The sequence below is a fragment of the Amycolatopsis sp. lyj-90 genome (assembly GCF_046549035.1).
GTDB lineage: Bacteria > Actinomycetota > Actinomycetes > Mycobacteriales > Pseudonocardiaceae > Amycolatopsis.
The window spans coordinates 338104-392312 of the sequence record NZ_JAJPWP010000005.1; the positions used below are offsets into that span (position 1 = coordinate 338104).

Genomic DNA, 54209 nt, shown 5'->3' on the forward strand with positions numbered 1-54209 from the left:
CAAGATCAAGTGGCCGCGGGCCGAGCCGGAGTACGCCTACTCCGACCGCGAGCGCGACGCCGTCATCCAGGCCGGTGTCGAGCGGGGCAAGCGCCTTCCCAAGGACGACGCGATCCAGCGCTACAAGGGTCTCGGCGAGATGAACGCCGAAGAGCTGTGGGAGACCACGATGGACCCGGCGAACCGGCTGCTCGGCCAGGTCACCCTGGACGACGCCGCGCAGGCCGACGACCTCTTCTCCGTTCTGATGGGCGAGGACGTCGAAGCGCGCCGTTCCTTCATCACGCGTAACGCCAAGGACGTGCGCTTCCTGGACGTGTAGGCGTCCCCGTTCTTTTGTCCCACTAGGACTGCTCCCACGAGAAGGACCTCATGACGGAAACCTTGCCGCCTGCTCCGGACCACGACCGGATCGAACCGGTCGACATCCAGCAGGAGATGCAGCGCTCCTACATCGACTACGCGATGAGCGTCATCGTGTCGCGGGCGCTGCCGGACGTGCGAGACGGCCTCAAGCCGGTGCACCGCCGCGTGCTGTACTCGATGTTCGACTCCGGCTTCCGCCCCGACCGCGGATACAACAAGTGCTCCCGCGTCGTCGGCGACGTGATGGGCAACTACCACCCGCACGGTGACTCCGCGATCTACGACGCGCTGGTGCGGCTCGCCCAGCCGTGGTCGCTGCGGTACCCGCTGATCGACGGCCAGGGCAACTTCGGCTCGCCGGGCAACGACCCCGCGGCGGCCATGCGGTACACCGAGTCCCGGCTCGCGCATCTCGCGATGCACATGCTGCAGGACATCGAAGAAGACACCGTCGACTTCTCCGACAACTACGACGGCCGCACCCAGGAGCCCGACGTCCTGCCGTCGCGGTTCCCGAACCTGCTGGTCAACGGTGGTTCCGGGATCGCGGTCGGGATGGCGACGAACATCCCGCCGCACAACCTGCGCGAGGTGGCCGAAGGCGTCAAGTGGGCGCTGGAGAACTTCGAGGCGACCGACGACGAACTCCTCGCCGCGCTGCTGGTCCGGGTCAAGGGCCCGGACTTCCCGACCAAGGCGATGATCCTCGGTACCTCCGGCATCGAAGACGCGTACCGCACCGGCCGCGGCTCCGTGCGCATGCGCGCGGTCGTCGAAATCGAAGAAGACGCCAAGGGCCGCACGATCCTGGTCGTGTCCGAGCTGCCGTTCCAGGTCAACCCGGACAACCTGGTCGAGAACATCGCGAACCTGGTCCGCGACGGCAAGCTCACCGGCATCTCCGACATCGCCGACGAGTCCAACAGCCGCAGCGGTATGCGCATCGTCGTCACGATCAAACGCGACGCGGTCGCGAAGGTCGTGCTGAACAACCTGTTCAAGCACACCCAGCTGCAGCAGAACTTCGGTGTCAACATGCTGGCCCTGGTCGACGGCGTGCCCCGCACGCTGCGCCTGGACCAGATGATCCGGCACTACGTGAAGCACCAGATCGAGGTCATCGTCCGCCGGACCCGCTTCCGGCTGCGGAAGGCCGAAGAGCGCGCCCACATCCTGCGCGGTCTGGTCAAGGCGCTGGACATGCTCGACGAGGTCATCGCCCTGATCCGGCGCTCGCCCTCGGCCGAAGAGGCCAGGCCCGCCCTGATGAGCCTGCTCGACGTCGACGAGATCCAGGCGACCGCGATCCTCGACATGCAGCTCCGCCGTCTCGCGGCACTGGAGCGGCAGCGGATCGTCGACACCCTGGCGGAGATCGAACTCGAGATCGCCGACCTCAAGGACATCCTCGAGAAGCCCGAGCGGCAGCGCTCGATCATCGCCGAGGAACTGCAGGAGATCGTCGACAAGTACGGCGACGACCGGCGCACCAAGATCATCCCGTTCGACGGCGAGGTTTCGGTCGAAGACCTCATCGCCGTCGAGGACGTCGTCGTCACCATCACCCGCACGGGTTACGCCAAGCGAACGAAAACCGATCTGTACCGCTCGCAGAAGCGCGGCGGCAAGGGCGTCCAGGGCGCGACGCTGAAGCAGGACGACATCGTCCAACACTTCTTCGTCTGCTCGACCCACGACTGGATCCTGTTCTTCACGAACAAGGGCCGCGTCTACCGGGCCAAGGCCTACGACCTTCCCGAGGCCAACCGCAACGCGCGCGGCCAGCACGTCGCGAACCTGCTCGCGTTCCAGCCGGACGAGAAGATCGCCCAGGTCATCGAGATCCCGAACTACGAGGTCGCTCCGTACCTCGTGCTCGCGACCCGGCGCGGCCTGGTGAAGAAGACCAAGCTCACCGACTTCGACTCCAACCGCGCCGGCGGCCTCATCGCGGTCAACCTCCGCGAAGGCGACGAACTGGTCGGGGCCGTGCTCGCGGCCGCGGAAGACGACCTGCTCCTGGTGTCCGCGGAAGGCCAGTCGATCCGCTTCCACGCCACCGACGAGGCACTGCGCCCGATGGGCCGCGCGACCTCCGGCGTGCTGGGCATGCGGTTCAACGACGGTGACGAACTGCTCGGCATCAACGTCGTCCAGCCGGACAGGTTCCTCCTCGTCGCCACCGACGGTGGTTACGCCAAGCGCACCCCGACCGACGACTACCCGGTCCAAGGCCGCGGCGGCAAGGGTGTGCTCACCATTCAGTACGACCGGAAACGTGGCAGGCTGGTGGGCGCGGTCATCGTCGACGCCGAAGACGAGCTTTACGCCATCACTTCCAGCGGTGGGGTGATCCGGACTTCGGCCGGACAGGTGCGCAAGGCCGGCAGGCAGACGAAGGGAGTGCGGCTGATGAATCTCGACGAAGGAACCACTCTTCTCGCGGTCGCACGCAACGCGGACGAGCCCTCAGACGTCGCCACTGCAGGCAGTGCTGAAGGAGAAGAAGACACGCCGGCGTCGGAGCAGTGAGCGACGCCCCACGTACTGGGTAAGGACTGACACCTCGTGACACCATCCGAGAAGCCCGAAGCAGGCGGCTCGCAGGCGGGTTCGTCGAGCCCGCCTTGGCAGCGCGACAGCGCCGGGGAGGCCGAAGGCGCCAGTGAGCAGACGGTCTCGGTGTCTTCGGTCGCCACCGAAGACGTGGCCCACTCGGAACCGAAGCAGGACGCGGCGACCGTGACCGATTACCACGGGGTCAGCGGCACCGCCGCGAAGAGGCTCTTCGGCGACAGCGGAGAGGGCGACCAACCCGCCCCCTCCGCCATCCCGTCGGCCTCCCGCACCCGCGCCGCTCCGACCGCGCTCCGCCGCCCCGGCCGCGGACCGCGTCGCGCCAGCCTGCAGATCAAACGCTTCGACCCCTGGTCGGTGCTGAAACTGTCCCTCGTCCTCGGCGTCGCGCTGTTCTTCGTGTGGCTCGTCGCCGTCGGCGTCCTCTACACCGTCCTCGACGGTATGGGCGTCTGGGACAAACTCAACGGGACCTACTCGTCGCTCGTCGGCGGGGAAGGGGCCGACGCGCCGGCCGACCCGTTGATCAGTGCCGGTCGCGTCTTCGGGATCGCGGCCATCCTCGGCGCCATCAACATCGTGCTGATCTCGGCGCTGGCCACCGTCAGCGCGTTCATCTACAACGTCTCCGCCGACCTGGCCGGAGGCCTCGAAGTGACCCTTTCCGAACGAGAGTGAACCCGGTTGCAGGGCGCCGAAAGGCGTCCTGTAATCTTCTCCTCGTTCGGGCCCATAGCTCAGGCGGTTAGAGCGCTTCGCTGATAACGAAGAGGTCCCAGGTTCAAGTCCTGGTGGGCCCACGCAGGTCAAAGGCCGGTTCGCGAGTCTCGCGAACCGGCCTTTCTGCAATCTGCCTGACTAACTGCCTGACTATGCTGCTGAGTCGCTTCCGAAGATCTCATCCATGGCTTTCGCGCCTTCCTGAATGATCGGCCGTAGCTGATGGCGATAGACCAACTCAGTTACCGCCGTCCCGTTGTGGCCCATGAGTTGAGAGATCTGCTCAATCGGCATTCCACTGTCGGAGAGCAGTGACGCGAAGCTGTGACGAAGCTCTCGCGGTGTCCATTCGTTCGGATTGAGTCCGGCTTTCGCGCACACCTTCCGGAACCCGCGCCGGACGTTCGCCGCATCCAGCTCCGTGCCGACATCCGAGGCGAACACCAAGTCGTTCTCTTGCCATCGATCACCCGCGACACGTCGCGCGAAGTCCTGCTTCGCCCGTTGGGCCAGTAGGGCTTCGACGCACCGCTGAGGCAGCGCAAGCGAGCGACGCGACTTCTTGGTCTTCGTGTCGCCACCCACCCGCACGGAACGCCAAACCATGATGTGCGGCGAAACTGGTGGTGTCGCATCCGGCTTGCCGACAAGGTCAGCATGAGTCCACTTGAGCGGGCGTAGCTCTTCGGTCCGCGCGCCGATCAGCAGAGACAACGTGATGTAGGCGCGTAGCTGCGTCCGCTCGGCGGCCTTGAGAAGTGCGTAAGCCTGCTCGAATGTGAGCGACTTCGACGGCCTCCCCTCCTTCCCCTCGGGGATCTCGCAGAGCAGGACGACGTTCCGCTTCACCTTGTCCCGCTTCTGGGCTCGTGCCACTGACCGCCGAAGGATCGAGTGCAGATCCCGAAGAGTCCGCGTTGAGAGGATCTTCGCCTTCCTCTCTAACCACTTGTCAACGTCATCGGCGTTCAGTTCGACGAGCGGGCGCGCTCCGACATCGGGGATGATGTGGCCGTCCGCGAGGATGGTCAGCTTTTCGATTGTCGAGGCGGACCGTCGAGGCAAGCCGTAAGCCAGGAAGTCGCGGACTGCCTGTGCGACCTTGTACGCCCGATCTTCCGAGGGCAAGCCGTCGTCAAGGTCGCGAATGAGCTGCTTGAGCTTCTGCTGTGCCTCGGTCTTGGTCTTGCCGTATGCGGACTTGACAATCCGTTTTCCGGCTGGGGTGTATCCGGTCGTGACCTCAGCAATCCAGCGCTGTCGGCTCTCCGACCACCGAATACCCCCGTCTCCGCGACTACGCCGTTTCGCCATAGCTGACCCCCGCTTCGTTCATGAGCAACTGGACGTATTCCTGAATGGCGACCGCCGGAACGAGCCGGGCACGCCCCTGCTTGACGGAGCGCAGACGCCCCGCTCGCAACTGCTCGTAGATGACCGATCGGCTCATCGACAGCAGGCGCATCGCTTCCGTGATCCGGTAGAGGTGCCGCTCAGGCACTGCGACCGGCATGGGTACTGCGTCCATCTATGCCTCCCCCTGGGTGCTCGGCTTGGGCGTGCTTTCGGCCGCGACCTCCGCGACCGGGGCAACCGTGCAGGTCAGACCAGGCGAGGAGGTCGCGTTGGTGCCGCGACCGTCCGCGACCTCCGGCACCGCCCCGGTTGCGGAGGTCGCGGAGAACAGCGACGGCGAGTCGGGGAGCGAAGTCCCGTTGACCTGCGACGTTGCGGAGGTCGCGGAGGTCGCGCCCGATTCGAGCGGCGGCAGGTAGCGGCTCCACGCGTCGGCAAGCCCTGTGTCGCCATCGATGCGGTAGCCCTTGAGTGTTTTGCCGTTGACCTTGAGGTCCTTCGGCCTGACCAGGTACCGCTCCAGCTCCTTAGCGAGCCTCCGGCTATCCAGTGGCTTGCCCTGGAGATCCGTCCACGGGCCGTCTTCGATGTCGTGCAGCTCGCGAATCAGCTCTGCCGTGACCATTCGGTCGACCCTCTGAGAGCTGAAAACCTGCCGGATGTCGGCGAGCAGGCGCACGCCGAGCGAAACCGTCTGCGGTCCGTTCTCCAGGACGAAATGCCGACATGCCTTCCGGGCGGTTTCCGGCCAGTGCCCACCGGCCGCGTCCGCGATGGCAAGCAGTGGCCGCCAGATTTCCGCCGCTCGATCCCGGACACCATCCGGCCGTTCCGGGCGTGCCCGGCTGACCTCGTCGCCGACTCGGCTCATCCAAGCTTCCAGCTCACCGCGAACGGGAGCTGACTCCCGCTCGACGTCCTCTTCGATGAACTCTTCGACGACCTCGTCAAAGCGGCGCTTCCTCATGTGCACCGTGATCGAACGCGTGGTGATGGTGTCGGGCATCCCTCCGGCGATCCCAGCCAGCGCGACCGGTGCGTAGACCGGGAAGCGCGTGACGTTCATGCTCTTCGCGTCGCCGACGCATCGCGTCACGGTCGCCGAGCGCTTGTATCCAGCGTTGAGCAGCGCTCGGAGATCCTCATTGTTGCCGCCCGTCTTCGGGTTGAAGACGGCATCGATCTCGTCGAAGAGCAACGTCATTGGGCCTTCGACAAGCATCCGGAAGATGGCAGCCGGAGTGATGCTGATCGTCATCTCCGGCTTGGCGACGAGGTACTGACCCACCTCCAGCACGCGCGTCTTGCCGCTGCCCGGTTCCGCGGAATCGAGGATGAGCCTTGGCGTGACGTAGAGCTTGTCCGCGATGTGGGTGTGCGCGTACCACAACGCCAACATGGGCGCGGTGTGCTCGTTCGGGAACGCGGAGAAGCGCAACACGAACGACACGACCGAATCGAGGACCTCACTACCGTCTTTGACGAAGGCTCCGACGGGCGGCGGGCCAAGCCACGTGAGCGGCTCGATAGGCGCGGACTCGGGGAGTGCCTGATTCGGTTGAGCGCCTCCGTCTTCGGCGGGCTCGTTGGCTGTCTTGCGGGCTCGCCAGACGCGCTGACAGTTCTCCGTGCAGAAGTCGTCCGACGGAGAATCGCCACGCGGACGACCGCACTGGAGGCAACCGGGCGCCGGTTCGTCGGCGATCAATGCGTCGATCGCGGACACGGCGTCAACAATCTCGGCCATCAGGCAGCCACCTCCAGGCGAGGAAGTGAGCCGTCGGCCTCTTGGTACCGCCTCCACAGGTCGTCGAGGTGCTCGGTGTCGTCGAGCTGATCGCGGAGGTAGCCGGTCGACGTCTCCTGAGCTACGGCCTGCTCTAGGCGGACAGCGTGTGCCAGAACGGCGCGACGGTACGCGCCCTTGAGCACCAAAGCTTTCAGCCAGGACCCGTAGTACGACGGGGGCAAAATCGGGCCGTCGCTGTAGGTGTCGGCGATCCAGAGGCCGAGAGCTTGCAGGCGGTTCGCGGCGCCCGACCGGGGCGCCGGGGCCGTCTGCGGGTAGATGTCGTTCCTTTCCCTAGCGCGGTCCATCAGCGCGAGCGGCGTAGCCGTCTGGTCGGTGGCCACCAACTCGATCGCGAGCTGAAGCACGTGGGCAGCGACCGGCGAGCCGAAATCGTCGGCCCGCATGCCCGTGAGTAGCCGTCGAGCCGGAGTGATGGGGAGCTGCATGACGCAGCCGAGAAACTGACGCTCAGGATCGATCAGAGCGGTTTTCATAGGAGGCACCTTCCGAACGAGTGGCAGAGGAGGTCAGTGGTCGTCGTTGCGTCGGTTGCGTTCCTGGGCATCGCGCAACGAGCGACGAGCGCGGAGGCAGGAGTTGTAAGCGCGACGTCCGGCGCGGAGAGTCCGGCCGCTGCCGTCGCAGCGACGGCAGAGCCTGATTGCACGAAAAACCGGCGACCGAAAGAAGCCCATGCCCCGGCATGACCGGCACGCCTTGTACGGGAAGACGGCACACGACCAGGCGTAACCGAGAGCGACGAAGGTGAAGAAGAGGAAGGGCAGCAGAGTCAGGCTGTTCGGGGTGTTCACAGTGGTCTCCAGGCTGTTTTTGGCCGCATTCGGCCTACGCCTCTAGGTCCTAGGGCGCTGATCAGGGATGTCTTGGAGGTCTAGGGAGGGCTCTAGGTCTAGAGGCAGCAGGCTCTAGACCTAGAGCCCTCCGCTAGCTAGCCGTTCTTGCGGCTCCGCTCACGTTCGGTGAGAGCGTCGGCGATCCATTCGCGCTTGACGCCCATGCGGTTCGCGCCCTTCCCCGTGTTCGGGTCGTTGCTCCAAACCTGCTTGGTGGCGATCCCCAGCGGCTTGAGTGCGGTGGAAAGCTGAGTCGCCTTCGCCGAGCCGGACGGCAATTCCGCCCATGGGCCGTAGACGGCAGGCCGGAGTTCGGCGAGCCGATCGACGATGGCTTCGGACCACGCCTTGTCCGCGTCGCCGATCGCTGCGAGCACATCGGCAAGCAACGTGTCGTTGCCCTCGTCCTCAGCAGGCGCCATGTCCAACCCAGCGGCGTAACCAGTGAGCCGTCCGGCCGCCAATCGTGCCGTGCGAGCTCGTGCTGAAATCTTCTCGGCGTCCGGGCCGTCGATGTAGACACCCCGCGTGATCCGCGGTTCGTCTCCCTCACCGGCCAGATATCCAATTCCCTTGTCCCGGAAGGAAAGCGTGGTCGCCCGGATGCCGTTCCGATAGGACGATGTGCCGAGCACCATGTCATTCGCCTGCTGCCCGGTGACCTTGAGGCAGAACCTCATGACTGCGTTGTCGCTGATCGCGGTCGGGATGCTCTTCGCGTCCGGCCGCTGGGTGGCCAGGATGATGACGATGCCCAGAGCGGGGCCACGCTTCACCAGGTCAGTGCAAATCTCCTCGATCTCCGCGCCGTGATCCGGGTGCTCGAACCACTTCTGGCACTCGTCGACGCCGATCACGATCGGGTGCAAGCCAAGGGACTTCTTACTGGCCAGGTCCGGCGTGACCTTGTTCTCCGGACACAGATCCTTCGGCAGTTCTCGGATGACCTTCGCGCGCCGTCGAAGCTCACTGCTCAGCGCCCGGAGATCGGTGACCGCATAGGCAAGGTCTTCCGGTTCGTCGCCAGCGCGGTACCGGTGTGAGACCGGCGCGAGCGGCGAAAGGTCGCCTGTGCCCTTGAGGTCGTACGAATGCAGCTCGGCGCGAGGATCCAACGCAGCGATCAGAAGCAGCTCTCGCAGGGTGAACGTCTTGCCCATGCGCGGAATGGCGCCGATGACCATGGAGATGAACATCAGGGTGACGTCGACCCAGCGGCCGCGCTGGTCTGTGCCGAACGGCTGAGGCTTGAACAAGTCCACGGTGCCCGGCTTCCGTAGCGGCCAGGCAGCCTGACGGGACTTGGACAAGTCCTGATCGCCGACCCAAAGCACCATGCGGCCGGGATGAACCTCCGCGTTGCCCTCCGGCCAGACACAGCCGAGCGGACGGCCGAGACCAGACGCGAGCTTCGCGCGACGCTCGATCACTTCGGCGACCGTGACGCCGGGCGGCAAGTCGACGTCGGCACGCCAACCCGGACCGTCGCGGGTGATCGGCGCCGTGAAGCCGATCGCGTTGGGGTTCTTGGCAAGCGCCTGGTTGATGCCCGCGATGCCCAGTACAGAAAGTGCCTGGATCACGTTGTCGCTGGTGAGCTTCTGCACCTGGCCGGACATCACCGCGCGAGAGGAAACCACGGGGTTGTCCTTTGTGGTGCCGAGCTTGCCGAGCAGTCCGACCGCGACCATGCCGCATGCCCAGATCACCCACCCCGGCAACACGTTCGGCAGGACGAGGACCAGGACGAGGCCGAGCGTCGACACGAGACCGAGTTGAATGAGTCGAAGGACGACTCGGCGGTCTCGCTGCTGTGACAGCTTCAGGTAGAGATCGGCCTTGTCAGCGGTCGCGGTTTCGGAGCGTGCCGGACGGCCTTCCGCGTCAGTCACATAGCGGCCGGTTGCCGCGAGCAACAGCAGCAGGCCGCGCGGAGATCGCACCGCCAGCTTGAGCGCGTACAGAGGGGAACGCGCGAGGTGGTAGCCCGCTTTGTGCGAGTAGTGCTTGCCGACCCACGTCGCCGCGTCCTTGGCGTCGGTCACCGACTTGAGATAGCTGGGAATGACCGGCTGTCGATTCTGCGAACGCAAGCGGTCCAGCCAGGACGAGCCATCGGCGGCGGGGGTGTCGACGTGCGCCCTCGGTGTCGGTTCGGCCGATTCGTCGATCGGCTCGGCGTTGTCGACTGTCGGGACGGGATCGGTGCTGTCGGGCGTCGCACCGGCCGGGAACGCGATCACGCGGCCGCCCGGAGACTCGTCGCCGCGGACTTCGTCAGGAGTCGTGGTCATCAGTTCCTCACCTCCAAGTCAGTGGTGTCGCGGACCAGGTGTGCGAGAGCGGCACCGCTACCGAGTACGACCACGGGCAGGCAGGACACGAGCGTGGTGACCGGCCAGGGCGCATGAGTGACAGATGCGGCGGACATCAGGTGATAGGCGACCTGGCCGACCATGCCGAGCGCGAGCGAGCCCAGCGCGGACCACTTCGCGAACCTGCGTGCCCGGCCCGTGTGCGGCGAACTCGACAGCCAGACTCGCAGGGCGAAGGCCGAGTACGCCTCAACCCCGATCGGCAGAGTGATCGCCGAGTTGATCGTCAGGTCATCCCAGATACCCGGTAAGAGCTGGATCGGTCCGAACCCGGTGAGCCGACCGAGTCCGACCCACCCGCTCCACACCGCCACGAATGCCGGCATTGCCAGCAAGAGAACGGGCCAGAGCTTCACGGGCCGGGCCTTCGTCTTGGTGCCTGGGTCTGCGGCCTCCGCGACCTGGGCTTTCGGCTCGCTCAAGCTCGGTTCGCCCAGCGTCACCGAGTTCGGATCCGGCATGGTGTCGTCCTGCTCGGACTCGGTTTCAATGGTGGGTTCCGGCACCGCGTGCAGCGGCCGGACGGGTTCCACCTCGTCGTCCTTGGTGATGGCTTCGAGGATGGCGCGTGCCTTCGGCGCACCTACCTTGAACTCGGCCATGATCCGGTTTCGGGACGGGATCTCGCCGAGCTCGGCGACTCGGTCACGAACTCGGGGGAGAAGCTCGGTGACCGAAGGTGGGTAGACGCTTCCGGTGTTCGTGGGCAGGTTGAGCCCTACCATTGGTATCTCCTGACTGGCTTTGAGGTGGTTGGGAGATCCCGGTCCGGCGGGTGGTTCTTGGCGGTTCCGTGCGCCGGATCGGGGCGAAATCAAGCGGCCGAGCTGTCCGGCCTCGCTCGGAGTGTCGAGCTGACCGTCTGACGGCTGATGCGCCGGACGTGCCGATGAGTGGCTACCCGGTCCGAGACCAAGGGCTGTCCGACCTGCGTGACTTCCTGGTCGTGAGCCGTCACGAAGTACTCGGCGATCATCGCGTCGATGTCCGATTCGTATAGGCCGTCGGGTGCGTAGCTGAGAGCAGAGACGAGCTCTTCCATGGTGTTGAACTCCAAGTCGGTTTGGGTGCTCCCTGTCGGGAGTGGGTTCTTGTCGAACGCGTCTCAACGTAAATCCTGTCTATCAACTCTGTCAACAGACTTGCAGAAACTGACTTAACTGAGTTGCTTGGCCTACCCTTGAGGCATGACATCCCTGGACCCTGATGACCCGCGTGCGCCCTACCTGCAAGTGGCTGGTGGGCTGAGGGCTGCCATCGCGTCGGGGGAGTACAGCCCCGGTGCTCAGTTGCCGACCTATGCGGACCTCGCCGAAGCCTGGGGGGTTGCCCCGAATACGGCTAAGAGCGCTGTTTCGCTCTTACGAGATGAGGGCCTTGTGGTTACCCGGCATGGCAAGGGGTCCTTCGTGCGAACCCAGCCAACCGGAGGCGAGACGGCGAACCGAGGGATTGACTCGTCGGATGAGCGCGTTTGGCAGGCCATCGCGGATATCCGTCGTCGTCTTGCCGAGGTCGAGCGGCGGCTAGGACCGAGCTAGCTCGACAGTGCGCGGAGGAAGCTCACAACGCCGTCGATCACGGCGCCGATTCCGCGGAACAGGCCGGTGACCCAGCCTGCCGAGTCAGCCGGGTACTGGACGATCATCGCGCCGATCGCCAGCAGGATGATCAGGCCGACGGCCTTCCAAGCGATGCCGCCGCCGCTCTTCATGACCGGGAAGTTGCTCTTCGCCATCGTCGTTCCCTTTCGCTCTAGCGACTCTGCCTTTGTGGCCGTGCGTCGCTGATGTAGCTAGGAAACCGGCCGAGGGCGGGGGTGCAGCAGTGTGTTTGCAGGGGTGCAAATGTGCACACGGGGGGTGCACGGGGGGTGCTTTAATGACCATGGAGGTACTCGTGGTCGAGAAGGGGAAGCAGCCGAACACGCTCCTAGCTGGGGTGATGCGGCAAGCGGGAGCGACTAACAAGGGGTTCGCACGTCGGGTGCGCGAGCGCAGCCAAACCGACGGCGGGGAGCCGATCAGCTCTGACCATGTCTCCGTCAAGCGTTGGCTCGACGGCACCACCCCGCACCCCCGCACGTGCCAGTTGATCGCTGCTGTCCTCGGCGAGCTGCTTGGTCGACCGGTGAGACTGACTGAGATCGGCTACGCGGAAAGCTCGCCGACCGATGGCGACGACGTCGGTCTTGAGTACCCCGAAGAGGTCGCTCACAGCGTGGTCGCGCTCGGCGCGATCACGGAGCTTGAGCTGAGGACGCCGAAGCGTGTCGGGCCGCTCTCCGTCGTGCCGGAGGCATGGAGCGGACTCGTCGTGCGATGGCTCACGGACTCTGACGACGATCGCTCTCGGCCCCCGACCGAGCCACGATCGATCACTGTCGTGGACGTCGAGGCCGTTCGCGAAGCAACCACGATGTTCAGCAGCTTCGACTATAAGTACGGCGGCGGCCGACCGAAATCCCTCGTCGCCTCGTTCCTGGACCAAGAGGTCTTGCCGAACATCCCGCACGTGTCGCCATATGACCCAGTCGGGCGCGAGTACTTCCGCGAAGTCGCAGCGCTGACCCGGCTCGCCGGATGGACGGCTTACGACACGGGAGCTCACGGGCTCGCGCAGCGGTACCTAACTCAGGCTTTTCGACTGGCGAAAGCGGCGGGGGACAAGCCGCTCTGTGGTCGAATCCTCGCGGGAATGTCGCACCAAGCAAACTTTCTCGGGCATTTTCAGCGCGCTGTCGACCTGGCTCGTGCTGCCTATAAGGGCGCGAACGGCCATGCCACGCCAACGACGATGGCGCTCTTCCATGCCATGGAGGCAAGGGCGCTGGCATCTATGGGCAGGAAGGAGGACACGACCGCGGCTTTGCTCACGGCAGAGCGATGGCATGGTCAAGGTAGCCGCGAGAACGATCCCGAGTGGATCCACTACTTCGACGCGGCCGAGCTACACGCCGAATTCGCGCACTGCTTCCGCGATATCGGTAATGCCGAGCTCGCCAACCACCACGCGGCCGCATCGATCGCAGCATCGAAATCGACGTACGTCCGTAGCTTGTCCTTCTGCCGGACCGTGCTCGCTACGTCTCACCTGCAAGGAGGCAACCTGGACGAGGCGCTACGGGTGGCGCGTGCAGTCGTCGAGACTGCCGCGAGCCTTAAGTCGTTCCGGGTGATTTCGTACCTAGATGACTTCCAACTGAGGCTAGGCGCCCATGCGGAAGATCCGTTGGTGCGGGAGTTCCTGGAGTTCTCTAGTCAGCACCTGCCGTCAGAAAACACGCCAGTTTCGAGGCGCCTGATCGTCGCGTAGGTCAGAGAGTCTCTTGTAGACCTCCGCTTCGACTTCTGGCGATTCGTCCAGCTTCTGAGCAAGCCAGGTTGTCATGTTCAGCTCGCGGGCAGCCCGGACAACCGGGAACCCTGGCCAGTCGATCGGGTCGAATCCGTAGGCGTCTGCATAGCTCTGGTACTCGGCATCCGAAGCCCATCCAAGAGCTTCGTGCCGAACGGAAAGCACAGCGGCGTCCCACTCCCGCGGTCCGTACGCGAAGTCCTCGAAATCGATCAGATAGGGGATGCCGTCCGTCGAGCGCATGACGTTTCCAGGATGAGCGTCCCCATGGATCGGTCCGGGCGGCAACTCAAACTTGAGCCCCTCGAACTCTTCCGATACTTCCTCGTACCGCCGTCGTAAGAACGTCAGCTCTGACTCCGCGAGCTGCCCGTCAAGGGCGTTGATCCGTGCCTCAAACTTCGGCATGGGTAGGAACTGAGGCAGTTCAAAACTGGGGGCAGGCAGTGCATGCAGGTCGTGCAGAAGCTTGCCGAACTCAGAGGCGCTGACCTTCTCCTCGTGCTCCGGGATGAACTCCCAGAAGGTGACTGGCAGCCCATCCTCAACGAAGGGCTGATCGACTATGCCGGTTGCCAGTTTCGCAGCGGGAAACCCATGTTCGTCGAGCCACGTGGCCACCTTGACTTCCTTCGTGGCAGCCTCGATGGACCGTCCAACGCGGCCAACCAGCGAGTTGCCAGCGAGGCTGTAGATGGCGTTCTCGCCAAAACGAAGCGACACCGCTTCCGTTGATTCCACGCAAGAGTTGCTGCACGCCTCATTGAGCACGTTCCGTGCCCGTTCTGGCGTGAACGGCGTCGTAGATGTCATCAGACTCCTGTCCGGGTGCCTCAAGTCCAGGCTAAGGGGTGTGCACATGGGGACGCTGTCCGAGCGTGGCCGCCGAGTGGAACCCGGTCGGTGCATCTGTCGGGGGTCAATGCACCGACCGGGAGTCATGCGACCTTCATCTCGTAGCGCCGAGCGCGTTCCGTTCGAGTTCGTGTGTTCGGTCGACGAGCCATTCCCTGGACTGGTGGCGGTCAAGAGCGGCCCTATCGAGATAGCTCAGGAAGTCCTGGTAGAAGGCGATCTCGGTGTCGTCCTCCAGGAAGAGACTGGCGGTGAGGGCGTCAACGTGAAGCACGGGTTGGTCCTGGTCGTGCCGGAAGATACTGAAGTCGTGACGGCTGTCGACGGTTTCAGCGGTGGCAGGCACGAGGTAGATGCGGCATCGGGGTAGCGCCGAAGAGATTTGGAGATGGAGCAGCTGCTCATGCATGACCTTCGGGTCGTCGAGCTCTATACGGAGGGCCTCTTCGCGGATGTAGAGGCTGAGAGCAGGGCGTGAGTGGCGAGTGAATATGGCCTTCTGACGCTTGAGCCGGGTTTCGACAGCCGCTTCGAGCTCAGGACCGATGGCGTGGCCGCACTGCTGTAGGACAGCCCGTATGTAAGCCTCGGTTTGGAGCGGAACAGGAACGAAGTCCGGGCTGTACGTCTTGATCGACGTGCTGAACGCTTCCAGCAGGGTGAGGGTGCGGAGCTGGTCGGGCATGCCTGCACCGTGGAATTGCAGCCGGTGACCGTGGGCTTCAGTGGCCAACTTGACGAGTTCGTCGAGCTCCGCGGGCATGGCACCTGCTCGGGCAAGGTAGATCGCAATTTCCTCCGGGCGGACCAAGCGCTGACCGCTCTCCAAACGGGAGACCTTGGGCATGCCCCAGCCCAGCATCCGCGCCATGTCCGCGCCGGAGAACCCGGCACGTTTGCGGACTCGCCGAAGTTCGTGGCCGAGTTCCCTGGTGCGCGCGGTCGATGTTTCTTGCCTCATGGGTTGCTTTCACCTCGCTCGATGTCCCTGCCTGGTTGCTCGGAGGTCAAGCAGCCGAGTTCGTCAGCGCGGGCAGTCAAGTCATTGCCAAGTTCGACAAGCCGTTCGCCAAGCTCGCGGAGACCCTGCCCGTACGCTGCATCGTTCGGCTGGAGGTGCATGAGTTCGAGCGTGATAATGCCGGCACTCTTGTTCACGTTGGCGAGCTTGGTCAGCATTTCGATGTCACGCCTGTGCACGCTGCGCCCCCCGCTGCTGATTGGAGGTCTGCCGCGTTGCTAACGCTTGGTGGAGCAGTGCGGACAGACAGATGGCCTTGTTGTCCTTGAGCAGCACGGTCTTGCCGTCATCGACGCGAAGGACGACTTCGAAGCCAGTGGCGGTGGCGATCGTTCCGACGAACACAATCGCGGACTCGCCGTCGACATCGACCCCGTAGGTATCGAGCGACAACCGCCAGTCACCGTTCGGTATATCTCCGCTGCTCAACGTCACGACATCGACGCTATGAGCGATGGGACAACCGAAGGAACAAGAAAAGGACAACAGCGCGTAATAGGTCGTACCGTAGGAGTAGACCGATCCCTCTGTACCGGGAGCGAACTCGCTATGAGCATCGACGACTTGCCGCGCGACGGCATCGGGCGCCGTGTCCGGGCTGCACGAAAGCTTGTGGGCATGACGCAGGACCAACTTGCGCAGCGTGCTCATGTGAGCCTGAGCCTGGTCAAACAGGTAGAGCAGGGCAAGACGCCTGCAAGCGCTGGATTCACGGCTGCGGCCGCGCAAGCGCTCGGCATTGCGCATACCGATCTCACCGAGCAGCCCTACCCGATCCAGGATCGTGACTCGCACCGCGTGCACTCAGTCATTCCTGCGCTACGTCGCGAGATCGCGTCGTACCTGCTGCCACCTGAAGACGTCATTCCCCGGTCGATGCCTGAACTTGAGCAGTCGGTGCAGCACGTTTCCAAGCTGCGGCACAGCGTGGTCCTGGACGAGCTCGGCGTTGAAGTGCCTGGTCTGCTCGCCGAGCTTCGCGCGAAGACCTACATCAGCAATGGCCGGGAGCAGGAACGCACGTTCGGTCTGCTCGCAGAGGCATACGCAGCGGCCGGACAGGTTGCATACAAGCTCGGCTACGTCGACTTGTCCTCCCTGACGACTGAGCGTTTCGAGTGGGCAGCAGAGAAGTCAGGCGATCCACTCGCCATGGCAGCTGGAGCGTTCTACCGCGCTGGTGAGCTGATCAACTCGGCCGAGTGGCGCGGAGCGCTCACCTACCTTGAGCATGCTCGCGCCCAGCTCGACGGCCAACTACGTGGCGGCGAGGAGGCAGCGCACGCGCTGTACGGCGCGCTCCATCTCAAGTCCGGTCTTGCGGCTGCCCGTGCTGGAGACACCGACACCAGTGAGGGCCACCTTGGTGAAGCGCGTCAGCTCGCTACCCACGTCACACCAGGGTCTGACTACTGCCGCTTGGCGTTCGATCGTGACAACGTCGCGATCTGGTCGGTCGGCCTGGCCGTCGAACGGCGAGACGGTACGGAGGCAGTCAAGCGCGCGTCGGAGATGCAGATTAGTCCGACAACTCCAGGTGAGCGGGTCGGTCACCACTGGATCGACCTTGCCCGCGGTTTCCAGCTCCACGGAGACCGTGCCCGTTCGCTCCAGGCGCTCCAGCTCGCGCGCCAAGTCTCGCCTCAACAGACCCGCTACCACCCGCACGTCCGGGAAACGGTGATCACGCTCGCCGAGCAGGACCGTCGGAGGTCGGAAACGCTTGCGGGGTTCGCTCGCTGGGCGAACATCAAGATCTGAGTGAGTGGAATCTGTCGTTTCACCTGGTCAGAGACTAGGGGTGGCCTGACGAAAGGCCTGACAATCAACCCACATCACTGCATACTGCGGCGGACGTCCACGGACACTTGAACCCCACGTCATCGAGTGTTCGCAATGATCAGAATTCCGTGATCTTGGCCTGATAACGAAGAGGTCCCAGGTTCAAGTCCTGGTGGGCCCACCCATCCGAAAGCCGGTTCGCGATCATCGCGGATCGGCTTTTCTGCTGCCTGAGTGACTAAGTGGGTGACTAAGCCACTGAGCCGTCCGAAGCGAAGGCAGGGCTGCCTTGATCGTCTCCGCCAGAACCCGCGCGTGCCGGGACTGACGTCGAGTGCGCGGGCGAGATTCGCCCGAACAGGGAGCGGCTGGTCAAAAGAGACCCGTGTGCGAGGTCACCGCCGCAAAGGAAGAGTATCGGGCGTGTCGGCGTTCTACTCAGTGGTCGGTGTGCGGTGTTCCGGGCTCACCCAGCGCAGGAGGGAACGCGGCGCGCCGGCCTCGCCAGAGCCCTGCCGGACTTCTCTTCCCGGCAGGGCTTTCGTCATGACGTGGTTCCACGTGGAACGTGGGCGCCAGGCGTCCGGGGAGCGGCGTGCAGTAGCATCGGTGGGTAAGCGGAGCAACTCGGCGGAAAGAGGGGGCTTCTGATGAAGAAGCTGTTGGCACTCGCGGTCATCGCGGGCGGCGTGCTGTTCGTGATCAAGCGCAACAAGGCAGCCAAGGCCGAGGCCGACCTCTGGCGTGAGGCCACCGCGCCGACCGAGCGTCCGCTCGGCGCCGTTTCCACGAACGGAAGCGCCCCGGCCAAGGCCGCGGACGCGTCCCGCAACAACTGAGGTTTCCGCAGGCGGCTATCCTGATCGCCTGCGACCCGGGGCTGTAGCTCAATTGGTAGAGCACTGCCTTTGCAAGGCAGGGGTCAGGGGTTCGATTCCCCTCAGCTCCACTCCACTGTGGACACCACGAAGGCCAGGTTCGAGGAACTTCCTCGCGCCTGGCCTTTCGTCGTACGGAGCGATCCGTCCCTCTCGCAAGTGAGCCGCGTCACGAAGACGATGTCCGTGAACCCGGCGCCCAGCCAAGTCAACGCTGCTTACATGAGGGATGGAATTCCGGACAGCGAGGTGAAATCATGATCGGTTTCGAAACCGACCTCGACGATCTCAGGGCGTCGAGCAAGGAACTGGCGAAGGCGGCCGATTTGGCCAGCGCCACTCACGATGGCGTGAGAGGACAGGACGTGCCGGCTCCGGACCCGGTGACCGGCGGCCTTCTCCCCGGGATCTTCGCGCCGAACACCGCCTTCGGGAAGACCTTGGGCATGCGCGGGGTTTCGGCTGCCTACGAGGAACACCGCCAGGCCGTCGAGAAGATGCTCGCGCGACTGCACCGCAGCACACAGGACGCCAGCCAAGCGCTGCAGCGGGTCGCCGAACTGTACGAATCCGTCGAAGAGGACAACAAGCAGCGGATGAACCGCGCGGCTTACGGGGAACAGGGGTAGCGGCGGGGATGGACGGATACTTCAACGCACTCGACGCGGAGACCGCCTCCGAGAGTGACGGCAACGCCAAACTCCTCGAAGGAATCTCCGACGACCTCACCACGGGGGCCGAAAAGGCCCTCGCGGCGGTGGACTTCCTTTTCCAGCAACCCTGGCTGGGCATGGACGCGGATCTCAGCGGCGGGCGAAAGGAACAGGTCCGCGACTTCTTTCTCGAGTTCTCCGACGCGGAGCTCGTCGGAGCCGAGAACAGCCTGCAGACCATGATCGAGGCCTACGAGGGTCTTTGGAATGCTTTCCAGGACACGAAAGCGCCGCTCGACCGGTCTCTGGTCCTGCTTCTCAAATGGCGCGGCGAAGGGGCCGAGAGCGCCAAGAGTTACATCCAGGGCTTGGTGAACACCTACGCCAGGGTCGGCACCAAACTCACCGTGCTGGAAGCCGACATCGTGGCCGCGCGGGACGCCATCGCGACCGCCCGCGCCGACCTGAGCAATCTCGCCGCTTCCTTCCTGACCGCCGCGGAAAAGTACCTCGACGACAAGGAACGGCAAGACGAGTCCGCTTTGTCGAAGGCGCTTGCGGCGACTTTCGCCGCCGCTGTCACCGCTTTGCTCGTGGCGGCCGTGCCGCCGGCCGGCGGGCTCACCGCGGCGGCGTTCTTCACCACCGCGAACGGAGTCCAGGTCGCGGGCGCCGCGGCCGGTGCCGGACTCGCCACCGCGGCCACCGTGCAGGCCGACATCGTCGGGGACAGCCCCGAAACCATCTACAACAGCTTCCACGACGGCGTGGTCGGCATCCGGGAAGGCATGTTCCGCGCGACGGAGTCGCTGATCTCGAAGATCAACGTCGAGATCAACAACCTGCCGGTCATTCCCGAGCCGCCGGACGTCAGCCCTGGCGAGACCTTCGATCCCGGCAACTTCGAAACGGAGAACACCGACAAGGGAACGGAAAAGCGGGTCCGGGACAGGAACGTCGACATCTCGAACGACGGCAGGGTCCAGCAGCCGCCGATGGAGCTGTCCCCGCTCCCGGACGAGTGACGGAGGATCGTGGCTGACAAACCGGCGCCCAAAAAGCCGGCCAACGACCGGGAAGCGATGCTCGAGGCGCTGGCCACCCTGTCGGTGGACGCGTCCTCACCGGACGGTGCCGTTTCCGTTTCGGTCAACACCGATGGCGTGATGACCCGGCTCAGGGTGAGTGAAGCCGCGTCGCGGCTCTCGCCCGCCGAGATCGCGGACGCCGTGATGCGGACCTATCAGGAAGCGCAGCAAGGATCCGCGAAACGCAGCGCGGAGCTGATGGCGCCGATCGGCAACGCCGGCTACATCACCGACAGGCTTCGCTGGCGGCTCGGGTTCACTCCTGCGTTCCAGCAGACCGCGGAACCGGTTCCACCGGCGCCGCCCCGGCCGCCGGCGGGCACGGAGAACGTGGTGCTCAAGGATCGTTCGGCCGAACCGGCAGGGCCCGCGGAACAGTCCGAACCGGCGGAAACCGACGACCAGTACTACGAGCAAGGCTTGCGGTACAACCCTTCCTGGTAGAGCGGGCTTGCGCTCAACCGCGCTTCAGTTTGCACCCTGGTTTCGGCGGCTCCAGTCCGGCGCCGCCGGACTGGAGGGGCTGTGGTGCGGAGAGAACACGGCGGCTCGGTGCTCGAAGCCGGGCAGGCGCTGCGCCGGGATTCCCTTGGGGGTCAAGGATCTCATCGCCGTCGCGGAAGGGCGCCGGGTGACGCGATGACCGCGGAACTGATCGATCTGTTGCTGGCTCAGGCGAAACTCCCGGCGACCGAGTCAGACAAGCGGGCGCTGGCACGACTGCGCTGGTTGTCCACGGTGGAATCGCTGTATGCGGTGCCGATGGATCGCTGGGTCGCACCGTTCTCGAACGGAGAGCCGTTGTGACGCGTCGTCCGGGTGAAGGCGCCGTGCTCGCGCTGGCCTGCGCGGGTTCGTTCGTGGTCATCCTGGACGCGACGATCGTTTCCGTCGCCCTGCCCGCGATCCGGTTCGGCCTCGGGTTCTCGTCCGGCGCGCTGACCTGGGTGGTGAACGCGTACACGCTCGCGTTCGCCGGTTTCCTGTTGCTGGGCGGCCGGTTGTGCGACGAATTCGGGGTGCGGCGGATGTTCGTGCTCGGGATGAGCCTGTTCACCGTCGCGCGGCTCGCCGCCGGGCTGGCCGGTTCGCCGGAAACACTGCTGGTCGCCAGAACGGTGCAGGGGTTCGGCGGCGCGCTGCTGATGCCGGTGACGTTGTCCTTGCTGACCACCATGTTCACCGAACCCGCTCGTCGCGCGCGGGCGCTGGGCACGTGGAGCGCGGTGGGCGCGGCCGGTGCCGCGGCGGGGCCGGTGATCGGCGGGTTGCTCACTCAGTGGGCTGGCTGGCGCTGGGTGTTCTTCGTCAGCGTCCCGATCGGCGTGGTGGCCGTGCTCGCCGCCGGAGCGGTGTTGCCGCTACGGGACCGAAGCCGTCCTCGCGGCAGGCTGGACGTCGTCGGCGCGGTGCTGTCGACGGCGGGACTCGTCGGTGTGGTCTACGCGGTGATGCGTTCTTCGGCCGACGGTTGGGTGCTTCCGCTGGTCGGCGGGCTCGTCTTGCTTGGCGTCTTCCTGGTGCACCAGCATCGGTGGGCGAACGAACCGCTGGTCGCGCTCGGGATCTTCCGGCTGCGTTCGGTCAGTAGCGGAAATGTGGTGATCTTCCTGCTGGGGCTGGGTTTCCTCGCCAGCCCGATCCTGCTTTCGCTGTACCTGCAGGACGTCCACGGTTACTCGCCGCTGCAGGCCGGACTGGCCTACCTGCCGGTGGGGGTCGCGATGTTCGCCGGCGCGAGGACGGCGGGCGGGTTGTCGGTTCGGCTGGGACCCCGGCGCGCGACGGTGTTGTACTGCGCGATCGGCGCGGCGGGCTTCGCCGGAGTCGCCGCGCTGACCGGTGCGCACGCTTCGTACGTCGTTTCCGTGCTGCTGCCGGGGATGGTCTTCGGGTTCGGGACGGCCGCGGCCTTCACACCGATCACCGTGGCCGCCACCAGCGGGGTGCCGGAACGGCAGAACGGCCTGGCCGCCGGTCTGCTGAACACCGTCCGGCAGACCAGCGGCGCGATCGGTCTCGCCGCGTTGACCGCGCTCGCGGCGGCGGTGACCGCGGCCTGGCAGACCGGCTCGCCGAGGGACGAGGCGCTGGTGCACGGCTACACCGCCGCGTTCCTCGCTTCCGCCGCCTGCCTCGCGGCCGCGGCCGTGGTCGCGGCGGTGACGATGCCGGGACTCAGCTCGCGGCCGCGTGGGCGGGCAGCGGGACCCGGTCGCGGAACCAGGGGCAGTCCTCCAGGCTCCCCTCTCGACGACAGGTGAGGAGTTCGACCAGGTAGGCGTGCGCGGTGTCGAGCCGCGCACGCTCCCGTTCGATCTCGGCGAGCTGGCCCGCCACCACCTCCCGCCAGCGGTGCTGCTCGGCGAGCAGCTCGGTGATCCTGCTCAGGCCCAGCCTGCCGATCTGGCGCCAATGCTTGATGAGGGCGATGCGGTACAGCTGGTCGTCGTCGTAGAACCGCTGGCCAGAGCGGCGGAAGGCGGTGATCAGGCCACGGCGCTCCCAGTAGTGCAGGGTCGAGATCGCCAGCCCGAAATGGTCGGCGGCCTCGCGAACCGGCGTCAAGGACTCCATGTGATCATTTCACCGGTTCAGCCAAGGTTAGGCAACCCTAACTTTCGACGCGAGCCAGTCGAAGGTCCATCGGTAGAAGCTCCGCGCGGCGAGGCTGGTGTTGATCGAGTGGCCGCTGCCGCGCACGATCTTGTCGGCGCCGCAGTCGCCGTTTCCGCAGACCAGCGTGTCGTGCTCGCCGAGGACGTACGCCGTCGGGACCTTCGGTGCCGATCGCTTCGCGGCGTCGGGTCCCACGGAGCGGAGTTCGGCTGACGCCAACGTGTCCTTCAGTGCTTCTTCGACGGGAATGATCGCCGGGTCGTACGTGCCGGGGTAGTGGAACGTCTGCGCGCGAGAGCCGGGGCGCGTCGTGAAGTAGCCGGGCGCCCACGGTTTCCCGGCGAACTTCGGGTCCAGCTCGGCGGGATAGAACGGCGACGCGGCTTTGGCCCGAGCACCGGGCCTGTCGCGCGGGATGCCGCTGACGATCACGGCGTCGACCCCGCCCCGTTCGGCGGCCCGTTCCGCGACGAGCCCGCCCATCGAATGTCCATTGAGGACGATCGTGCGGAACCGCGGCCGCAGCTGCCGGACGACCTGGTGGACGGCCTCCCCGCCGGTGGCGAAGTCGAGCGTCTCCGGATCCGGGCGGCTGCTGCGGCCGTAGCCGAGCCTGTCGAGGTTCAGCGTCGCGTAGCCCGCCCGCGTCGCACTGTCCACATAGGAGTATTGCCGGGACTGGAACGGCCAGTCCCAGTATGCGCGGTCGTAGGTGCCGCCGTGCAGCAGAACCTGCAGCGGGGTGCGGGCGGTGAACCCGCCGCGGACGCAGAGCTCGCCCGCGATCGTCTGCCGTTCGCCGTTCACCTGTACCGAAAACCGCTGTTCGGCGCAGCGGGCCGGTCGTTCCGTGGCGACGGCCGTCGTGGAGCCCAGCAGGGAAAGGGTCGCGGCCAGCAAGGCCGCCTTCGCGGTGAATTTCATGAGTGCAGCGTCGGCCGCGGGCGGGGGTCGCGTCGTCGTCACGGTGTGGAGATCGACGGCTACGTCAGGCGCGCACCATCCCGCTCTGATAGGCGAAAACGACCAGTTGCGCGCGATCGCGGGCGTGCACCTTGGCCATCGCGCGGCTGACATGCGTCCGGACCGTCGCCGCGCTGATCACGAACTCCCGCGCGATCTCTTCGTTCGACATCCCCTGCGCGACCCGCTGGACGACCTCGTGCTCCCGTTCGGTGAACGCGGAACCGTCCGCCCGGGGCATCGGATGCGACGGCCGCGCGGTGAATTCCGCGATCAGCCGCCGCGTCACGCTCGGCGAGAGGAGCGCGTCGCCCGCGGCGACCACGCGGACGGCTTCGATGAGGTCCCCGGGTTTGGTGTGTTTGAGCAGGAACCCGCTGGCGCCCGCGCGCAAGGCGTCGAAGACGTATTCGTCCAGGTCGAAGGTGGTCAGCATGAGGACGCGGACGCCGGACAGCCGTTCGTCGGCCACGATCCGGCGGGTCGCCTCGATACCGTCGAGACCGGGCATCCGGACGTCCATCAGCACCACGTCGGGCACGGTTTCCGCGACCACGGTCACCGCCGCGTCGCCGTCGTCCGCCTCACCCACCACGGTGATCCCGGCTTCGACCCGCAGCAACGCCGCGAACCCGGACCGGACGAGCACCTGGTCGTCGGCGAGCACCACCCTGATCACGGCCATCGCGCGCTCACCCGGAACCTCCCGTCCTCACGGCGCGCGGTCAGCGTGCCGCCGGTCGCCTGGGCCCGTTCACCCATGCCCATGATCCCGGCACCGGGACTGTCCAGGCCCGGCGTGCGGACCTCGTTGACCACGTCGAGCCTCAAGCCGTCTTCGCTCGCCTTCACCGTCACGCCGGCACTGGACGCCCCGTGTTTCGCGGCGTTCGTGAGCGACTCCTGGACGATCCGGTACACCGCGCCGCCGACCGGCTGCCCGATCCCGGGAGCGTCGAGTTCCAGCGTGACGGCCAGGCCCGCCTGGTTCGTCGAAGCGACCAGCGCGGGAAGATCCGCCAGACCCGGTGACGGCCGGAGCGGGGCGGAGTCACGCAGCAGCCGCACCATGGCGTTCAGCTCGTCCAGGATCGTGCCGCTGACCACGCGGACGACTTCGAGCGCTTCCTTCGCCACTTCGGGATGCTCGTCGAGCACGTGTCGCGCCATGCCCGACTGGACGTTGATGACGGCCATCGCGTGGCCGACGCTGTCGTGCAGATCCTGCGCGATCCTGAGCCGCTCGCCGAGGACTCGATCGCGTTCGGCCTGCTCCGCGGCCGCTGCCCGCTCACGACGTCCTCGAAGCGCGTCGGCCGCGAAGACCGCTACGCCTGCCCAGCCGACGAAGACCAGATCGATGACTCCTGCACCGCCGGTGGCCAGGTTCGCGCTGACGACCATCGCCGCCATGCCGCCCGCGACGGCGTACGCGAGCCTTCGCGGACGCAGGGTCCCGAGTGCGAACAACGGCACGAGACCGGCGAACAGCACCGGACCGTCGGGATAGCCGAACCCCAGGTAGAGCAGGAGCGCAAACGCTTCCGTCCCCGCTGTCGCCACCGGCAGGCGCCGGACACCGGCGAGTGTGGCACAGGCGAGCGCGACGACGGCGAACCCGAACGCGTCGATCGGGCGTTCCCCGTGATCGGGCTCGAGGTTCGCCGTGCCGACGATGAGCGAAGCGCTCACCGCGAGCCATCCGGCCACCGCTCCGATCCTGATCAGCCACTTCACCGGCCCAGTCTGCCGAAACCGGCCCACGGGCACGTCCGCGTTCCGTGGAGTTCGCCTACGTCAGATGTGCAGCAGCCGCTCGTCGAGTCCCGCGAGGTAGTCGCGGCCGAACTCGCCGTTCTCCAGATCGCGCCACAGCACGGGCGGAAGATCCTGCGCGACCTCGGACGAACGGGACGCGGCGGCCAGCGCGATGGTCGCCGCGGTGTCGACGTCGCCGGTGAACGCGACGCAGGTGTGGAGCATCCGGGCGAGCCCGCCACCGCCGGCGAGCACGGTCAGCGCGGCGCGGACGCTCATCCAGCCCTGCGGCCCGATCTTGCCCGGCCACGGCAGCGCCCAGCCGCCGTGCCCGACGTCCTCGGGAAGGATGCCGTCGATCCATCGCGCGACCTCGGCCACCGGACCGAGCCGGTGGTGGCAGTAGTGGACGGCGAGCGCCGCCGCCTGCGCCGCCGCGATCCCGGCCGGGGTGTCGTGCGTGATCCTGGCCTGCAGTTTCGCGTGGTAGAGGACGTCGTCGACGGTCGGCAGGACCCCGATCGGCCCGGCGCGCATCGCCGCCCCGCTCTTGTCGCTCTGCGGCTGGAGCCGTCGCAGCAGCTCTTCGCCGTCCTGGACTTCGCTCAGCAGCTGGTGGAACCGCGGCGCGTAACCCTCGTGCGGATCGCGGTGGTACGCGCGGACGAACTGCTCGGCGAGCAGCAGGGGCGTCCAGCGGCGGCCCGAAACGAGCAGTTCGGCGATCGCGATCGTCATCTGCGTGTCGTCGGTGTAGCGACCGGCCGGGACGCCGAGATAGCCGGGATGGCGTACATAGCCGGCCAGCGTGTTGTGCTCGGCGACGAAGCTCGGGTACGCGTGCTCGAACGAGCCTCCGTACGCGTCGCCGATGGCCAGTTCGACCAGCATCCGTCTCCCTCAGGCCGTGAGTCGTGCCGTTTCCGAGGGAAGTTTGCCGTAGGTGTCGCGGTAAAGACCGGAAAACCGGCCGAGATGCGTGAAGCCCCATCGCAGCGCGACGTCGGTGACGGTGCCTTCGGCGCGCCCCTGCGCGATCGCGAGCAGGTCCTGGTGCACGTTGTCGAGCCGGACGCGGCGCAGGTACTCCATCGGCGTCATCCCGGCTTCGGTGCGGAACGCCTGCTGCAGCGCACGGACGCTGATCCGCGCGGCCATCGCCAGCTCGCCGATCGAGACGGGTTCGGCGGCGTGCTCCTCGCAGTAGGTCATCGCGCGGCGGACCGCCGTCGACCTCGGCCGGGGCCGTTCTTCGGCGAGTTCGCCGGACCGCGAATGCGGCTGGGTGTCGAGCAACCCGTGCAGCAGCAGCTTCTCGAAATGGGAGGCGGCCAGCGGCGACCGGTCGAACAGCCCGGACGCGGCGGTCTCGCCGAAAGTGTGGAGCAAGGTGAGCCATTGGCTCATGCCCGAGGTCTCGACGATCGCCGGATCGAAGTGCAGGGCCGACGTCGGCGCTTCGCCCAGCCGTTCGCGCATCGTGTCCGCCACCAGCTGTTTGCCCATCCGGAGCAGCAGGATGTCGGGATGGTCGTACCTGGTCTGGAACGGCGTGTCCGGACCGGTCACGACATGTCGCGACGGGATGATCTCGCCGTCGATCTTGACCTGGCTCCGGCCGCCGAGGGTCACGACCACGGTGTACGCGTCCGAGGTCTCTTCACCCTGCAGGATGACGTCGGAGTCCAGCGTCAGCTCGTAGACCGAGAGGCCGCAGGGGTCGATCCCGGGGACGCGCAGACCGCTGAGCTGGGAAATGTCGAAGGAACCGGTGGGCGCGGGGGTGTGCAGCTTGACCGTGTCCGGCGCGAGGAACGCCTGGAAAGTGTGCTCGAGCTCGTCGAAGTCGTCGCCGGTGACCACCGTCGACGCGATCGGGGACCCTTCCGAGAACCGCTTGCGCACCTGTCGATCGTGCCAGGCTGCGCGAAGACGTGTGATGCCCATACCGTGGGAGCCATGGCGACCGACAAGCTGCGCGCGTGGTGGGCACATCGGCAAGGTCTCGACGGATCGCTGCACGGGGCTTCGGCGCCCGGCGTGCTGGAGCGGACCGGCTGGATGCGTTCGGTCGGCGGTTCGGCGCCCTACCTCGGGTTGTTCGCCAGGGCCCGCCTCGATCGCGAGACGGTCGACGCGGACGTCGCCCGGCTCGCCATCCACGAACTGCCCTCCGCCCGCGGCTGCACCTACATCCTTCCGTCGGCGGATTTCGAGCTCGGCCTGACCGTCGGCGCCGGGGCACCGGCGGGTGAACTCGCGGCCGCCGAGAAGTACCTCGGCGTCACGCAGGCCGAGATCGAGCAGTTGTGCGTCACCGTCGCCGACCTGCTCGACGCGTCGGCCGAACCGCTCGACCCGGCCGCGATCAAGGACGCCGCCGGGCCCGCGGTGCGCAATCTCGGCGAGGCGGGCCGCAAACGCGGCACCACCACGACGTTGCCGCTCGCGCTCGGCCTGCTCCAGGTCCGCGGCGAAATCCGCCGGGTCCCGGTCAACGGACGGCTGGACCAGCAGCGCTACGGCTATGTCCGCTGGACGCCGTCCCCGCGCGGCGGACTGTCCGATATGGACACCGCGCAGGCCGAGCTGGCCAGGCGGTACTTCTCGTGGGCGGCGCCCGCGTCGCTCAAGCACTTCCGCTGGTTCTCCGGGTTCACCGCGGCGAACGCCAAGAAGGCCGTGGAACAGCTGGACCTCGTGCCGCTCGACGGTACCGATCTGCTGATGCCCAAGGACCTCGCGGACGAGTTCGCCGCGTTCACCGTGCCGCCGGAACCGTCGTACGCGCTGCTCGCCGGGGTCGACGGCATCCACCTCTTGCACCGGGAGATGTCGAGGTTGCTCGACGACGCCGACGCCGGACGGCCGGTGCCCGGTGGCCGCGCGGGGGAGACGCTGGGCGGGCAGGCGGATCCGCCGAGCCATCTGATCGTCGATCGAGGGCGCTTCGCCGGCTTGTGGGAGTTCGACACCGAGACGAACAAGATCGTCTACAAGGTGTTCGGGGACGAGGACGCCGCGCTGCGTGACACGGTCGCGGCGACCCAGGAATTCGTCCGCGACCGGCTGGGCGACGCCCGGAGCTTCAGCTTGGATTCGCCGAAGAGCCGGGCGTCGCGAGTGGCCGATCTCAGGGCTTGAGCGTCAGGCCCCGGCCTCGTTGATCAGGATGTCGACCGCCTTGTCGTTGCGAGCGGTCTGCTCCGGGATCACCGAAGCGGGCGGGTAGAAGCCGTCGATCCCGCCGTCCTTCGGGTACATCTCGAAGGTGTAGCTGAGGATCTTGTGCTTGCCCCACGCCCAGTCGTTGACGTCGCCGTCGGTGACGTAGAGATCGCTGGACTGCTCGGGCGTGTAACCGTTGGTGGCGGCCATCTTCTTGCCGACGTCGGCGAAGCGCTTCGCTTCTTCCTCGTTGAGGCCGGTGTCGGTCTCGGCCTTCGTGTAGCCGTACGGCCAGAGCACGAGTTCCGAGAAGGTGTGGAAGTCGATGTGCGTCTTGATCTGCTGCGCGCCACCGACCACCCGGGAGTTCACGAACTCCGCGACGGCCTTGGTCTCGGACTCGGAGAACGCCGACGGGCCGTGGTAGTCCTCTGCGGACGGGCTGTTGCTCGACCCGCCGCAGCAGTTCCACTTGTAGTCCCAGTTGCGGTTCGGGTCGGTGCCGACGGCGCTGCTGCCCGGCACCGGCTTCCGTGTCTTGCGCCAGCCCTGGTACTCGCCACCGGTGATGTCGTACTCGGAGCCGTCCGGGTTGACGTTCGGGATCACGTAGATCTCGTGCTCGTCGACCATCTTCTTGATGGCGGGGTCGGTCGCGTACCCGCTGGTGAAGCGCTGCACGATCCGCAGGCACATCTCCGTGGTGAGGTGCTCGCGCGCGTGCTGGTTGCAGGTGAACAGGACCTCGGGCTCGTTCTCGTCCGTGCCCGCGTTGTCGCTGATCTTCAGCAGGTTCAGCTCACGGCCTTCGTAGGACTTGCCGACACTGGACAGCGTCGCGATGTCGCCGTGGTCCTTCGCGGCTTTCTGCAGCTCAGCGGTCGTTTCGGCGTAGGTGTGGTACGCCTCGTCGCCCGGCGGGAAGTCACCGGCGACCGCCGCGGTGCCCGCCCGGCCGCTCCGCTGTTTCAACATGCTGTCGAAGTCGCCGAGCGGCTTCAGGCTGAACCCTTCCGCGCGCAGGCTCGCGGCCTGCCCGGGGGTGGCGACCACGGTCAGCGCGTCACCGCGCGAGCCCGCGACGTCGACACCGGTGCGGTTGACGGCGGTGCGTTTGTCGGGGGTGGAGGCACCCTCCACCGAATACAGCCCTCTCGCCGGGTCGCCGGTCTGGGCGCTCGCGACGGGCGTCGTGACGGCCAGCAGGGCGAGCCCTGTGGCGGCCAAGGCGCCCCCGATGCGACGGCGTGTGGACATTTCGCCTCCGAACGATCTGGGGACTTGGGTGCCGTTCACCGTCGCTGAAGTGAATCATCCACGACAACCCGACGATCGTCGTTCCCAATTGCCGTTTACGGCCAGAGGCGTTCTTTGACCCAGAGTTCGTTCTCGCGCCGATAGCGGAGACGCCGGTGCCGCCGGTCGTGGCTGGCCTGCCAGAACTCCACTTCGGACGGCGTCACCAGATAGCGCGTCCAGGTTTCCGGTGCCACGCCCGGATTCTCCTCGACCCAGCGGCGGGCTTCCTCGGCCGCGTCGTCGAGGTCGGCCGGATCTTCGAGCACCTGGGACTGCCTGCCGATGAACGCCTCCATCCGGGACGCCGGCGGCCGGGCGGTGAAGTCGGCCGCGGAGACCTCGGGATCGGCGGGCGAGACCGGGCCGCGCAGCCGGACCTGACGACCGCGTCCCGGCCAGAAGAAGGTCAGCGCGGCGTGCGGATTCTTCGCCAGCTGAACGCCTTTCGGGCTTTCGGAACTCGTCGCGACCGCCCAGGTGTCCCCGTCGACGGCCTTGAGGATCACGACCCGCGCGTCCGGCACCCCGTCGGCGTCCACTGTGGACAGAGTGACGGCGTGCGGCGCCAGTACGTGCTCTCCGGCTTCGTACAGCCATTCCAGGAACAGCTCACGGGGCGTGCCCGGGGTACTCCCGGGATCGAACTCCGGCAATTCCTCGGGAAACGAAGGCCAGCCGCGCAACTTTTCGGTCACCGGTCAGTACCCCGGCGGGCGCTGGCCGTGCTGCGGATAACCGGGCGCGGGCGGCGGATAGTGCGGCGGATGCTGGCCGGGCGGCGGACCCTGCGCGGGCGGCGGTCCGACCGGATACTGCGGCTGCGGCTGCCAGCCGGGAGGCGGCTGCTGACCGGGCGGCGGCATCGGCGGTCCCGGCGGCATCGGCGGCTGCTGGCCCTGCGACTGCGCCCACTGCACCTGCTGGAAGACCTCGGCGGGCTGCGGGAAACAGAACGTCAGCTTCGCGTTGACCGAACCCTGCACCGCCGCGCCCCACAGCTTCCCGCCGACGAACGCGTACATCTGCGCGGCCGAAACGTCCACGGCCACCATGCGCGTCTCACCGCCGAACTGGTTGCCGGACTTCGCCGACGCGGCCTGCGCGGCGTCCGGATACACCCGGTCACCGATCAGGCCCGCGATGACCACCGAAGCCGCCGTCCAGCCGACGGTCCCCATCACGTTCGCGCGCGCGTGCTGCGTCGCCAGGCCGGTGAAGTCGTACAACGCGGGAGCGGTCACCTCCGGGATGGCCGCGGCGACCACGCAGTAGTTCATCGTCGACATCATCACGGATTCGGTGAACAGGCCGACGACGGCCGCGCTGGGGCCGATCTGGACCGTGTTCAGCCGGCCGCCGCTGCGCTGGATGCGTTCCGCCACCGCACCCAGGTATTGCTCTTTGCTGAGCACTGATGCCTCCTGAAGACCGCTACGCACCGCCATCGTCGCATGAACAGGGCGGATGGTTGCGGCGACGCGAGGATCCGATCTGCTTCACTGGACCATCATGCGACGTCTTCTGATCTTGCCGCTCGTCGTGCCGCTCTTGGCGGCCTGCGGGCCGACGGAGCAGCCGCGGTCCGCGGCGAGCTCGCCCGCGCCGTCGAGTACTCCGGCACCCCAGATCCCGCCCGCGCCGGAACCCACCGGCAAAGGCCCCTGCCCGTACCTCAGCGCCGATCGGGTTTCGGACGCCAACGGGCAGAAGGTCTCCAAGGTCAAGACCTCGGCCGACCAGCCGCATCCGACCTGTTTCTTCTACGCGCTGAGCGGGAAACTGCAGCTCACCGTGCGCGTGTACGTCGGAGAACCCGCCGTCGCCAAGGCGCTGGTCGACCAGGCCGCCCCCATCGACACGTCCAACCCGGCCGACGAACCGGCGGGCTGGAAAGGCGGCTACCAGCCGTCCGGCGACGGCGCCGTTTACGCCGTCGCGAAGGGCGGGAACGCGGTAGTCGTGACCACCAACCAGAAGCAGAGCGTCAAGGCACGTACGGTGGCGAAGGAGGCTATCGGTGAGCTGCAGCTCTAGGTAGTGGTATCCACACGTCAGAGTGAAGTTGATCTTGTACTACCCTGTGCCGCACGCGCGAGGGTTCGCGGGACCCAGCGCAACGCCAGATCCGGCGGAGGCCGCCTTGCGGTGTGGCTCGGCGGCACAAAAGATCATTTCTCCCCATAAGACAAAAGGACAGGTTTCGTGGCTGACACCCTCAAGGAAATCTTGCTCGACTCCACCCGTCGCCCGGCGGTCGTGAGCGACTTCGAAGGTCTCGTCGACGCCGAGGTTTCGGACAAGGGCGGCGTTTCGGGTGCCGTCGTGAAGACCGGCTTCGCGGCCGTCAAGAAGATCAAGCCGGGCATCATCCCCTCCGCCGTCGACGCGCTGCTCGACGACTTCACCGGTGCCCTCGAGCCGTTCTACGGCGACTACAAGGCCAAGGGTGGCAACGACTTCGGTGCCTACCTGGTCGGCCGCGGCGACGAGGCCGCCGACGCGCTCCTGTCGGTCACCGACGCGCGCGCCGACAAGAGCAGCCGCGACAGCATCAAGAAGGTCTACGGCAAGCTGCGCCCGAACGGCAAGAAGAACGTCGAGGAGGCCCTTCCCCGCCTCGGCCAGCTGATCGACAAGCACGCGGCTGCTGTTTAATCGCGCGCTGACGTAAACGCGCCGAAGGGGCGTCGATCCGCTTCCCACTCACGTGGGGCGGAGAGGCGCCCCTTCATCGCGTTTACGTGGGCCTTCGGCCCAAGGGAGGGCGCGCGACTGGTGAAGTCTCGCCGTCGCGCTGGCGCGCTATCGGCGAGACAGTCCGCCGGTGCTGTTGTGGGGCGCGTTGATCTTCGGCACCAAGACGTGAAAGGGCCGTCCAGTGGCCTTGTGGGTCACTGGACGGCCCTAGCGACAAGCAGAAGACGGAGGTTAGGCGTCAGTTCTTCTTGTCGGCGGAGCTGGTCGAGGCCTGGTGCCCGTTCTTCGGGGTACCGGGCTTCGGGGCCGCGGGCTTCGCCGGAGCCGGACCGGAAGCGGCAGGCTTCGCGGGAGCGGGCTTCGGCGCGGCCGCCGCCGGAGCGGCGGGCTTCGCGGGGGGAGCGGGCGGAGCCTTCGGCGGCGCGGGCGCGACCGGCGGCTCCTGCTTGGAACGCAACGCGTAGGCGGCTCCGGCGCCGACCACCGCGATGCCGATGACCCACGGCCAGCGACGACGCTTGCGCGTCCCCTTGGCAGCGGACTTCGCCTCGACGAGCGCGGCCTTGAAGTCCTTCTTCGCGGCCTTGAAATCCTTCTTGCCCCGGCGCTTGGACTCGCCGGCGGACTTCGCGGCCAGGATCGCGGCCTTGCGCGCCTTGCGACCCGGCTTCCGCATCTCGGAAAGCCTGGCCAGCGCCTCCTTACGAGCCGCCTTGGAGCTCCGCTTGAGCTCCTTGCGGGTCAGTTCCGTCTTCTTCGCGAGCTTCTTGCGCGCGCGACGGCTGGTCTTAGCGATCTCACCGGCGCTCTCGGAGAGCTTCTGCTCGGCTACCTCGACGGCGTGGGCGGTGGCTTCCTTACCCGCCTCAACCGCACGTTTGCGCAGGCCGAGCGCGCCGGCCTTCGCCGACTCGCTCACCGAATCTGCGGCCCGGGTCATGGCCTTCACCTCATCAATCGTTTTGATTCTGCTTCGTTGCTTGTAACCTATCGTGCCCCTTTTCCCCAGATCTTGCCGCAGATGGCACGATGAAGCTCGTGACTGAAAGCAAGGGATCCCTCATTGGTGGCGCGTTGAAGGCCACTCTGCACACCAACCAGGGTGACATCAACCTGAACCTGTTCCCCGACCACGCGCCCAAGACGGTCGCGAACTTCGTCGGGCTCGCCGAGGGCAGCAAGGAGTACACGCAGCCCAACGCTCAGGGCGAGAACTCGGGCCCGTTCTACAACGGGTCGATCTTCCACCGCGTCATCGACGGTTTCATGCTCCAGGGCGGCGACCCGACCGGCACCGGCCGCGGTGGCCCCGGCTACAAGTTCGGCGACGAGTTCCACCCGGAGCTCCAGTTCTCCAAGCCGTACCTGCTGGCGATGGCCAACGCCGGACCCGGCACCAACGGCTCGCAGTTCTTCATCACCGTCGCGCCGACGACGCACCTGAACTTCAAGCACACGATCTTCGGCGAGGTGGCGGACCAGGCTTCCCGCGACGTCGTCGACGCCATCGGGCGCACGGCGACCGGTCCGGCCGACCGTCCGCTGCAGGACGTCGTCATCGAGAAGGTCAGCATCAGCCGCGAGGGCTGACAACGCTGATCACACGGCCTGATACGGGGGATTTCGGTAGGTTGGTGGCATCGTGAGCCAACCACCGAATCCCCAGTACCAGCAGGCCGCCATGCCCGGCTGCTGGTGGCACCCGAACCGGCCGACCGGGCTGAGCTGTTCACGCTGCGAGCGTCCGGCCTGCCCGGATTGCCTGCGCGAAGCCTCCGTGGGCTTCCACTGCACCGACTGCGTGCAGGCGGGCCGCCAGCAGGACCGCGTCCAGCAGAAGCAGTACCGCGACGCCGGTTACGGCGCGCGCACTCTCGCCGGCGCCCAGCAGCCTCGGACGGCTGTCGTGACGCCGGTCCTCCTGGCGCTCAACGTCATCATCTTCTTCATCACCGTCGCCCAGGCGGGCAGCATCTCCGAGAACTTCTACTCGGAGGTCTTCCAGTACGGCCAGCTGTCGAATTCGGCGGCGCTGGTCGACGGCGAGTGGTGGCGGATCTTCACCTCGGGCTTCCTGCAGTTCGGCCTCCTGCACATCGCGAGCAACGCCTTCTCGCTGTGGTTCGTGGGCCGCCCGCTCGAGACCGCGCTCGGCCGCATCCCGTTCACCACGCTCTACTTCGTCTCGATGCTCGGCGGTTCGGTCGCGAACCTGGTGTTCACGGACCTCAACGCACCCCCGGTGATCGGTGCCTCGGGCGCCATCTTCGGGCTCATCGGCGCGTACGCGGTCATCGTCATCAGGCTGCGGCTCAATCCGACGTGGCTGCTCGTCATGCTCGGGCTCAACGTCTTCATCACGTTCCAGGTCCCGGGGATCTCCGTCCTCGCGCACGCGGGCGGTTTCATCGCCGGTCTGGTGACGACCTTCGCGCTGCTTTACGCGCCGGAGAAGAACCGCCTCATGTGGCAGATCGGCGGGATCGCGATCGTGGTCGTCGCGCTGATCGGGCTTCTGGTCTGGCGGGACGTACAGACGGCTTCCAGCGTCTGCGGGGGCGTCCCCGAGGCCGGCAGACTCGTCTACCGGTGCTACCCGGCGTAGTCCCGGTTCCCCCGAGTGGGTTATGCGATTACCCGGTGGAGAAGCAACATGACTGGGTACCTTCACGTTGATCAGCAACATCATCACCGTGGGGGTTGAGATGAAGATTCGCAAGGCAGTCCTGATCACCGCCGTCGCCGCGCTGGCTTCGGCACTGGTGCCCTCGGTCGCGCAAGCAGGCGAGGCCGCGGAAACCTGCCAGACCTACACCAAACGCTATTTCCTCGGCTCGGGCAGCGCGATCACGCTGCGTGTCGCCTACGTCGATGCGGCGTTGAAAATCTGCTTCGGCGATCCCGGCGTCACTTCGTCGGTGGCGACACAGACCGTCGGCACGACGGGGCCGGGCGCGGCGAGCGGCTGGGAGGTCACCGCCGGTCAGGCGGTGGTGGAAGACCAGCGGCCGCGGCACGTCAAAGCGAAGTTCAGCGGGTCTTTGCGGACCTGCGTCGTGAAGATCAACCCGATCTGCTCGCCGGCGTCGCCGTACGAGATCTTCGGGGAGTACGCGCCGCCCGCTGTCGGACCGGCCGTTCCGGGCTGGTCACACGGCCCGAACGGCGACGTCCACTACTACGACAACGCCTGACCCTTGAGGGCGGTGAGGACGTCCAGGACGTCCCTGGGGTCCTCGCCGAGGTCGATCCGGCCGAACACCAGCAGGTGTTCGCCGGATTCGACCTCGAGGGTCAGACTGTCCCGGCCGAGACGGCGCGTCGTGCGCAGCCGGAGCCGGGCCTCGGTCCACGAGTAGCGGTGCGCGCCGCCGACGGTCCTGGCCAGGATTCCGTCGGGACCCGCGGCCAGCCGGGGCCGGAGCAGGGTCCCGTGCAGCGCCAGCGCGCCCACGGAGAGCATCGCGACCCCTGTCAGGACGGTGCCGCCGACGTCGCCGCCGATGGCCAGCCACGCCACGCCTGCCAGCAACAACAGGGTGATCGCCCAGGCCACTACCACAACGTTCTGCTGCGGCGCCCACGAGGTGGGGTAGTTATCCACAGGGGTTATCCACACTGGGGATGAGTCACACCGGTGTAATTCGGCGTCAAGCCGCCAACCGGGGTAATGCTCACCGCCACCGCATCGTCATGAGCAGCCCGGCGATCATCAGCACAAAGCCGATCGCGAAGTTCGTGTTGCCCAGATCCGCCATGAAGGGGATCTTGTCGCCCGCGATGTAGTTGACGACCAGCCACATCAGGCCGACCAGCATGAGACCGAACATCACGATCTTGTAGAACAGGTTCGACGGGCCAGCGGCCTTGACCTTCACCGGCGTGCGGCGGTCGGTCGGCGGGGTGTACGCCGTCTTCTTGCGGACCTTGGACTTAGGCATCGTGTTCCTCGCGTACTGTTCGGCTTCCCTGGTGGCGATGACCCGCTTTCGGGTGCGCAACCAGCGCCACGTGCACACGTTAACGTAAACGAGCGCCGCTGGGCACCGTCCGGGACCGGTCGATTTCCCGCACTGTGACAATGGTGTCACACACGGTTCGACACTGTGCTGGTTCGACACTGCGGCTTGGTTCGAGACTGAGGAGCTTTGCGTGGCTGAGCGGGAAGAGCCGGGCGGGGACCGTCGGCGGTACTCCGAACGACCACCCGGTGAAGGCCGTCCGGTGCCGCACCGGAGGCCGCAAGAGGGCAGGTCACCGGACGGGCCACCGCCGCGACGCCGGATGGACGGGCCTCCGCCGCGCCGTCGTCCCGTGCCGCCGCCGGGGTCGACCGAGGAGACCGTGATCTTCGAACCGGTCGGCGGTGGTGTCGCGACCGAGGAACGCCCGCCACGGGAACTGGGCAAGGGCGGGGTCGCCGTCCGGACCGTCGGAGAGCTTCTCATCACCGCCGGGCTGGTGGTGCTGCTGTTCATGGTCTACGAGGTCTACGTGACGGACCTCTTCTCCGCGGGCAAGCAGTCGGAGGCGAGTTCGGAGCTGGACGGCGACTGGTCGAAGGACCGGCAGCTGCATCCGGATCTGGTCGACGGGAAGGCGTTCGCCAGGATCCACATCCCGGTCTTCGGCGCCGACTTCAACTTCACCATCCAGGAAGGCACCACCGAGGCCGCGCTCGAGGTCGGGCCGGGCCACTACAAGGGCACCGCGCTGCCGGGCGAGCCGGGCAACTTCGCCATCGCCGGCCACCGGGTCGGCAAGGGCGCGCCGTTCAACGATCTGGACAACCTCACCTCGTGCGATCAGATCATCATCGAGACGCAGACCGACTTCTACATCTACAAGGTGCTGCCCTACAAGGACGAGGTCGAGGGCTGGGCCGCGGGCAAGGGCGCCGACCCGAAGTGCAAGAACGTCGGGACGCTGCGTAACCCGAACGCCGTCGACGGCGGCGCCTACGGCGAGACCAACGGCCGCCGCATCGTGTTCCCGACCAAGGGCGACACGGTGAACCCGGTGCCGTACAAGGATCCGGAGATCCTGCCGAAGGCCGATCAGGTCTCGCTGCTCACGCTGACGACGTGTCACCCGAAGTTCTCGGCGCGCGAGCGGCTCATCATCCACTCGGTGCTGGCCCAGCAGGTGCCGAAGAACCAGGTGGGCACCTACGCCGAACTGCTGCCCAAGATCTCGGAGGCGCGCTGATGTACGGCTGGATCTGGCGCAAGCTGCCAGGCCCCTTCGCGGCGAAGCTGACCATGGCGGTCGTGCTGGCGCTCGGGATTGTGGCGCTGCTGATGTTCGTTGTTTTCCCGTGGCTGGAGCCACGGCTCTGGTTCAACGAAGTGAGCGTCCAGTGATGTCTGTCGAGCGCTGACGGAAATATTTCGCAGGGCGCACGACCGTAGGTGGCTCTCGGAGGCGTGAAGGCGCCCTGCAAAAGATTTCCGTGGGCCTTCGGCCCAAGAGAGGGCGCTCGACGGTGAAGTCTCCGTCGGGCGCGGGGCGCCCTTTGGGAGACCGTTGGGCTGGGTTTGAGTTGTGTTCAGCAGGCTGGGGCGGAGGTCGATGGCGGTGCGGTTCGGCGTCTTCCTCGTCTCCGGCCGGTTCCCCGGGCAGCAGGACGCCGACGTCCTGCGCAGGTCGGTCGACGCCGCCGTCGCCGCCGAGCAGGCCGGGTTCGACGACGTCTGGTTCGCCGAGCACCACTTCATGCCCTACGGCGTCTGCCCGTCCGCGATCACCCTCGCCGCGCACGTGCTCGGCCGCACCGAGCGGATCGCGGTCGGCACCGCGGTGAGCGTGCTGTCGGTCGCGCATCCGGTGGCGCTCGCGGAGCAGTGGTCGCTGCTCGACGCGGTTTCCGGCGGACGGCTGCGGATCGGCGTCGGACGTGGCGGCCCGTGGCAGGACCTCGAGGTGTTCGGCACCGGGGCGTCCCGCTACGAAAAGGGGTTCGAGGAGAGCCTCGATCTGCTGCTCGCCGCGATGACTTCGGAGACCGTCTCGGCCGACAGCGACCACTTCGCGTTCCGTGAAGTGCCGATGGTGCCGCGGCCACAGCGCGCTCCGCGCCTGGTCGTGGCCTGTGGCGACGCCGGATCGAGCTCGGTCCGGCTCGCCGCCGACCGCGGCCTGCCGATGCTGCTCGGCCTGCACACCGACGACGAAGGCAAGATCGAAACCCTTGCCGCGTACGGGGATCCCGCCGCCGGACATGTCTCGACGGTGATGTGCCAGGTGGGGGACGACGCGCTGGACGTCGTGCGGTCGGCGTTGCCGGGCTCGTTGAAGGAGGGGTTCGCCGGCCACGTGTACCTCGACGGACGGCGGGGGCTGGAGAAAGACCCTGTTTCCTACACCGACCGGTTGTGCGAGATGCATCCGATCGGCGGTGTGGAGTACTGCGTCGACCGGCTGGGAACGAGCATCCGGCGTACCGGGGTCTCCCACGTGATCATGATGGTGGAAGCGTCCGGTACGCCGGAGGGAACACTCGAGAACATCGCGCGGATCGGGGAAGAGGTACTACCCGCGCTGCGGAACGGTTAGCAGTCGCGGAGTTCCGGGCTCTGGTTCAGCAGCTGGCCGCGCACCGAAACGAACGCGCGGTACCGGTCACTGTCCACTTGGGACCTTTTGAACACGGCGACCCGGTGGCAGTTCTGGAACGCCAGCTTCACGCCGAAGTGCCGTTCCAGTCCGCCGCGGATGGCGTCCGAGGCCAGCGCCCGCAGCAGCTGACCGCGTTCGGCTTCGCTCGGCGGCGGCGTCTCGTTGTCGGCGAACCCGTCTGCCGCGCCCTCGGCCTCCGCGATGACACCGGTGATCACGGTCCAGGCGTACGGCAGGGATTCCCGGACGCAGGCGACGAATTCGGCGTCGGAGACCTCCCCGCGCTCGGCCTTCTCAAGCAGCGCGGGCGATACATCCAGAGACATCGAACCTCCGAGAGAGACGCAGGTGAACGTGGGCCGTCTTCCTGACTACTCACCTGCGGCTCGGCCCACAAGAGAAAACGATCATCATCACCACTTTGGCGGAAGCCGTCGTCACTCCCAGCGAAAAAGCTTCGCCGCCAGGACACAACTGCCCACCGCGAAAGCCGCCAAGACGGCGAGTTGCAGCGGCTGGGCGCCGGCGCCGGTCCAGGCGTCCTCCATGGCCTTGACGCCCGGCGGGACGTACGCGCCGATGTTCTGGACGACCTCCGGCAACAACGGACGCGGCAGGTAGACACCGCCGAGGAACATGATCGGGATGTAGGCGATCATCGCGATCCCGCCCGCCGCGCGGCCGGTCTTGGCGACCGACGCGGCGATCAGCCCGAAACCGAAGATCGCCGTCGTGCCGAGGGCGAACGCGAGCAGGAAGCCGAGCGGATGCCGCGGCCCGGGGACGTCGAAGACGGCGGAGCCGAGCACGATCATCAGGCCGACCCCGGCGATCGTGACGGAGACGTTGATGATCAGCTGGGCCACCAGCAGTTTCGCCGGACGCACCGGCGTGGTGGCGAAGCGGCGGAGGATGCCTTGTTCGCGATAGGTCGCGATCAAGGCCGGGATCGCCTGCAGGCCCATCAGGGCGATGGTGAGCACCACCAGCGAGGGCACCCAGGCGTCGATGAATCGCATGCCCGGTGTCTTCTCGCTCTCCGTCCGCAAGGCCGGGATGGCGCCCAGACCGAGCAACAGCACGGTCGGCGACAGCAGCCCCGAGAGGACCCAGATCGGTGACCGCAGCGCCAGTTTCGTTTCGGTGAAAGTGATCTTGGTGAGCGTGTTCACTGTCCTTCTCCCTTTCAGTCGCGGCCGGTCAGGGTCACGAAAGCGTCGTCCAACGAGGTTTTTCCGGTGCGGTCGCGGAGGTCCGCGGGGGTGCCGGTGGCGACCACACGCCCGGCGTCGAAGACCGCGAGGCGGTCGCAAAGGCGTTCGGCCTCGTCCATGAAGTGCGTGACGAGCAGGACGGTGACGCCGGCGTCGCGCACGCTCTCGACGAGCTTCCAGGTGTCGCGGCGGGCGTGGGGGTCGAGTCCGGTGGTCAGCTCGTCGAGGACGGCGACCTCGGGGCGGCCGACCAGCGCGAGCGCGATCGAGACGCGCTGCTTCTGCCCGCCGGAAAGCTTGCCGAAGTACTTGTTCCGCTGGTCGGTGAGCCCGAGCTTCGCGAGCAGGTCACCGGTGTCGGCGGGGTTCGCGTAGAAGGACGCGTAGAGGTCGAGCGCCTCCTGGACCTTGAGCTTTTCCGGCAGGCGGCTTTCCTGGAGCTGGGAGCCGAGGCGCTGCCGGAGGGTGGCGTGGTCCTTGCCGGGGTCGAGGCCGAGGACCGAGATGCTGCCGGAGTCCGGCGTCCGCAGTCCCTGGAGGCATTCGACGGTGGTGGTCTTGCCCGCGCCGTTGGTCCCGAGGATCCCGAAGATCTCGCCCTGTTCCACGTGGAACGAAACGTCGTCGACCGCGACGTGCTCCCCGTACGTCTTGCGGAGGTTGGTGACTTCGATGAGTGGCATGCGAAAAACGTTATGGCGCAAGGGGTCTGGCCAGAATGGCGCTGAGACCACGACCGGGGTGGGGCTGGACCCACCCCGGTCGTGGCGCTGTGGCCACTGCGTCCGGGCCTGCCCGTGAGCGAGACTTCTCGCATGATTCGCAAGTACCTCACCTCGGTGCGCCGCGGCCTCGTGCTCGCGGGGCTCGCCTTGGTGAGCTGGCTGGACCTCCTCGTCGAACTGGTGGGTTTCTGCCTGCTCTGCCTGGGGCTGGTCTTCGCGTACACGCTGGCCCTGGAGGGAATGCGTCCGCGCGCCGCGCTCACCCGGCGGCTGTCCGGACGCTGGTGCGGTATCGAGGTCGAGCCGCCCTATCGGCCCGCTCCGCCGGAGCCGGAACGCGAGCGAGATGGCTGGTACCGCGAAGGGAACAGCCTGTTCAAGCGGTCTTGGTTCATCAAGTGGACCAAACGGTTCGAGTGGATCTCCGACGATCCGGCGACCGGCCGCGACCTGGGCTGGCAGCTGTGGAATCCGTTCGCGGGTCTGCTGCTCGTGCCTGCCGTGCTGCTGACCGGACCGCGCGCGCTGCGGGTGTACGGCCACTGGACCCGATGGTGGCTCGGACCTCGCGCGTCTCAGAGCGGCGAAGGCTGGCTCAGGCGGCATCTCAAGGCGCTGGGCCACCAGATGGGCCTCTTCGGGCTTTCGGTCGCGCAGCTCGGGATGTTCGTCCCGACGATGCTCGTGCTGATCGGGCCGGCGCCGGCGTTCCCCACGCTGGTGATCGCGGGCCGGACGGTGACCGACACACTGCGCCGTGAGGCCAGGAACTGGACCGGTGTGCGGATCGACCGCCCGTATCTGCCGGAGCCGCCGTTCCCCGTCCCGCGGCCGGACGGGATGTACCAGTACCGGCGGCAGCTGTACGACACGCCGTGGTGGCCCGCGCGGCTGGACCGGTTGCGCTGGGTGATGCGGGACAGGGCGACCTGGCGTGACCTGGCGGGCGCGGTGGTCAACTCCGTCGTCCTGTTGCTGATGATGCTGCCGACGGCCGCTCTGGTGCTCTTCGGGTTCATGGGTTTCCTGGCACTGTGGGTGTGGCGGCCGATCGCCCAGTGGACGGACACCTCCTGGTCGACCACGCAGTGGTTCTCGATGATCGGGTTGCCCGAAGCGACCACGCACTGGCAGGCGCTCGCGCTGACGCCGGTCGCGGTGGCGGCTTTCGTGGTGGGCCTGATCGCGACACCGTGGCTGGCGCGTCAGGAGGCCCGCTTCGCGAAGCTGCTTCTGGGGCCGACGGAAGCTTCGAGGCTGGAACAACGTGTCGAGCGGCTTAAGCAGACGCGGACGGACGCGTCGGTGGCGCAGGCCGCCGAGATGCGGCGTATCGAACGGGATCTGCACGACGGGGTCCAGTCGCGGCTGGTCGCGATGGGGATGAAGCTGGGTGCGGTCGAGGCGCTGATCGACACCGATCCGGCCGCCGCGAAACGGCTCGCCGCCGAGTTGCGGCAGACGTCGTCCGAAACGTTGACGGAGGTGCGGCTGCTGGTGCGGGGGATTCACCCGCCGGTGTTGTCCGAGCGCGGTCTCGGCGACGCGGTGCGGGCGATGGCGCTGGACAGTCCACTGCGGGCTTCCGTGAGCGGTCTGCTGCCTCGGCTCGAACAGCCCGCGGAGGCGTGCGCGTACTTCGCGGTCAGCGAGTTGCTGGGCAACGCGGCGAAGCACGGTGAAGCGCGGAAAGTGTCGATCGAGCTCGGTTACGACGACGGTGTGCTGCGGATCGAGGTGGCCGACGACGGGAAAGGCGGCGCGAACGCGGCACGGGGCAGCGGGATCCGCGGGATCGAGCGCAGGCTGGGCGCCTTCGACGGTACTTTTGCTCTGACCAGCCCGCCCGGCGGGCCGACGAAGGCGACCCTGGAGATCCCGTGTCAGCTCGACCCCGATGCGTCGTCGCCGAGGACCAGTACCTCCTCCGGGACGGATTGACGCATTTGCTGACCGCGCACGGTTTCGACGTCGTCGAGGCGGTCGGGACCGGACCGGAACTGGAGCGGGCGCTGCGGGCGCACCGGCCGGACGTCTCGGTCGTGGACGTCCGGATGCCGCCGACGCTCACCGACGAAGGCTTGCAGGTCTCGTTGGCGGTGCGGCGTGACATCCCCGGTTTGCCGATTCTCGTGCTGTCGCAACATGTCGAGCAGCTCTACGCGCGTGAACTGCTGGCCGACGGCGCCGGCGCGATCGGCTATCTGCTGAAGGACCGGGTCTTCAACGCCGACCAGTTCATCGACGCGGTGCGGCGAGTGGCGGGCGGCGGGACCGCGATGGATCCCGAGGTGATCGCGAAACTGGTGGCGGGCAACGCCTCCGACCCGCTGGCGGCCCTGACCCCGCGCGAACGCGAAGTGCTCGGATTGATGGCCGAGGGCTGTTCCAACGCCGCCATCGCCGGGCGGCTGCACTTCAGCGAGGGTGCGGTGGGGAAGCACACCGCGAACATCTTCGCGAAGCTCGGCATTGTCGCTTCGGACGACACGAACCGCCGGGTGCTCGCGGTCCTGGCGTACCTGGGTTCCTGACCCGGCGGGCTGTCGGTCCGCGGGCTCAGGGTGGGTGTGTGGAAATAGGGACGTTGAGTGTCCCTATTTCCACACACCCACCCTGATTCGACCGTTCACGCGGCACTGTGTGGATTTCTGGTCGTCCAACGCACCAAAATCCACACAGTCCGCTCGCACACCCACCCCGAAACGCCATGAAGGACCCCACGCTCGGTGAGGCCCTTCATGACTTGCCCGACAGTTGTCCACAACCCTTCCCGGCTGTGGACAACCCCGTCTGACCAGCCCTTTTCCCGGTTCCAGCCGGTAGACTGGGTTCGGGGCCGCCCCCTGGGACGGGTGGGGGGCTGGGTAGGTGAGTTAAGAGCGGGAAATATGGGTCATTTCGTCGCGTTCCACGACCTTGACGCGTTCGCGGCCGTGCGGGACGCCGAGGGACTTTTCGTGGGCGTCGAGTTTGCCCCAGCCTTCCCAGGTGGTGAAGGGAACGCCGCGCTCGGCGAGGAAGCCGAGGATCGCGTCGGGATCGTCGATGGCCGGGGCCGTCAGGTTGTCGGCGTCGGCCAGCAGGCTCGCGATCGTCTCGGCCGCGTCGCCCTTGGTGTGGCCGATGAGGCCGACGGGGCCACGCTTGATCCAGCCGGTCACGTAGACGCCCGGCACCTGGTCCTCGTCGATGTCCAGCACCCGGCCCGCCTGGTTCGGCACGGTCCCGGTGGTGTGGTCGAACGGGATTTCCGGCAGGTGCGACGACAGGTAGCCCACCGCGCGGTAGACGGCCTGGACGTCCCAGTCGTGGAATTCGCCGGTGCCGCGCACGTTGCCGTCACCGGTCAGTTCGGTGCGCTCGGTCCGCAGGCCGGTCACCCGGCCGTCCTCGCCGACGATCTCGCACGGCGAGTGCAGGAAGTGCAGGTGCAGCCGCTTCGGCCGGTCACCCTGGTCGCGGATCGCCCACTCCTGCAGCGTCTTCACGACCATGTCGATCTGCTTCGACGCCCGCAGCGCGGTGATGCTGCCCTCGTCGAACTCGATGTCCTCCGGGTTCACGATGACCTCGACGTTCGGCGAGTGGTCCAGCTCGCGGAGCTCGAGCGGCGTGAACTTCGCCTGAGCCGGGCCACGACGCCCGAACACGTGCACGTCGGTGACCGGGCTGGCCTTCAAGCCCTGGTAGACGTTGTCCGGGATGTCGGTGCTGAGCAGCTCGTCAGCGGTCTTCGCGAGGATCCGGGCCACGTCGAGCGCCACGTTGCCGACACCGAGAACGGCGACCGAGGTCGCGTTCAGCGGCCAGGTGCGCGGCACGTCCGGGTGCCCGTCGTACCAGGAAACGAAGTCGGCGGCGCCGTAGCTGCCGTCGAGGTCGATCCCGGGGATGTCGAGCCCGCGGTCGGCCATGGCGCCGGTCGAGAAGATCACCGCGTCGTAGAACTGGCGCAGATCGTCGAGCTTGAGGTCGGTCCCGTAGTCGACGTTGCCCAGCAAGCGGATGTTCGGCTTGTCGAGGACCTTGTGCAGGGCGGTGACGATGCCCTTGATCCGGGGGTGGTCGGGCGCGACGCCGTACCGAATCAGCCCGAACGGCGCCGGCATGCGCTCGAACAGGTCGATCGTCACGTCGGCGTCGGACTTGTCGAGGATGTCGGCGGCGTAGATGCCGGCCGGACCGGCACCCACGATGGCTACACGAAGAGAACGGCTCACCCCTACCACGGTAAGTTAGGTTGCCCTAACAATCATTGTGATCTGGCGTACGGTCCACCTGCTGGGAGCCGCTAAGCTGGACGCATGCGCGTGCTCGTCGTCGACAATTACGACAGTTTTGTCTACAACCTGGTCCAGTACCTGGCCCAGCTCGGCGCCGACTGCACCGTCTGGCGTAACGACGTGGTGGAGATCGACAAGCTCGGCGAGTTCGACGCGGTCCTCGTCTCTCCCGGCCCCGGAACCCCGGAACGTGCTGGTCAGAGCATGGACGTCGTCCGCAAATGCGCCGACGAGCGCATCCCGATGCTCGGCGTCTGCCTCGGCCACCAGGCCTTGGGTGTCGTCTTCGGCGCCACCGTCGATCGCGCCCCCGAACTGCTGCACGGAAAGACCAGTCAAGTCCACCATTCGGGCGACGGAGTACTCGCCGGACTGCCCGGTGAATTCACCGCCACGCGGTACCACTCGCTGACCGTTTTGCCCGAAACGATCGACGACGCCGTGTTCGAGATCACAGGCCGCACCGAGTCCGGTGTCGTGATGGGCATGCGGCACCGCGAGCTGCCGCTCGAAGGCGTCCAGTTCCACCCCGAGTCCGTGCTCACGCAGGGCGGGCACCGGATGCTGGCGAACTGGATGGCGTCCGCCGGGCACCCGGTCCCCGACGCCACGGTCGAAGAACTCGAACAGGCGACCCGTGCGCTGCAGAAGGCCGCTGCTGCGTGACCTCGCTGATCCGGCTCGAAGGAGTCGGTAAGCGCTACGGCCGCGGCGAACCCGTACTCGTCGACGTCGACCTCGACGTCCCGGCAGGCCGTGTCATCGGCATCCTCGGCTCGAACGGCTCGGGGAAGTCGACGTTGCTCAGGATCCTCGCGGCACTTTCCCGCGAAACCTCGGGAACCGTCGTCGGCAGCCCCCGTGTCGGCTACCTGCCGGACCGCTTCCCGGCGGGGCAGCGGATGAGCGCCAGGGCCTACCTGCGGCACATGGCCCGCATCGACGGCCTTGTCGACTTGTCGGCCATCGACCCTTTGCTGGACAGGCTCGCGCTGGTCGGCGGGCCGGACGCGCCCTTGCGGACCCTGTCGAAGGGCAACGCCCAAAAGGTCGGCCTCGCCCAAGCCGTCCTGGTCCGGCCGGAGCTTCTGATCCTCGACGAGCCCTGGTCCGGCCTCGACGTCGAAGCCCACACGGTGCTCGGCGAAATAGTCGCCGAGACCAAAGAGCGCGGCGCGAGCGTGGTCTTCACCGACCACCGGGCCGCCGCCGTGCACGCCCACGCCGACGACGTCCACCGGATGGACGCCGGCCTCCTGACCCGCGTCGAATCCGCGGCGAAGGCCGAAAACGCGACCAGGATCGTCCTCCACGGACCCGGCGGCGACTGGTCGTCGGAACCTGGTGTCAGCCAGGCCGTGACCGAGGGCGAAAGAGTCGTCCTGACGGTCGAAGCCGGGCACGCGGACGCCGTCCTGCTGCGCGCGCTCAACCGCGGCTTTTCGGTCCGGGAGGTGGCGCCGTGCTCGCCATGACGCGCTACTACCTCGCGCTGCTCGGCCATTCCCAGCGCTATCTCCCCGCGATCCTCGCCTACCTCGCGGTCAACACCGTGCTCTACACCGATCCGAAGTCGCCGCTGCTGCCGCAGTACGGGATCAGCGCGGGTTCGCTCCTGGTGGTTTCGTGCTGGCTGACGATCGCGATGCTCGACGTCGAGGATCCGGTCCAGCGGCTGGTGACCTTCAGCCACGCCCGGCGCTGGCGATCGGTCCTCGGCGGCGCCGCGCTGGCGGTCTTCTGCTGTGCCGTCGTGCTGATCCTCGTGACGGTGCTGTGGTCCGGCCTCCGGACCGGCGGCTTCACGATCGGCACCTTCGCTCTCGGTGCCGCGGTCCACGCGTTGTGCGCGCTGTTCGGGATCGCGATCGGCCTGCCCTGTTCGCGGCTGCTGATCCCGCGCGTCGGCTGGTCCGTGCTGGCCGCGATCTTCGCCCTCGCGGCCGTGCTCCTGGTCAAGTGGCTGCCGCTGGCCAATCCGCTCCTGCGCGCCTTGACCTCGCAACAGCCAGTGGCCGGTCCGTTCACGGTGGCCGTGGTGGCGGCTTTCGCCGCGTTGTTCTTGAGCGCGACGGCCGTCGGCTACCTGCTTCGCCGCAACGCCTGATGCCGCTTCAGTCCGTGGCCGACTGCGCGGGGAGGGCGATCACCTTGACCAACGGCGCCAGGTCGGTGAAATCGGGGCCGTTTCGGGTGACCAGAGGAATTCGATGGATCGCTGCGACCGACGCGATGAGGAGATCCATCCGCCGTCCGCGCGGCTGTCTGCCGCCGTCGAGCACCATGGCGTAAAGCTGGCCGTACATGCGAGCGGCCTCCGGCGTGAACGGGAGGCAGATCATCCGTGCTTCCACTCGTTGGAGACGGACCAGACGAGAGGCCCTGTCGCGGGGCCGGGCCGCGCCGTGCACCCCGGCGGCCAGCTCCGCCAAGGTGATCGAGCTGATGGCCGCGGGAGCGTCGAGCGCGAGTTCATCGGGACGAGGCAAGGCGATGACAGCCGAAGTGTCGAGCAGAACCGCTTCTGTCACTGCTCCGACTCTCCCGGGCCGCGGTGCGGGTCAGGATCCGCCGCGCGATCGACGTCCGCGAAGAACTGTTCAGGATCCTCCGGTGGAAGATCGCCGAGAAGCTCGATCAGTTCGCCGAACGGAACGAAGGTCGGCTTCTGACTGTGCGGCACGATATCCGCGACTGGCGTGCCGTTGCGCGTGAGAACAAAGCTGTCCCCTTCTTCGACGGCACGCATGATGTTCGGCGTGTCGTTGCGCAGTTCGCGTTGAGTGATCCGCCGGGCCATTCCTTTAGTGTAGCGCTTCGTAGCGACATGGCGACGATGGCATGAAAAGGGCCCCGCACGAAACCGTGCGGGGCCCTTTTCTCGATCTGTCCTACTGTCCGCCGCCCGGGAAGCCCGGCAGGTTACGAGAACTCGACGTTGTCGGCGTCTCGTCGCCTTCGACGATGAACAGCGTGATCGGCGCGTTCTTCGCGACCTTCGCACCGGCCTGCGGGTTGGTCTTGCTGACCTTGCCCGCGTCGTCCCGGTCGCCGTTCTTGTCGGCCTGCGTGTTGATCTGGCCGCTCCAGCCCAGCTGCTGCAACTGGCGGGTGGCCTGCTCCTCCGTCATGCCCTTCAGGTTCGGCATGTCGAAGGTCTCCTGGCTGCCGTCCGACACGGTCACCGTGACCACACCGCCGACAGCGAGCTTTCCGCCGTTCGGGGTCTGCTCGATGACGGTGTCCTTGGGCTCGCTGGAGTTGGCGGTCTTGAAACTCGGCGTGAACCCGGCCTGCCTCAGCCCGGCGTCGGCCTCGGACTTCGTCTTGCCCTTGAAGTTCGGGACCGTCTTCAGTTCCTTGGACTTCCCGACCGTGATGTCGACCTTGGAGCCCTGGTCGACATCCGCCTGCGCGCCCGGGTTCTGCGAAAGGACCTTGCCCGCGTTGTTCGGCTCGTCGGTCTCCTGCTCGGTGGTCACCCCGAGCAGCAGCCCCGCGCTGGTCAGCGCAGTCTCGGCCTCGCTCTGGGACTTGCCCTTGAGGTCCGGCGTCTTGACCTTGCCCGGTTTCGCGCCGACGGTCAGCGTGATCTTCTCCGTGGTCGGCGTCACCTGACCCTCGTTCGGGCTGATCGCGATGACCTTGTCGATGTCGTTCTCGTCGCAGGCGGGCAGGCCGTTCGCTGGCGCACCGGTGCAGGGGATCTTCTTGGTCTGCTCGAACGAGTTGAACCCCGCGCCCCGGAGAGTGTCCTTCGCCGAAGCCTCGGACTGACCCATGACCTTCGGGATCGCCTTGCTCTCCGCGCCGGTGCTGCTGAAGGCGTTGGACAGCCACATGATCAGCAGCACCACCGCCGCCAGCGAGACGACGAGGCCGGCGATCAACCAGGCGCGGCGCTTCTTCTTCGCGGCCGGGTCTTCGTCCTCTTCCTCGTACTGGTCGTAGCGCTGCGGCGCCCGGCGGTCGGAGTCCATGACCTGGGTGCGCTCGTCCTCCGACATCACCATCGGCGCGGCGGGCCGCTGGCCGGACAGCGTGCGGACCAGGTCCGAACGCATCTCCGCCGACGACTGGTAGCGGTTCGCCGGGCCCTTCGCGAGCGCCTTGAGCACGACGGCGTCGAGCTCCGGCGCCACGGCCGGGTTCACCGACGACGGCGGGTTCGGGTCTTCCCGGACGTGCTGGTACGCCACCGCCACGGGGGAGTCGCCGGTGAAGGGCGGCTCGCCGGTGATGAGTTCGTACAGCACACAGCCCGCGGCGTAGACGTCGGAACGCGCGTCGACGGACTCACCTCGAGCCTGCTCCGGCGAGAGGTACTGCGCCGTGCCGATCACCGCGGCGGTCTGCGTCATCGCGGACTGCCCGTCGTGCATGGCGCGCGCGATGCCGAAGTCCATCACCTTGACGGCGCCGTTCTTCGTGATCATCACGTTCGCCGGTTTGACGTCGCGGTGCACGATGCCGTGCCGGTGCGAGAAGTCCAGCGCCGCGCAGACGTCGGCCATGACCTCCATCGCCCGCTTCTGCGACATCGGGCCTTCGGTCTTGACGATGTCCCGCAGAGTCCGTCCCTCGACGAACTCCATGACGATGTAGGGCAGCGTGCCGAACTCGGTGTTCGTCTCGCCGGTGTCGTAGACGGCGACGATCGCCGGGTGGTTCAGTGCCGCCGCGTTCTGTGCCTCACGACGGAAACGTTCTTGGAACTGGGGATCCCGCGCCAGGTCGGCGCGCAGGATCTTGATCGCCACCTCCCGGCCCAGGCGCACGTCGTGGCCGTGATGGACCTCGGACATGCCTCCGTAGCCGAGCGTGTCTCCCAGCTCGTAGCGGTTGCTGAGCAGTCTTGGTGTGCTCATCTCTGCGTGCCGTTCCATTCCGTCCAAGGTTTGCTGCTCATCATTCCTGGATTCGCCTGCCCGGCCGACTCCTCGGTGCCGCCCTCCGTCGGCCCCGCGGGGTACGCGGATGTCGGTGAAGGACCTACAGACTTCTTACCCGGAGCCGGTGCCTGTTCACTCGTGTCCACGCCGCCAGACTGCTGTCCGTTGCCCGAACCGACCAGTCTCACGATGAGGAAGGCTCCTGCCACCAGTACTGCGATCAGGATCACCGCGAGCAGCACCCACCAGCCCCATTGTGGCCGCTTGCCGGGCAGACGGCGGACCGCCATCGGGGGCGGGCCGGTGACCGGGTGCATCGCCGGATGCGACGCCGGTCCGACCGCCACCATCGGATTCGGCGGCGAGTGCGGACCGAGCGGCCCCTGCTGCGGCATCACGGGCGGCTGGCCCGCAGCGTAAGCCACGTTGACCAGGCCCGACGGCGTGGGCAGCGGCAGGCCGGCGCGGATCGCGGCCACCGCGGCCGCGAACTCGCCGCCGCTGTTGTACCGCTGTCTCGGATCCTTGATCAGGGTCGCTTCGATGACCGCGCGGGTGCCCGGGGGCACGTCCGGCGGCAGCGGCGGCGGGAGGTCGCGGATGTGCATCATCGCGACCGTCACCGCGTTCTCCGAAAGGAACGGCCGGTGCCCGGTCAGGCATTCGTAGCCGCAGACGGCCAGCGAGTAGACGTCGCTCGCCGGTTCGGCGTTGTGCCCGAGTGCCTGCTCGGGGGCGATGTAGTGGGCGGTGCCCATGACCATGCCGGACCTGGTCACCGGGGCGGCGTCGGCGGCCTTCGCGACACCGAAGTCGGTGATCTTCACCTGCCCGGCCGGGGTGACCATGATGTTGCCCGGTTTGACGTCGCGGTGCACGAGACCGGTTTCGTGCGCGGCCTGCAGCGCGTTACCGGCCTGCTCCAGGATGTCCAGGGTGCGCTCGGCGTTCAGCCGTCCCTCGCGGGTGATGATCGCGGCCAGCGGATCGCCTTCGACCAGTTCCATCACCAGGTACGCGATCGACAGCTCGTCCGCGACCGTCTCGCCGTAGTCGTGCACCGCGGCGATGCCGGGGTGGTTCAGCGACGCCGTCATCCGGGCCTCGGTCCGGAAGCGGTGCAGGAACTCGGCGTCGCCGGACAGCTCCGCCTTGAGGATCTTGACCGCGACCGTCCGGTCCAGCCGCGTGTCGCTGGCCTGCCAGACCTCGCCCATCCCGCCGACGGCGATCCGGTTCGTCAGCTTGTACCGGTCGGCCAGCAGCTGACCCGAGGACAGCATGCGCTATCCACCCCCGAGCATCGCGTTGACGGCGGCGCGGCCGATCTCCGCGGCCACGGTGCCACCGGTCGCTTCGAGCCCGCGGTTACCACCGGACTCGACGATCACCGAGACGGCGATCTTCGGGTCCATCGCCGGCGCGAACCCGGTGTACCAGGCGTGCGGCGGGGTGGCCTTCGGGTCGTTGCCGTGTTCGGCGGTACCGGTCTTGGAGGCGATCTGGATGTCGCCGCGCTTGCCGGCGCCCTTGGTGTTCTCCTCCGACGCCAGCATCATGTCGCGCAGGATCGCGGCGTTCGCACTGGACATCGCGGCGTCGCCGGTCAGTTCGGCCGGGGTGTAGTCCTCGATGGTCGAGAGGTTCGGCGCCAGCAGCGACTGCACGAGCTGCGGCTTCATCGCCATCCCGTTGTTGGCGATGGTCGCTGAAAGCAGGGCGTCCTGGATCGGCGTCAGGCGCACGTCGCGCTGCCCGATGGCGCTCTGGAACAGGGCGGCCTTCGAGTCGAGCGGGCCGAGGGTGGAACCGGCGACCCGCATCGGCACGGCCAGGTCCTCGCCCACACCGAAGTTCTTCGCCGTCGCGTTCAGCTTCTCCTTGCCGAGTTCGCCCGCGAGTTCGGCGAAGGGCACGTTGCACGAGTACCGCAGCGCTTCCTTCAGCGTGCTGCCCTTGCAGGGCGCACCGCCGTAGTTCTCCAGCGTCGTCTGCGTGCCGGGGAGCTTGACGTTGGGCGCGGTGTTGACCGGTGTGTCCGCCGTCTTGCCGTTTTCGAGCGCGGCCGCGGTCACCATCAGCTTGGCCGTCGAACCCGGCGGGTAGGTCTCCGAGATCGCGCGGTTGAGCATCGGCTTCTTCGGATCGTCGCGCCACTCGCCCCACGCCGCGATCTGCTCCTTGCCGACGTGCGAGGCGAGCTTGTTCGGGTCGTACGACGGCGTCGAGACCATGGCCAGGATGCGCCCGGTCTTGGGCTCCAGCGCGACCACCGAGCCGGTGTAGCCCTTCTGCGTCATCAGGTCGTACGCGGCCTTCTGCACGGCGGGGTTGATCGTCAGCTTCACGTTCCCGCCGCGCGGGTCGCGGCCGGTGACCATGTCCGACAGGCGCCGGACGAACAGCCGCGGGTCGGAACCGTTGAGGACGTCGTCTTCGGACCGCTCCAGTCCGCCCGAGCCGTAGTTGATCGAGTAGTAGCCGGTGACCGGCGCGTACATCGGGCCGTCGGCGTAGGCCCGGATGAACTTGTACTTGTCGTTCGACGGGTCGACCTTCGCGAGCGCGGAACCGTCGGGGGTGACGATCAGGCCGCGCTGGCGGGAGTACTCCTCGTAGAGCACGCGCAGGTTGCGCGAGTCCGTGCGGTAGTCGTCGGCCTTGACCACCTGGATGTAGGTGGCGTTGGCCAGCAGGAGCACCACCATGACGAGCATGGCGACGCCGACCTTGCGGAGCGGGGTGTTCACGAAGCGCTCCCCTCACCGTTCGCGGGCGGCCGCTGGACCATCACCGTGTGCGCTTCCGCGAGCGGCGCTTGCGGCTGTTGCGGCTTCGGCCGCGCGGCGGGTTTGCGGGCGGCGTCGGAGATTCGGAGCAGGAGGGCCACCAGGATGTAGTTCGCGAGCAGTGAAGAACCACCGCGGGAGAGGAACGGGGCGGTGATCCCGGTGTTCGGGATCAGGTTCGTGACGCCGCCGACGACCACGAAGATCTGCATGACCAGGGCGAACGACAGGCCGCCGCCGAGGAGCTTTCCGAAGGTGTCGCGGACCGCGAGGGCGCTGCGCATCCCGCGCATCGCCAGGATCAGGTACAGCATCAGCATCGCGGCGAGGCCGATGAAACCGAGTTCCTCGCCGATCGCGGTGGTGATGAAGTCCGTTTTGGCCTCGGGGACCATGTCCGGCCGTCCGGCGCCGAGGCCGGTCCCGCCGACACCGCCGGTTCCGAGTCCGAACAGGCCCTGCGCGACCTGGTAGCCGCCACCCGCGTCGTCGTAGGTGGCGAGCGGGTCGATCCAGTTCCGCACCCGCTGCTGGACGTGCGTGAACAGGTTGTAGGCGATGATCGCGCCGACGGCGAAGAAGCCGACGCCCAGCACCACCCAGATGACCCGTTCGGTCGCGACGTACAACATCACCAGCGTGACGCCGAAGAACAGCAGCGACGTCCCGAGGTCCTTCTCGAACACCAGCACGCCGAGGCAGGCGGCCGCCGCGATCAGGATCGGGCCGAGGTCACGGGCGCGCGGCAGTTCGACGCCGACGATCTTCTTGCCCGCGACCATGAACAGGTCCCGTTTCGTCACCAGGAACGAGGCGAAGAAGATCATCAACAGGATCTTCGCGAACTCGCCGGGCTGGATCGAGAAGAACGGAAGCTTGATCCAGACCTTCGCGCCGTTGACCTCGGAAAGGGTCGACGGCAGCACCGCGGGCAGCGCGAGCGCCACGATGCCGACCAGACCGCAGATGTAGCCGTAGCGGGTCAGCGTGCGGTGGTCGCTGATCACCACCAGCACCACCACGAACAGCACCAGCGAGATCGCGGTGAACAACACCTGCTTGGAGACGTCCGGGGTGTATTCCTTGCCCTGCTGGATGGCGCGTTCCGCCAGCGCCAGGTCGATCCGGTGGATCATCACCAGGCCGAGCCCGTTCAGCAGCGCGACGCACGGCAAGATCACCGGGTCCGCGTACGGCGCCCAGCGGCGGACCGCCAGATGCGCCGCCGTCAGCACCGCGAGGTAGGACAGCCCCAGCCAGATGATCGAGCTGGTGAGCTCCTGCTCCTGGTTCGCTTCCACCAGCACGAGCGCGATGGTGACGATGAACGTCGCGAACGCGAGGAGAACGAGCTCGGTCCCGCGCCGGGTGGGCAGCTCGCGCGGAGGGTTCGTGGCGAACTGGGCCGAAGCCGGATCGGCGAGCGGCGTGCTCATCAGTTACCGCCCCCTGGTGCTGCCGTGGCCGGCGTCGAGCAGTCCCTCCCCGCTGGCTGGTTCGCCGAGCT

Annotated in this window: 61 protein-coding genes and 2 tRNA genes (2 of these 63 only partly in view); 28 read left to right on the forward strand and 35 right to left on the reverse strand. The window is 67.1% G+C overall.

All coding sequences use genetic code 11. From position 1 onward, the window contains the following. The 4 genes from gyrB to ACLJPX_RS20890 form a co-directional block, all read left to right on the forward strand. Positions 1-322: the 3' end of a DNA topoisomerase (ATP-hydrolyzing) subunit B gene (gyrB, locus tag ACLJPX_RS20875; protein WP_101611585.1), read on the forward strand. Its footprint begins 1646 nt before the window's first position; the window shows 322 of its 1968 coding nt (coding positions 1647-1968); its start codon lies off the left edge, out of view; it ends in the stop codon at positions 320-322. A 50-nt stretch (positions 323-372) separates the two neighbouring features. Next, positions 373-2898 (forward strand): DNA gyrase subunit A, encoded by a 2526-nt coding sequence (gene gyrA / locus ACLJPX_RS20880; RefSeq protein ID WP_410601561.1) that lies wholly within the window; start codon positions 373-375, stop codon positions 2896-2898. A 36-nt stretch (positions 2899-2934) separates the two neighbouring features. After that, the gene (locus ACLJPX_RS20885; RefSeq protein ID WP_101611587.1) at positions 2935-3621 is read left to right on the forward strand and encodes a DUF3566 domain-containing protein; all 687 of its coding nucleotides are present in this window, start codon (positions 2935-2937) and stop codon (positions 3619-3621) included. Positions 3622-3669: 48 nt separating this feature from the next. Further along, positions 3670-3743 (forward strand) — tRNA-Ile (locus ACLJPX_RS20890). A 70-nt stretch (positions 3744-3813) separates the two neighbouring features. Here the strand turns inward: ACLJPX_RS20890 and xerC are convergent. The 7 genes from xerC to ACLJPX_RS20925 form a co-directional block, all read right to left on the reverse strand. After that, on the reverse strand, positions 3814-4977 hold the full coding sequence (gene xerC, locus ACLJPX_RS20895) for a tyrosine recombinase XerC (RefSeq protein ID WP_410601562.1): 1164 nt from the start codon (positions 4975-4977) through the stop codon (positions 3814-3816). Then, complete coding sequence (locus ACLJPX_RS20900; RefSeq protein ID WP_410601563.1) at positions 4961-5191, reverse strand: helix-turn-helix domain-containing protein; 231 nt, start codon at positions 5189-5191, stop codon at positions 4961-4963. Before ACLJPX_RS20900 ends, xerC begins: the two co-directional genes overlap by 17 nt. Then, a complete protein-coding gene (locus ACLJPX_RS20905) occupies positions 5192-6766 on the reverse strand; it encodes a DUF3631 domain-containing protein (RefSeq protein ID WP_410601564.1) in 1575 nt (524 codons plus the stop codon). Next, on the reverse strand, positions 6766-7305 hold the full coding sequence (locus ACLJPX_RS20910) for a hypothetical protein (protein WP_410601565.1): 540 nt from the start codon (positions 7303-7305) through the stop codon (positions 6766-6768). The genes ACLJPX_RS20905 and ACLJPX_RS20910 overlap by 1 nt, the downstream gene beginning before the upstream one ends. Positions 7306-7760: 455 nt before the next feature. Beyond that, positions 7761-9710, reverse strand: a complete 1950-nt coding sequence (locus ACLJPX_RS20915; protein ID WP_410601566.1) for a cell division protein FtsK — start codon at positions 9708-9710, stop codon at positions 7761-7763. Positions 9711-9958: 248 nt separating this feature from the next. Next, the gene (locus ACLJPX_RS20920) at positions 9959-10642 is read right to left on the reverse strand and encodes an ABC transporter permease (protein ID WP_410601567.1); all 684 of its coding nucleotides are present in this window, start codon (positions 10640-10642) and stop codon (positions 9959-9961) included. 212 nt (positions 10643-10854) lie between these two features. Beyond that, positions 10855-11082 (reverse strand): hypothetical protein, encoded by a 228-nt coding sequence (locus tag ACLJPX_RS20925; protein WP_410601568.1) that lies wholly within the window; start codon positions 11080-11082, stop codon positions 10855-10857. A gap of 145 nt (positions 11083-11227) precedes the next feature. On the opposite strand from ACLJPX_RS20925, the gene ACLJPX_RS20930 reads away from it, so the two are divergent. Beyond that, entirely contained in the window at positions 11228-11581 is a 354-nt protein-coding gene (locus ACLJPX_RS20930) for a GntR family transcriptional regulator (RefSeq protein WP_410601569.1), read from the forward strand. Here ACLJPX_RS20930 and ACLJPX_RS20935 read toward each other — a convergent pair. After that, the gene (locus ACLJPX_RS20935; protein WP_410601570.1) at positions 11578-11778 is read right to left on the reverse strand and encodes a hypothetical protein; all 201 of its coding nucleotides are present in this window, start codon (positions 11776-11778) and stop codon (positions 11578-11580) included. The genes ACLJPX_RS20930 and ACLJPX_RS20935 overlap by 4 nt on opposite strands. A gap of 143 nt (positions 11779-11921) precedes the next feature. Here ACLJPX_RS20935 and ACLJPX_RS20940 point away from each other — a divergent pair, with 143 nt between their 5' ends. After that, complete coding sequence (locus ACLJPX_RS20940) at positions 11922-13355, forward strand: hypothetical protein (protein WP_410601571.1); 1434 nt, start codon at positions 11922-11924, stop codon at positions 13353-13355. Here the strand turns inward: ACLJPX_RS20940 and ACLJPX_RS20945 are convergent. The 4 genes from ACLJPX_RS20945 to ACLJPX_RS20960 all read right to left on the reverse strand — a co-directional run bounded on the left by ACLJPX_RS20945 (position 13314) and on the right by ACLJPX_RS20960 (position 15708). Next, positions 13314-14210 (reverse strand): phosphotransferase enzyme family protein, encoded by an 897-nt coding sequence (locus ACLJPX_RS20945; RefSeq protein ID WP_410601572.1) that lies wholly within the window; start codon positions 14208-14210, stop codon positions 13314-13316. The two genes, ACLJPX_RS20940 and ACLJPX_RS20945, sit on opposite strands and share 42 nt — an antisense overlap. A 136-nt stretch (positions 14211-14346) precedes the next feature. After that, positions 14347-15213, reverse strand: a complete 867-nt coding sequence (locus ACLJPX_RS20950; RefSeq protein ID WP_410601573.1) for a helix-turn-helix domain-containing protein — start codon at positions 15211-15213, stop codon at positions 14347-14349. After that, on the reverse strand, positions 15210-15431 hold the full coding sequence (locus ACLJPX_RS20955; protein WP_410601574.1) for a hypothetical protein: 222 nt from the start codon (positions 15429-15431) through the stop codon (positions 15210-15212). The genes ACLJPX_RS20950 and ACLJPX_RS20955 overlap by 4 nt, the downstream gene beginning before the upstream one ends. Positions 15432-15438: 7 nt before the next feature. Further along, complete coding sequence (locus ACLJPX_RS20960; RefSeq protein WP_410601575.1) at positions 15439-15708, reverse strand: hypothetical protein; 270 nt, start codon at positions 15706-15708, stop codon at positions 15439-15441. 114 nt (positions 15709-15822) lie between these two features. Between ACLJPX_RS20960 and ACLJPX_RS20965 the strand changes: the two genes are divergently transcribed. From ACLJPX_RS20965 to ACLJPX_RS21000, 8 genes are all read left to right on the forward strand, one after another. Continuing rightward, positions 15823-17034, forward strand: coding sequence for a helix-turn-helix domain-containing protein (locus ACLJPX_RS20965; protein WP_410601577.1), 1212 nt, complete (start codon positions 15823-15825; stop codon positions 17032-17034). Between the two features lie 671 nt (positions 17035-17705). Continuing rightward, positions 17706-17894 (forward strand): DLW-39 family protein, encoded by a 189-nt coding sequence (locus ACLJPX_RS20970; RefSeq protein WP_037308710.1) that lies wholly within the window; start codon positions 17706-17708, stop codon positions 17892-17894. A gap of 37 nt (positions 17895-17931) precedes the next feature. Continuing rightward, positions 17932-18004, forward strand: a tRNA-Ala gene (locus ACLJPX_RS20975). 186 nt (positions 18005-18190) lie between these two features. Then, on the forward strand, positions 18191-18562 hold the full coding sequence (locus ACLJPX_RS20980) for a hypothetical protein (protein WP_101611588.1): 372 nt from the start codon (positions 18191-18193) through the stop codon (positions 18560-18562). Positions 18563-18570: 8 nt separating this feature from the next. Then, on the forward strand, positions 18571-19611 hold the full coding sequence (locus ACLJPX_RS20985) for a hypothetical protein (protein WP_101611589.1): 1041 nt from the start codon (positions 18571-18573) through the stop codon (positions 19609-19611). 9 nt (positions 19612-19620) lie between these two features. Continuing rightward, positions 19621-20118, forward strand: a complete 498-nt coding sequence (locus tag ACLJPX_RS20990) for a YbaB/EbfC family nucleoid-associated protein (RefSeq protein WP_410601578.1) — start codon at positions 19621-19623, stop codon at positions 20116-20118. An 84-nt stretch (positions 20119-20202) separates the two neighbouring features. After that, positions 20203-20481 carry a hypothetical protein gene (locus ACLJPX_RS20995; protein ID WP_410601579.1) on the forward strand — a complete coding sequence of 93 codons (279 nt, stop codon included), beginning with the start codon at positions 20203-20205 and terminating at the stop codon, positions 20479-20481. Continuing rightward, positions 20478-21938, forward strand: a complete 1461-nt coding sequence (locus ACLJPX_RS21000; protein ID WP_410601580.1) for an MFS transporter — start codon at positions 20478-20480, stop codon at positions 21936-21938. Before ACLJPX_RS20995 ends, ACLJPX_RS21000 begins: the two co-directional genes overlap by 4 nt. Here ACLJPX_RS21000 and ACLJPX_RS21005 read toward each other — a convergent pair. The 6 genes from ACLJPX_RS21005 to ACLJPX_RS21030 all read right to left on the reverse strand — a co-directional run bounded on the left by ACLJPX_RS21005 (position 21853) and on the right by ACLJPX_RS21030 (position 26919). Further along, positions 21853-22251, reverse strand: coding sequence for a MerR family transcriptional regulator (locus ACLJPX_RS21005; RefSeq protein WP_410601581.1), 399 nt, complete (start codon positions 22249-22251; stop codon positions 21853-21855). The two genes, ACLJPX_RS21000 and ACLJPX_RS21005, sit on opposite strands and share 86 nt — an antisense overlap. 27 nt (positions 22252-22278) lie before the next feature. Further along, positions 22279-23217: an alpha/beta hydrolase gene (locus tag ACLJPX_RS21010; RefSeq protein ID WP_410601582.1), complete on the reverse strand. Its 939-nt coding sequence runs from the start codon at positions 23215-23217 to the stop codon at positions 22279-22281. 64 nt (positions 23218-23281) lie between these two features. Continuing rightward, positions 23282-23941, reverse strand: coding sequence for a response regulator (locus tag ACLJPX_RS21015; protein ID WP_101611593.1), 660 nt, complete (start codon positions 23939-23941; stop codon positions 23282-23284). Then, the gene (locus ACLJPX_RS21020; protein WP_410601583.1) at positions 23932-24993 is read right to left on the reverse strand and encodes a sensor histidine kinase; all 1062 of its coding nucleotides are present in this window, start codon (positions 24991-24993) and stop codon (positions 23932-23934) included. Before ACLJPX_RS21020 ends, ACLJPX_RS21015 begins: the two co-directional genes overlap by 10 nt. A 60-nt stretch (positions 24994-25053) precedes the next feature. Beyond that, the gene (locus ACLJPX_RS21025; RefSeq protein WP_410601584.1) at positions 25054-25905 is read right to left on the reverse strand and encodes an ADP-ribosylglycohydrolase family protein; all 852 of its coding nucleotides are present in this window, start codon (positions 25903-25905) and stop codon (positions 25054-25056) included. A 9-nt stretch (positions 25906-25914) separates the two neighbouring features. After that, a complete protein-coding gene (locus ACLJPX_RS21030) occupies positions 25915-26919 on the reverse strand; it encodes an AraC family transcriptional regulator (protein WP_410601585.1) in 1005 nt (334 codons plus the stop codon). A 54-nt stretch (positions 26920-26973) separates the two neighbouring features. Between ACLJPX_RS21030 and ACLJPX_RS21035 the strand changes: the two genes are divergently transcribed. Continuing rightward, positions 26974-28158 (forward strand): DNA glycosylase AlkZ-like family protein, encoded by a 1185-nt coding sequence (locus tag ACLJPX_RS21035; RefSeq protein ID WP_410601586.1) that lies wholly within the window; start codon positions 26974-26976, stop codon positions 28156-28158. A gap of 3 nt (positions 28159-28161) precedes the next feature. Here ACLJPX_RS21035 and ACLJPX_RS21040 read toward each other — a convergent pair whose 3' ends face one another. The 3 genes from ACLJPX_RS21040 to ACLJPX_RS21050 all read right to left on the reverse strand — a co-directional run bounded on the left by ACLJPX_RS21040 (position 28162) and on the right by ACLJPX_RS21050 (position 30893). Continuing rightward, positions 28162-29439: a M14 family metallopeptidase gene (locus tag ACLJPX_RS21040; protein WP_410601587.1), complete on the reverse strand. Its 1278-nt coding sequence runs from the start codon at positions 29437-29439 to the stop codon at positions 28162-28164. Positions 29440-29534: 95 nt separating this feature from the next. Beyond that, positions 29535-30176, reverse strand: a complete 642-nt coding sequence (locus ACLJPX_RS21045; protein ID WP_410601588.1) for a pyridoxal 5'-phosphate synthase — start codon at positions 30174-30176, stop codon at positions 29535-29537. A gap of 3 nt (positions 30177-30179) precedes the next feature. After that, positions 30180-30893 (reverse strand): hypothetical protein, encoded by a 714-nt coding sequence (locus ACLJPX_RS21050; protein ID WP_101611600.1) that lies wholly within the window; start codon positions 30891-30893, stop codon positions 30180-30182. A gap of 97 nt (positions 30894-30990) precedes the next feature. Between ACLJPX_RS21050 and ACLJPX_RS21055 the strand changes: the two genes are divergently transcribed. Next, on the forward strand, positions 30991-31515 hold the full coding sequence (locus ACLJPX_RS21055; RefSeq protein ID WP_410601589.1) for a DUF2020 domain-containing protein: 525 nt from the start codon (positions 30991-30993) through the stop codon (positions 31513-31515). Between the two features lie 168 nt (positions 31516-31683). Beyond that, a complete protein-coding gene (locus ACLJPX_RS21060; protein WP_101611601.1) occupies positions 31684-32136 on the forward strand; it encodes a DUF6918 family protein in 453 nt (150 codons plus the stop codon). Positions 32137-32416: 280 nt separating this feature from the next. On the opposite strand, the gene ACLJPX_RS21065 is transcribed toward ACLJPX_RS21060, so the two are convergent. Next, positions 32417-33118, reverse strand: a complete 702-nt coding sequence (locus tag ACLJPX_RS21065) for a hypothetical protein (protein ID WP_410601590.1) — start codon at positions 33116-33118, stop codon at positions 32417-32419. 89 nt (positions 33119-33207) lie between these two features. On the opposite strand from ACLJPX_RS21065, the gene ACLJPX_RS21070 reads away from it, so the two are divergent. From ACLJPX_RS21070 to ACLJPX_RS21080, 3 genes are all read left to right on the forward strand, one after another. Further along, positions 33208-33768, forward strand: coding sequence for a peptidylprolyl isomerase (locus ACLJPX_RS21070; RefSeq protein WP_168214457.1), 561 nt, complete (start codon positions 33208-33210; stop codon positions 33766-33768). Between the two features lie 52 nt (positions 33769-33820). Then, complete coding sequence (locus ACLJPX_RS21075; RefSeq protein ID WP_410601591.1) at positions 33821-34783, forward strand: rhomboid family intramembrane serine protease; 963 nt, start codon at positions 33821-33823, stop codon at positions 34781-34783. A 100-nt stretch (positions 34784-34883) separates the two neighbouring features. Continuing rightward, entirely contained in the window at positions 34884-35372 is a 489-nt protein-coding gene (locus ACLJPX_RS21080; protein WP_101613636.1) for a hypothetical protein, read from the forward strand. On the opposite strand, the gene ACLJPX_RS21085 is transcribed toward ACLJPX_RS21080, so the two are convergent. Both ACLJPX_RS21085 and crgA read right to left on the reverse strand, forming a co-directional pair. Continuing rightward, positions 35357-35734 carry a PH domain-containing protein gene (locus ACLJPX_RS21085; RefSeq protein ID WP_410601917.1) on the reverse strand — a complete coding sequence of 126 codons (378 nt, stop codon included), beginning with the start codon at positions 35732-35734 and terminating at the stop codon, positions 35357-35359. The two genes, ACLJPX_RS21080 and ACLJPX_RS21085, sit on opposite strands and share 16 nt — an antisense overlap. Positions 35735-35852: 118 nt before the next feature. Further along, positions 35853-36119, reverse strand: a complete 267-nt coding sequence (crgA, locus tag ACLJPX_RS21090) for a cell division protein CrgA (RefSeq protein ID WP_101613637.1) — start codon at positions 36117-36119, stop codon at positions 35853-35855. Positions 36120-36462: 343 nt separating this feature from the next. On the opposite strand from crgA, the gene ACLJPX_RS21095 reads away from it, so the two are divergent. The 3 genes from ACLJPX_RS21095 (at position 36463) to ACLJPX_RS21105 (ending at position 38733) form a co-directional block, all read left to right on the forward strand. Further along, positions 36463-37386, forward strand: coding sequence for a class E sortase (locus tag ACLJPX_RS21095; protein ID WP_101611605.1), 924 nt, complete (start codon positions 36463-36465; stop codon positions 37384-37386). After that, positions 37386-37541: a hypothetical protein gene (locus ACLJPX_RS21100; protein ID WP_101611606.1), complete on the forward strand. Its 156-nt coding sequence runs from the start codon at positions 37386-37388 to the stop codon at positions 37539-37541. The genes ACLJPX_RS21095 and ACLJPX_RS21100 overlap by 1 nt, the downstream gene beginning before the upstream one ends. A 208-nt stretch (positions 37542-37749) precedes the next feature. Beyond that, positions 37750-38733 (forward strand): LLM class flavin-dependent oxidoreductase, encoded by a 984-nt coding sequence (locus tag ACLJPX_RS21105; protein WP_410601592.1) that lies wholly within the window; start codon positions 37750-37752, stop codon positions 38731-38733. On the opposite strand, the gene ACLJPX_RS21110 is transcribed toward ACLJPX_RS21105, so the two are convergent. From ACLJPX_RS21110 to ACLJPX_RS21120, 3 genes are all read right to left on the reverse strand, one after another. Then, complete coding sequence (locus ACLJPX_RS21110) at positions 38730-39122, reverse strand: SCO5389 family protein (protein WP_410601593.1); 393 nt, start codon at positions 39120-39122, stop codon at positions 38730-38732. The two genes, ACLJPX_RS21105 and ACLJPX_RS21110, sit on opposite strands and share 4 nt — an antisense overlap. A gap of 111 nt (positions 39123-39233) precedes the next feature. Continuing rightward, complete coding sequence (locus tag ACLJPX_RS21115) at positions 39234-39968, reverse strand: ABC transporter permease (RefSeq protein WP_410601594.1); 735 nt, start codon at positions 39966-39968, stop codon at positions 39234-39236. A 14-nt stretch (positions 39969-39982) separates the two neighbouring features. After that, positions 39983-40693 (reverse strand): ABC transporter ATP-binding protein, encoded by a 711-nt coding sequence (locus ACLJPX_RS21120; RefSeq protein ID WP_410601595.1) that lies wholly within the window; start codon positions 40691-40693, stop codon positions 39983-39985. A 132-nt stretch (positions 40694-40825) separates the two neighbouring features. On the opposite strand from ACLJPX_RS21120, the gene ACLJPX_RS21125 reads away from it, so the two are divergent. Both ACLJPX_RS21125 and ACLJPX_RS21130 read left to right on the forward strand, forming a co-directional pair. Next, positions 40826-42676, forward strand: a complete 1851-nt coding sequence (locus ACLJPX_RS21125; protein WP_410601596.1) for a histidine kinase — start codon at positions 40826-40828, stop codon at positions 42674-42676. Next, positions 42616-43269 carry a response regulator gene (locus ACLJPX_RS21130; RefSeq protein WP_101611612.1) on the forward strand — a complete coding sequence of 218 codons (654 nt, stop codon included), beginning with the start codon at positions 42616-42618 and terminating at the stop codon, positions 43267-43269. Before ACLJPX_RS21125 ends, ACLJPX_RS21130 begins: the two co-directional genes overlap by 61 nt. Positions 43270-43611: 342 nt before the next feature. Here the strand turns inward: ACLJPX_RS21130 and ACLJPX_RS21135 are convergent, their stop codons facing one another. Then, entirely contained in the window at positions 43612-44931 is a 1320-nt protein-coding gene (locus tag ACLJPX_RS21135) for a pyridine nucleotide-disulfide oxidoreductase (RefSeq protein ID WP_410601918.1), read from the reverse strand. 111 nt (positions 44932-45042) lie between these two features. Between ACLJPX_RS21135 and ACLJPX_RS21140 the strand changes: the two genes are divergently transcribed. Genes ACLJPX_RS21140 through ACLJPX_RS21150 form a run of 3 tightly spaced genes read left to right on the forward strand, consistent with a single transcriptional unit; the run spans position 45043 to position 47128 of the window. After that, positions 45043-45687 carry an aminodeoxychorismate/anthranilate synthase component II gene (locus tag ACLJPX_RS21140; protein WP_410601597.1) on the forward strand — a complete coding sequence of 215 codons (645 nt, stop codon included), beginning with the start codon at positions 45043-45045 and terminating at the stop codon, positions 45685-45687. Then, entirely contained in the window at positions 45684-46496 is an 813-nt protein-coding gene (locus tag ACLJPX_RS21145) for an ATP-binding cassette domain-containing protein (protein WP_410601598.1), read from the forward strand. Before ACLJPX_RS21140 ends, ACLJPX_RS21145 begins: the two co-directional genes overlap by 4 nt. Next, positions 46484-47128, forward strand: coding sequence for a hypothetical protein (locus ACLJPX_RS21150; protein WP_410601599.1), 645 nt, complete (start codon positions 46484-46486; stop codon positions 47126-47128). The genes ACLJPX_RS21145 and ACLJPX_RS21150 overlap by 13 nt, the downstream gene beginning before the upstream one ends. A 7-nt stretch (positions 47129-47135) precedes the next feature. Here the strand turns inward: ACLJPX_RS21150 and ACLJPX_RS21155 are convergent, their stop codons facing one another. The 7 genes from ACLJPX_RS21155 to ACLJPX_RS21185 form a co-directional block, all read right to left on the reverse strand. After that, a complete protein-coding gene (locus ACLJPX_RS21155) occupies positions 47136-47552 on the reverse strand; it encodes a type II toxin-antitoxin system VapC family toxin (protein ID WP_101611616.1) in 417 nt (138 codons plus the stop codon). Then, positions 47549-47821 carry a type II toxin-antitoxin system Phd/YefM family antitoxin gene (locus ACLJPX_RS21160; protein WP_410601600.1) on the reverse strand — a complete coding sequence of 91 codons (273 nt, stop codon included), beginning with the start codon at positions 47819-47821 and terminating at the stop codon, positions 47549-47551. Before ACLJPX_RS21160 ends, ACLJPX_RS21155 begins: the two co-directional genes overlap by 4 nt. 91 nt (positions 47822-47912) lie before the next feature. Next, entirely contained in the window at positions 47913-49889 is a 1977-nt protein-coding gene (gene pknB, locus ACLJPX_RS21165; protein WP_410601601.1) for a Stk1 family PASTA domain-containing Ser/Thr kinase, read from the reverse strand. Further along, positions 49886-51196 (reverse strand): protein kinase domain-containing protein, encoded by a 1311-nt coding sequence (locus tag ACLJPX_RS21170; RefSeq protein ID WP_410601602.1) that lies wholly within the window; start codon positions 51194-51196, stop codon positions 49886-49888. The genes pknB and ACLJPX_RS21170 overlap by 4 nt, the downstream gene beginning before the upstream one ends. Before the next feature lie 3 nt (positions 51197-51199). After that, positions 51200-52663, reverse strand: coding sequence for a peptidoglycan D,D-transpeptidase FtsI family protein (locus ACLJPX_RS21175; RefSeq protein ID WP_410601603.1), 1464 nt, complete (start codon positions 52661-52663; stop codon positions 51200-51202). Beyond that, on the reverse strand, positions 52660-54138 hold the full coding sequence (locus ACLJPX_RS21180) for an FtsW/RodA/SpoVE family cell cycle protein (protein WP_101611620.1): 1479 nt from the start codon (positions 54136-54138) through the stop codon (positions 52660-52662). Before ACLJPX_RS21180 ends, ACLJPX_RS21175 begins: the two co-directional genes overlap by 4 nt. Next, positions 54138-54209, reverse strand: partial view of a PP2C family protein-serine/threonine phosphatase gene (locus ACLJPX_RS21185; RefSeq protein ID WP_410601604.1) — the final stretch only. The gene runs 1326 nt beyond the window's last position; the window shows 72 of its 1398 coding nt (coding positions 1327-1398); the start codon falls outside the window, past its right edge — the gene reads right to left on this strand; its stop codon occupies positions 54138-54140. The genes ACLJPX_RS21180 and ACLJPX_RS21185 overlap by 1 nt, the downstream gene beginning before the upstream one ends.

Excerpts from the sequence above, each read along its gene's own strand:
- gyrA (WP_410601561.1), top strand. The coding sequence starts at position 373 with ATGACGGAAACCTTGCCGCCTGCTCCGGACCACGACCGGATCGAACCG.
- xerC (WP_410601562.1), bottom strand. The coding sequence starts at position 4,977 with ATGGCGAAACGGCGTAGTCGCGGAGACGGGGGTATTCGGTGGTCGGAG.
- ACLJPX_RS20900 (WP_410601563.1), bottom strand. The coding sequence starts at position 5,191 with ATGGACGCAGTACCCATGCCGGTCGCAGTGCCTGAGCGGCACCTCTAC.
- ACLJPX_RS20905 (WP_410601564.1), bottom strand. The coding sequence starts at position 6,766 with ATGGCCGAGATTGTTGACGCCGTGTCCGCGATCGACGCATTGATCGCC.
- ACLJPX_RS20910 (WP_410601565.1), bottom strand. The coding sequence starts at position 7,305 with ATGAAAACCGCTCTGATCGATCCTGAGCGTCAGTTTCTCGGCTGCGTC.
- ACLJPX_RS20920 (WP_410601567.1), bottom strand. The coding sequence starts at position 10,642 with ATGGCCGAGTTCAAGGTAGGTGCGCCGAAGGCACGCGCCATCCTCGAA.
- ACLJPX_RS20925 (WP_410601568.1), bottom strand. The coding sequence starts at position 11,082 with ATGGAAGAGCTCGTCTCTGCTCTCAGCTACGCACCCGACGGCCTATAC.
- ACLJPX_RS20930 (WP_410601569.1), top strand. The coding sequence starts at position 11,228 with ATGACATCCCTGGACCCTGATGACCCGCGTGCGCCCTACCTGCAAGTG.
- ACLJPX_RS20935 (WP_410601570.1), bottom strand. The coding sequence starts at position 11,778 with ATGGCGAAGAGCAACTTCCCGGTCATGAAGAGCGGCGGCGGCATCGCT.
- ACLJPX_RS20940 (WP_410601571.1), top strand. The coding sequence starts at position 11,922 with ATGACCATGGAGGTACTCGTGGTCGAGAAGGGGAAGCAGCCGAACACG.
- ACLJPX_RS20945 (WP_410601572.1), bottom strand. The coding sequence starts at position 14,210 with ATGACATCTACGACGCCGTTCACGCCAGAACGGGCACGGAACGTGCTC.
- ACLJPX_RS20950 (WP_410601573.1), bottom strand. The coding sequence starts at position 15,213 with ATGAGGCAAGAAACATCGACCGCGCGCACCAGGGAACTCGGCCACGAA.
- ACLJPX_RS20955 (WP_410601574.1), bottom strand. The coding sequence starts at position 15,431 with ATGCTGACCAAGCTCGCCAACGTGAACAAGAGTGCCGGCATTATCACG.
- ACLJPX_RS20965 (WP_410601577.1), top strand. The coding sequence starts at position 15,823 with ATGAGCATCGACGACTTGCCGCGCGACGGCATCGGGCGCCGTGTCCGG.
- ACLJPX_RS20970 (WP_037308710.1), top strand. The coding sequence starts at position 17,706 with ATGAAGAAGCTGTTGGCACTCGCGGTCATCGCGGGCGGCGTGCTGTTC.
- ACLJPX_RS20980 (WP_101611588.1), top strand. The coding sequence starts at position 18,191 with ATGATCGGTTTCGAAACCGACCTCGACGATCTCAGGGCGTCGAGCAAG.
- ACLJPX_RS20985 (WP_101611589.1), top strand. The coding sequence starts at position 18,571 with ATGGACGGATACTTCAACGCACTCGACGCGGAGACCGCCTCCGAGAGT.
- ACLJPX_RS21005 (WP_410601581.1), bottom strand. The coding sequence starts at position 22,251 with ATGGAGTCCTTGACGCCGGTTCGCGAGGCCGCCGACCATTTCGGGCTG.
- ACLJPX_RS21010 (WP_410601582.1), bottom strand. The coding sequence starts at position 23,217 with ATGAAATTCACCGCGAAGGCGGCCTTGCTGGCCGCGACCCTTTCCCTG.
- ACLJPX_RS21015 (WP_101611593.1), bottom strand. The coding sequence starts at position 23,941 with ATGGCCGTGATCAGGGTGGTGCTCGCCGACGACCAGGTGCTCGTCCGG.
- ACLJPX_RS21025 (WP_410601584.1), bottom strand. The coding sequence starts at position 25,905 with ATGCTGGTCGAACTGGCCATCGGCGACGCGTACGGAGGCTCGTTCGAG.
- ACLJPX_RS21035 (WP_410601586.1), top strand. The coding sequence starts at position 26,974 with ATGGCGACCGACAAGCTGCGCGCGTGGTGGGCACATCGGCAAGGTCTC.
- ACLJPX_RS21040 (WP_410601587.1), bottom strand. The coding sequence starts at position 29,439 with ATGTCCACACGCCGTCGCATCGGGGGCGCCTTGGCCGCCACAGGGCTC.
- ACLJPX_RS21055 (WP_410601589.1), top strand. The coding sequence starts at position 30,991 with ATGCGACGTCTTCTGATCTTGCCGCTCGTCGTGCCGCTCTTGGCGGCC.
- ACLJPX_RS21065 (WP_410601590.1), bottom strand. The coding sequence starts at position 33,118 with ATGACCCGGGCCGCAGATTCGGTGAGCGAGTCGGCGAAGGCCGGCGCG.
- ACLJPX_RS21070 (WP_168214457.1), top strand. The coding sequence starts at position 33,208 with ATGAAGCTCGTGACTGAAAGCAAGGGATCCCTCATTGGTGGCGCGTTG.
- ACLJPX_RS21080 (WP_101613636.1), top strand. The coding sequence starts at position 34,884 with ATGAAGATTCGCAAGGCAGTCCTGATCACCGCCGTCGCCGCGCTGGCT.
- crgA (WP_101613637.1), bottom strand. The coding sequence starts at position 36,119 with ATGCCTAAGTCCAAGGTCCGCAAGAAGACGGCGTACACCCCGCCGACC.
- ACLJPX_RS21095 (WP_101611605.1), top strand. The coding sequence starts at position 36,463 with ATGGACGGGCCTCCGCCGCGCCGTCGTCCCGTGCCGCCGCCGGGGTCG.
- ACLJPX_RS21100 (WP_101611606.1), top strand. The coding sequence starts at position 37,386 with ATGTACGGCTGGATCTGGCGCAAGCTGCCAGGCCCCTTCGCGGCGAAG.
- ACLJPX_RS21105 (WP_410601592.1), top strand. The coding sequence starts at position 37,750 with ATGGCGGTGCGGTTCGGCGTCTTCCTCGTCTCCGGCCGGTTCCCCGGG.
- ACLJPX_RS21110 (WP_410601593.1), bottom strand. The coding sequence starts at position 39,122 with ATGTCTCTGGATGTATCGCCCGCGCTGCTTGAGAAGGCCGAGCGCGGG.
- ACLJPX_RS21120 (WP_410601595.1), bottom strand. The coding sequence starts at position 40,693 with ATGCCACTCATCGAAGTCACCAACCTCCGCAAGACGTACGGGGAGCAC.
- ACLJPX_RS21125 (WP_410601596.1), top strand. The coding sequence starts at position 40,826 with ATGATTCGCAAGTACCTCACCTCGGTGCGCCGCGGCCTCGTGCTCGCG.
- ACLJPX_RS21140 (WP_410601597.1), top strand. The coding sequence starts at position 45,043 with ATGCGCGTGCTCGTCGTCGACAATTACGACAGTTTTGTCTACAACCTG.
- ACLJPX_RS21160 (WP_410601600.1), bottom strand. The coding sequence starts at position 47,821 with ATGGCCCGGCGGATCACTCAACGCGAACTGCGCAACGACACGCCGAAC.
- pknB (WP_410601601.1), bottom strand. The coding sequence starts at position 49,889 with ATGAGCACACCAAGACTGCTCAGCAACCGCTACGAGCTGGGAGACACG.
- ACLJPX_RS21170 (WP_410601602.1), bottom strand. The coding sequence starts at position 51,196 with ATGCTGTCCTCGGGTCAGCTGCTGGCCGACCGGTACAAGCTGACGAAC.
- ACLJPX_RS21180 (WP_101611620.1), bottom strand. The coding sequence starts at position 54,138 with ATGAGCACGCCGCTCGCCGATCCGGCTTCGGCCCAGTTCGCCACGAAC.